Below are 53,529 nucleotides of genomic sequence, written 5' to 3'. Positions count from 1 at the left end.
CAGGTCGAACTCGGCGGCCACCAGGGCGCTCTTCACCGCCACGTTCTCCGCGCCGCTGGCCATCATCGCGGACAGCAGCGTGAACAGGGCCGCGGGATCGCCGGTCGCGGCCAGTGCCTCCGCTTCCGCCACCAGGTGCCTGAGCTGGTCGGTCGCGACGGCGAGATACAGCGCTTCCTTCGTCGGGAAGTGCCGGTGGACGGTGCCGGGGCCGACGCCCGCACGGCGGGCGATCTCATCGAGCGAGACGCCGAGACCCTCCGTCGCGAACAGTTGTTGCGCGGTCCGCAGGACGCGCTCGCGATTGCGGCGGGCGTCGGCCCGCAGCTCCCGGTCGCTCCCGTGCGGTGCCGTCGGGTTCGCCGCGACTGATCGAGGTGGCTGGCTGGACATGTCGATATCAGCATAACCGGGGCGGCGCACCGAATAGTATGGCCATAACCGGGGCGGCGCACCGGTTGGAGCCCGCGCCGCTCGTCATGACCAGAACCGCCGGCCACGAGGAGACCACGCCGATGACCACACGCGAGGATGCGGCCGCCACAGTGGAGCTGGTGCGGCGGATGCAGGAGTGCTTCAACAGCCGGCGATTCGACCAGGCCGCCGACCTGCACACCCCGGACTTCTTCAGCCATCCGCTCGGCGTCCCGGGGTTCGAGGCGGGCAAAGCCGCCTGGCGCGCGCTCGTCGCCCGGTTCCCCGACATACGTGTCGTCGCGCAGGACATCCTGGTCGACGGCGACAAGGCCGCCGTACGCTCGACCGTCGAGGGGATCACGGGCCCGGACGGCGACGTGCGGCCCATGCTGTTCGAGATCTTCCGCATCGACGACGGCCGGTTCGCCGAGATGTGGGGGGCCAGCACGGGATTCCCGCCCGCGGCCAGCCCCGAGGACGTGGCCGCCGGGTGAGCCGCGGGCGCCTGTGCCGATCAGGCGTCAGAGTGGGATCCACTCGGTGGCGACGGTGACCTCGTCCAGCAGTGACGGGATCGGCTCGACCCCGATGCCCGGGCCGGTGGGCACGGTCAGATGCCCGTCCTCGAGCTCGAAGGGCGGGGTGATGTCGGTGCTGTAGTAGCGGCGGGAGCCGGAGGTGTCACCGGGCAGGGTGAAGCCGGGCAGCGCGGCCAGCGCGACGTTGGCCGCCCGGCCGATCCCGGTCTCCAGCATGCCGCCGCACCACACCGTGACGCCGTGGGCGCGGCACAGGTCGTGGATGCGCCGGGCCTCCAGGTAACCGCCGACCGGCCGGGCTTGATGTTGACGACCGAGCAGGCGCCGAGGGAGATGGCCGCCGCCGCGTGCTCGGCGGACTCGATCGACTCGTCCAGGCACACGGGGGTGCTGATCGAGGCGGCCAGCCGGGCGTGCTGGACCATGTCGTCGTCGGCCAGCGGCTGCTCGATGAGCAGCAGGCCGAACTCGTCCAGCCGCGCCAGGTGCGGAGCGTCGGCAAGGGTGTAGGCGGCGTTCGCGTCGACCTGCAGCGGCAGCTCGGGCCCGAAGCGCTCGCGCACGGCCCGTACGGGCTCCAGGTCCCAGCCGGGCTGGATCTTGAGCTTGATCCGGACGTAGCCCTCGTCCAGGTAGCCGGCGACGGCGTCGAGCAGTTCGGGGACGGAGTTCATGATGCCGACCGAGACCCCGGCGGCCACCCGGCTCCTCGTGGCGCCGAGGAAGTCGGCGAACGACTGCCCGGCGGCACGCAGGTGGGCGTCCAGCACGGCCGTCTCCAGCGCCGCCTTGGCCATGCGGTGCCCCTTGACCGGGCGCAGCGCCTCGTTCACGGCGTACGGCCCGGGCCGCGCGGGCAGCGCGGGGATCAGGAACCGGCGCAGCACGTCGGCCGCGCCTTCGGCGTACTCGGAGGAGTAGAGCGGCTGGGACATCGCCACGCACTCGCCCCAGCCCTCGGCGTCGGGCGTGACGACGCGCAGCAGCAGCACGTCACGCCGCGTCTCGGTGCCGAAGGACGTGCGGAACGGCGCGACCAGCGGCATCGCGATCCGCCGCAGCTCGATACCGGTGATTTTCATGCCCGTGGTTTTCATGCCCGTGGTTTTCATGCCCGTGGTTTTCATGACAGTGCGCGGCCGTCGCCGCCTCTCCCTTCGTCGCGGGCGCCCCGGCGGACGACGTAGCAGGACTTGTCGTGGAATCCGGTGACCCGCGCGCCCTCGCGAAGCAGGTCGCCGAGCACCTCGCGCAGGGCCAGCCGCCAGGCCCTGGCCGCGGCCGGATCCGTCACGCGCAGGGTCTCGATGTCCCCGGGCACGGCCACCAGCACGGTCTCGGCGTCGGTGCGGCGCCGTACGGGCCGGCCGTCGTCGTCGTCCAGCCCGGTGGCCGCGTCCGGCGGGACCTCCACCGGGGACGGCTCACCCCGTACGGCGGCGAGGACGTGCGGCGAGGTCAGGGGCCAGACGGCGAGCACCCGGTCGGACTCGTCCCCGGCGTTGATCGCGTCGCCCATGGTGCCGTAGAAGGCCGGCAGGTACTCCTCGGGCCGCGCGCCGAGCTTGGCGAGGTTGAAGTGGGCGTTGCGGCGCACCAGCGGATCGTACGTCCAGGTGATCGTCTCCAGGCCCCGGTCGAGTGCCCACTCCCGCTGGTGCAGCTTCAGCGCGAAGCCGACGCCCTGCCCGGCGAGAGTCCCGGTGACGTGGGAGTGCAGCGCCCGCCGTGGCGGGGCCGCGACGAACCCGACCGACGCGCCGACCAGCCGGTCGCGCCGGAAGGCCCCGGCGACGTAGTTGCCGGCGTGCGAGAGCGCCCGCATCATCTCCACCGTGACCGGCTCGCCTCCGGGGTCCGGCCGCCAGATGCCGCCGAACAGGCGCCAGACGTCCTCGAACTCCTCGATGGTGTGGAGTTCACGCAGCCGCAGGTCGCCGAGACCGCTCATCGACGCACCGCCTCGACCAGGCCCGCCAGCAGCGCCGCGCGGCCCGGCATCTCGGCCACGACCACGTGCTCGTCGTCGGCGTGCGCGCCGCCGCCGACCGCGCCGAGCCCGTCTAGGGTGGGGCAGCCCACCCCGGCGGTGAGGTTGCCGTCCGACGCGCCGCCGACGGCGGCGCCCGCCAGGGGAGGGAGCCCGAGTTCGGCGGCGACCCGCTGGGCGAGGGCGAACAGGCCCGCCGACGAGGCCGGTTCGAGCGGCGGGCGGTTCGGGCCGCCGAGAACCTCCAGGCGGGTTCCGGGAGTCCGGGGTGACAGCGCCCGCATCAGCGCGTCCACCCGGAGCTGGGCCGCGACGGTCGGCACGCGGACGTCGACGGCCAGGCGGGCCAGCGCGGGCACGGTGTTCATGGTGGTGCCGCCGGACAGCAGCGTGGGCGTGACCGTCGTGCCGTCCGTGCCGTCGGTGGCCGCCATCGCGGCGACGGCGAGGATCTGGTGGGCGAGCTCGACTCCGGCGTTGGCCCCCCTGCCGGGGTCGAGGCCCGCGTGGGCGGCCCGGCCGTGCACCACGACCTCGTACGCCGAGATGCCCTTGCGCGCGGTCTTCAGCGCGCCGCCCTCGGCGCTCGCCTCCAGCACGAAGGCGGCGGCGCAGCCGCGCGCCGTCTCCTCGACCAGGGCGCGGGAGGACGGCGAGCCGACCTCCTCGTCGCCGGTGACCAGCACGCACACGCCGTCCGGGGAGGGCAGCGCGGCCAGCGCGTGGAACATCTGCACCAGTCCGGCCTTCATGTCGAACACCCCGGGCCCCCGGGCGATCCCGCCGCTGACCGACCAGGGCCGCGTACGCAGGGAGCCGATCGGCCAGACCGTGTCGTGGTGACCGAGCAGCAGCACGCGCGGCTCGCCGAAGCTCCACCGCAGGTGCGTCACGCCGTCGACCACGATCGTCTCGGGAGGCGCGCCGAGCAGGCGGCGTCCCTGGGCGGCGACCACGGCCGCGCTGCGGGCCACCGCCTCGTGGTCGGCCGAGAACGACTCGCAGCGGACGAGCTCCTCCAGGTCCGCGAGCATGCCAGTCGCGTTCACCGCGGCCTGCCCAGCTCGGCGCGGAACAGCCGCCGCACGTTGCCGCCGAGGATCTTCAGGATGTCGTCGCCGGGCAGACCCCGCCGCAGCAGGGCCTCGGTGACCAGGGGCAGCCCGCGTGGCCCGTCCAGGCCGGGCAGGGCGGCGCCGGGGTCGATCCCGTCGAAGCCGAAGTCCTCACAGCACGGGGGAGTGACGTCGTGCAGCACCTCGCGGACGAAGTCCGGCCCCAGTCCCACGTGGTCGATCCCGGCGACCTCCGCGACGTGCTCGATGTGGTCCACCAGCCGGTCCACCGTGTAGCCGGCCGGATCCTCGGCGAGGAAGACGGGGAAGAAGTTGACGCAGACGACCCCGCCGGTCGCGGCGACGGCGCGGATCTGGTCGTCGGTGAGGTTGCGGTGGTGGTCGCGCAGGGCACGGGCGGCCGAATGGGTCGCCATCACCGGGCGGGAGGCCAGCTCCAGCACGTGCTCGACCCCGCGCGCGCCCAGGTGGGAGACGTCGAAGATCATGCCGAGCCGCTCCATCTCGCCCACGGCCGCCACCCCGGCGTGGGTGAGCCGGCCGCCGGTGGCGTCCTCGCCGCTGCCGTCCGCCAGCGGCGTGCGCCCCCAGTGGGCGATCGAGGCGACCCGCACGCCGAGCCGGTGCAGGGTGGGCAGCAGTTCGACGGAGGAGTCCAGGCCGGGCATGCTCTCCATCGCCAGGACCAGGGCGATGACGCCGTCGTCGAGCGCCCGGTCGACCTGCGCGCCGTCCAGGCACAGCCGTACGGCGTCCGCGTTGCCCTCGGCCAGCGTGTGCGCGCACTCGATCATGCGCAGGGTCTGGCGCAGCGCGCCCTCCGGGCGGTAGCGGTCGTCCACGAAGACCGGCAGCACCTGGAGGTCCACTCCGCCGTCCCGCAACTGGGGCAGCCACCGTTCGCGGAAGAACTCCGCCCACCGGGTCGGCGGGCGTTCGGCGACCGCCATCAGCAGGTCGTTGTGGGTGTCCGCGACGACCGCGCGATGGTGGAGGTGGGAGGGGAGTTCGACTGACACCCCGCTGACGGTACGGCAGGGAGGGAGCGGGGCAATTCATCCGCTCTTACCAAAGAACGGCCCAATCTTCGTCCATCCGTCCAACGACCTCACATTACTTTGTAAAGGCGGGCCGCTGAATAAGCTGATCCCGTGGCAGCGCCGTACCGGACGATCAGGGACATCGTCGAGCACGAAATCGAGATCCGCCGTTCGCGCTTCATCTGCGCGCTCGCCCCTGCGGCCACGGAGGAGGCCGCACGCGGGTTCGTCGCCGAGCGCAGGCGGCTCTACTCCGACGCGACCCACAACTGCTCGGCGTACGTCGTCGGCGAAGGCGTACGCAGGGCGGACGACGACGGGGAGCCGGGCGGCACGGCCGGCACGCCGATGCTGGAGATGCTCACCCGGCGCGGCTTCGCCGACGTGGCCGCCGTCGTCACCCGTTACTTCGGCGGGGTGCTGCTGGGGGCGGGCGGCCTCGCCCGGGCGTACGGCGGCGCGGTGGGGGAGACGCTCGACCGGGCGGAGGTGGTCGAGATGGTCCCCGCGGCGGTCGTGACCGTGTCGGTCGGCCACGCGCAGGCCGGGAGGCTGGAAAGCGACCTGCGCGCCTCGCCGTACGCGCTGCGCGGTGTGGACTACGGCGCGCGGGTCGCCTTCGAGGTGGCGGTGGCCGAGGACCGGCTGCCCGTCTTCGAGGAGTGGATCGCGGCGGTCACCGCAGGGCGGGCCCAGACGGCGCTCGGCGGCACCGTCCACCTCGCCCGCTGAGGCGGGGCCACTGGCCGTTCGGTTGCTGCGTTGAGGAGCCGTCGGGGCTCGCGCTGACGCCACTGGCCGTTCCGATGCGGGCGAGGACGGCGACCGGTAATGGTCTGTACCGCTTTGATCGCTCTGGGTTGGCTACTTGTGGACCAGTCATGCTTTGCGGCGTATGCCGGTGGAGTTTCTCACTGATGATGAGGCGGCTGCGTACGGGCGGTTCGCGGGGCCGCCGTCGCAGGCCGATCTGGAGCGGTGTTCTTCCGTCGGTCCGGTCGTGGTGTTCCTGCTTTATATGCAGGAGCCGCGATCGATACCGATGTGGGATCTGCCTTTGGGTATCATTTACGAGTTTGCGAGCTTGCGCCACGTAGTTCATACGGGAGGGCAAATGACTTGCACGACGGCGTGGGTGAGCGGAGCCGAGCCGGGCCGCAATTCTGTTTTCTCTGTCCTCGCGAGGATGTGAGTCGCGTGGCGAGCAGGCTCAGGGAATTACGCCGGGCGTGCGAGGCCAGGGCGCGGCAGTTGCCGTTGCCTTCGCCGTTTGACGTGCGGCGACTGTGCGCGGTGGTGGCCGAGCAGCGCGGGCGGCCCATCCATCTGCGGCCGCTGACCGGCGGAGCGGGCGTGTATGGGCTGTGGGTGGCGACCGAGGTGGCCGACCTGATCTTCTACGAGCAGGCGACCACGACGCCGCACCAGGAGCACATCATCCTGCACGAGCTGTGCCACATCCTGTGCGACCACTACCCGGCTCCGGACTCGGCGGCCGAGGACACCCGGTGGCTGCTGCCGGATCTGGATCCGGAGATGGTGCGCAGGGTCCTGGAGCGCGCGGGCTATTCGGCGGTGGAGGAGCAGGAGGCGGAGCTGCTCGCCTCGCTCATCTGGCAGCGGGCCCGGGCCGAGCCGATGACCCCGCGGCGGGGCGGGACGATATCCGACCGGCTGCAGGCCGCGCTGGAGTGGTCCGAGGGCCCTCAGGCCCGGCGGCGCGATAGCGCATGAGTGCGTGGCTGCGCCTGTACGGGCCCACCACCTTGACCTGGGGTTTCCTGGCGTGGCGGATCTTCTCCACGCGACGGCTGTCGCGCGATCCGATGCGTATCGCGGTTCTGCTCGCGCTGAGCGGGCTCGCCGTCTCCCAGACCGTGAACACGCCGGTGGCCTACGAATGGATCGGGCGGTTCACCGGCGTGCCCAACCTCGCCCGGCTGCTCTGCCACGCCAGCATGCTGCTGGTGATCGGGGCGCTGCAGGCGTTCCTGTTCCATATGACCTACCCGCCGGCGCAGGCGCGGGCCCGGGCGGTGCGCACCGTGGGGTGGCTGGCCGGCGCGGTGGCGGCGATGACCGTCTTCTTCGTCCTCGCCCCCACTCCGGTCAACGACGTACGCTTCGCCAGCCGCTACGCAGACACGCCCTGGGTCCTCGAATACTGGTTGGTCTACCTGGCCTGCCTGGCCCCGGCCAGCTTCCGGTGGGTGCGGCTGGGCTGGCGCTACTCGAACCTGGCGAACGGCCCGGCCCTGCGCTGGGGAGTCCGCCTCGCGGTCATCGGCACGGTGGACGCGCTCGCCTACCACGTGCACCGGATGCTGTTCTTCGTGCAGCACAGGTTCGACCTGCCCTACCTGGGGCCCGGCCCGCGCGCGCTCGTGGAGATGTTCCTGCCGCCGCTCGCGCACGTCCTCATCGTGGCGGGCTTCACCATGCCGGTGTGGGGACCGCGGATGCCCCACATGGTGGCCTGGTTGCGGCAGTATCGCGTCTACCACGGGCTCGGGCCGCTGTGGCTGGCGCTGTACCGGGCGGCGCCGCAGATCGCGCTGGCACCGCCGGCGTCCCGGCTGGTCGAGCTGCTGTGGCCGCGCGACCTCGGGCTGCGCCTGTACCGGCGGGTCGTCGAGATCCGTGACGGCCGGCTGGCCCTGCTGCCCTACCTCGACGTCGATGCGGCCGCAGCAGCGTACGGCCGGGCCGCCGCGACCGGCGCGTCCGGCCGCAAGCTGGACGCGCTGGCCGAGGCGGCCCTGCTGAGCGCCGCGCTACGGGCCAAGGCGGGCGGCGCCGACCCGGTGGGTTCGTGGGCGCCGCCCTTGGTTCCAGGTGGCGGCGATCTCGACAGCGACATCGCCTTCCTCGGGGATGTCGCCCGAGCCTTCCGCCGCCAGCCGTGCTGACTGGCCGGACTAGTACGGGACTAGTACTCCAGTGACACATTGAGATCATGGTTGGGATCTGCGCTGGTAGTGGCATCGGCGGGCGGTGGCTTGATGGCGACGTCGCCAGTGTGACCAGTGCGGGATCTCCTCGATCCTGCGGTGTCGGGTGAGGGTGAGGGCGGCCAGTGAGCGGCGGATCTCGGGCATGGTCAAGGGGGATGCGCTTCGTCGCCGTCGGGCTGGAATGCGGCCAGGACCGCGAGGAAGGCCAGGGCGAGCATCGCCAGGGTGATGTGGCGATACCAGCCGTCCCGGCTGCGGACCTGGTAGTGGTCCAGCCAGACCTGGCCTTTGGCGGCCTGGAAGGACTCCTCAACGGTCCAGCGGATGCCGGCGATGCGCACCAGGGCGGCCAGTGGTGTCGGCCGGGGCGCGTAGCAGCGGTAGAAGGCCAGTTCCCCGGTGGCCGTACCGCTGTACTGGCGTTGCACGTCAGCCGATCGCAGGCCCTTTTTGAGGAAGCCGGTCTCGTCGACGATCGGCACGCCATCGCCGCCGAGGTGTTCGCTCACGTAGCCGCGGACGTCATCGCGTACGGCCTCGGCGTCCCAGCGCGCGGTGCGCAGCAGGCGCTGCATGGTCTGCGGGCCGCTCAGCCCGGCGTGCTCGGCCAGGTTCCAGCAGTTCTTCCGCTCGACGTCCGACAGCAGGCCCCGGACGTACGCGTTGGCCGCGCGGCGCGGCTCGATGCGGCTGAACCGGTGCGCGATCCGCGTCACCAGCTCATTGAGGGTGACGACCCAGCGGTCAGGGTCTACGCTGTCGGCCACGGCCATCACGCGATCTTCAGAGGTCTTCACAAACTCCGAATGATCACGTGATGGCCGTTCTCATGCGACCAGGACCGCGAAGCGAAGTGTCACTGGAGTACTAGGCGCTGAAGTTGCGCACGGCCGCGTAGTAGGTGTCGGCGTACCGGCGGCACGCCACGCCCAGCGCCGCCTTCAGTCCGGAGAATCGGCTGCAGTAGTTGTACATGTCCGAGCGGAAGTTGTTGTCGATCTGCCCGCGGTTGTACTCGGTGAACCTGCCCTGCTTTTTGTAATTGCGGTAGCCGAAATCGTGGCGTTGGCAGGAAGGCAGGAAATCGAACCCGCCCGGCTTGTTGCCGTTGGGCAGCGGCGAGGAGCAGCCGTCCGAGCTCCAGTCGAGACTGGGGGAGTACACCTTGGAGTTGCGGTAGTCCAGGAACGAGCTGATCGAGATGTTGAAGAGGAAATTGTCGGTCACGACCGCGTACAGGTTGGGGTCGTAGGGGTCGGCGGATGCGGCGGGGGCTGCCACGACAACGGTGCCCAGTGCGGCTGCGGCCGTGGTGACTGCGGCGAGACCGGTGCGCATTTTCATGGGAGATTCCTTTCGGGGGGTGAATTTGGCAGCGCAAATTCGCAGGTGCGCGGTATTTCGGGAACGATTTCGGGCGCGCGCGAAAATCGGAACGAAAAGCGGACTCACGTGATCTGGCCGTGCGAGATTCCGGCGGCGGGGGACAGTTGGGGTGCGGTGCCCGTCGCCTTAATCTCAGTTCATCTAGACGATACGAATATAAACCCAGGTAAATGAGGTGTCAACTGCTGTGAACTGGGCAGCCGGATAGTCATTCACGTCGGCTGGTACGCTGGGGAGGATTCCCCGGGTGAGCACCGAGAGGAGCGTCCATGGCTGACACCGAGCCGAGGGCCGAGCGGACGCTGGCGGACAAGTTGAACCATCTCTTCGCCACAGTCCGCCCGCGCGGCGGCGGCGAGTACAGCCTCGAAGACGTCGCCGAGACCATCCGGCAAAAGGGCGGGCCGACGATCTCGGCCACCTACGTCTGGCAGCTACGGAAGGGCATCCGCGACAACCCCACCAAGCGCCATCTGGAAGCCCTGGCCGACTTCTTCGGAGTCCCACCCGCCTACTTCTTCGACGACGCGGCGACGCAGCGCATCGACGCCGAGCTCCAGCTCCTGAGCGCGCTGCGTGACGCCTCGGTCCGGCGGATCGCCCTGCGCGCCTCCGGCCTGTCCCCCAAGAGCCTGGACGCGATCACCGACATGGTTGACCGGGTGCGCGAACTCGAAGGTCTACCGGAGACCTCCCCGGAGCGAGATCTCTGAGCGTGGGTCGCTTCGCCTCGGCTCGCATAAGGGCATACAGGAACTCCGGGCCGGAGACCGCCAGCGCCAGTGGGGGGGTGATCACGTGTTCGAACTTGCGGATTGCGCGCACTACGCGGACCTGGGTTGCCACTGCGACGGGTGGTCGGCTCGATCCGGAGGGCCAGGACGAACGAAAATGTGCCCGGGATTCGGCTGCCCGGGTGCTCGCGCCGCCACTGCTTGACCATGTACGGGGTCGAGGAACCCAGGAAGGGGGGCAGCCGGAATACGCCAACCCCCCGGCCGCACCCGGGCGCTGACCCGTGCGGAGGTCGCCGCCGCGCGGCCCCGGCCGCCTGACGCTGCCGCTGCTGCGGCGGCGGCGCTCGACGTGCTGAGCATCCCGCTGGTGGCGGCCCTCGCGTTCCTGCTCGCTCTCGACGGGCTGTTATTCGACAGGGCCGCCACGGCGTACCTGCCGGATCTGCTCGGCCGCGACCCCGCGGCCCCTGGAGCGCGCCAACGCTCGCCTGCGCGGCGCCCAGACCGCAGCGCGCCCGGGCCGTTCGGTTGCTGCTCAAGCCCCGAGACGGGGAGAGGCGGTCACCCCTCCAGGGCGAACCGCATCACGCGGAGCTTGGCCTGCGCCTCGGCGAGTTCGGCGGCGGGGTCCGACCCGGCCATGATGCCGCAGCCGGCGAACAGCCGGGCGCGCCTGCCCGAGACGTACGCGCAGCGCAGCGCGATGCCCCACTCGCCGTCGCCGCGCGAGTCGATCCAGCCGACCGGCCCGGCGTAGCCCGCGCGGTCCATGCCCTCCAGCTCGCGGATGACGCCGAGCGCGGCGCCGGTGGGCGTCCCGCCGACGGCGGCCGTGGGGTGCATGGCCGCCACCACGTCGAGCACCGACGCGCCGTCGGACAGCCGCCCGGTGACCCGGCTGGCCAGATGCTGCACGTTGGGCAGCACCAGAAGCTCGGGCTCGTCGGGGACGTGCAGCTCGAGCACAGGGGGGCGAGGGCCTCCCGGACCGAGGCGACCGCGCAGGCGTGCTCGTGGCGGTCCTTCTTCGAGGCGTAGAGCGCGGCGGCGCGGGCGGCGTCGTCGGCCGCGCCGCCGCCTCGCGCCGTCGTGCCCGCGAGGACCAGCGACTCCACCGCCTGGCCGGTGTGCCGCACCAGCAGTTCCGGCGTCGCGCCGACCAGCCCGTCCACGGAGAACGTGTAGCACTCGGGGTAGCGCTCGGCCAGCCGCGCCAGCAGCACGCGGGGGTCGATGTCCCGCTCGGCGACGGCCGTCAGGTCGCGGGCGAGCACGACCTTGTCCAGCGCGCCGTCCTTGATCCGCCGTACGGCACGCGCGACCCGGTGCTCCCACTCGGGCGCCGTGAGGGAGCCGTCCGCGTACCGGATGCGGCCGGGCTCTCTCGGCGGGGTGACCAGGTCGAAGGCGTCGTCGCCGATCGTGGTGAGCCAGGCGCGGCCGTCCCGCCGGGCGAGCACCACGCGGGGGACGACCAGCACGGTCCCCTGGGCGTCGCCGTCGAAGGTGAAGGAGCCGAAGGCGACCGGTCCCGAGCCCGGCACGCCCACCTCGTCCTCGATGAGCGCCCCGGCGAACAGCGAGGAGAGCCAGCCGCGCGCCCAGTCGAACCGGCCGGGGCCGGGCGGCACCGCGGCACGTGCCGCCTCCCCCCAGCCCACGAGTCCCTCACCGTGTCTGATCCAGGCGTACGGCGCGGCGTCGGGCAGACGCGCCAGCAGGTCGTCAGGGTCGCTCACCGCGACCGTGCGAACCACGAGGGGCCGGATAAGAGCGACACTCACCCGACTCACTCTACGCAGGATCTGAACATGTTCGACAAGAGCCCCCCCTTGCGGCCCCGGGCTCCCTCTGTCAAGCCGCGATAGGAACTTGGTCATGGAAGGCTCGCCTTCCCTGGTGGCGATAGAGCGCACCTCCATGCGATCCCTACCTTTGATCTCCCGGAGGTGCCCATGATCAAGAAGATCACGCCGGTCCTGGCCACGGCTGTCCTGCTCGTGCCGACCGGCGCCCACGCCCGTACGACGCCCGCCGTGATGGCGGCGCTGGGCGACTCGATCAGCGCGGGGTTCAACGCCTGCGGCTGGTACGTCGCCTGCACGTCCCGCTCGTGGTCCGCGGGCGACTCGCCGTCGGTGAACAGCCACTATCTGCGCCTGCTCGCCATGGGGAGCGCGATCAAGGGGCACAACCTGAACTTCGCCGTCCCGGGGGCGACCAGCGCCGACCTGGCCGGGCAGGCACGGCAGGCCGCCCAGGCCGGGGCCGGCTACGTCACCGTGCTGATCGGCGCACAGGACGCATGCGTGGGCACCGAGAAGGAGATGACGCCCGTGGGGGCGTTCCGGCGCAACATCGACCAGGCCTTCGACGTGCTGCGGCCTACCGGCGCGCGGATCTACGTCGCGAGCATCCCGGACGTCAAGCGCCTGTGGCGGGTCGGCAAGGACAACGGGTGGGCGCGCGTCTTCTGGGGGATCGGTCACATCTGCCAGTCGATGCTGGCCAACCCGAAGTCCACCGCGAAGAAGGACGAGGCCAGGCGCGACCGGGTGCGCGAGCGGGTGATGGACTACAACGGGCAGCTCAGGCAGGCGTGTGAGAGCTACGGTCCGGCCTGCCGCTACGACGGGGGTGCGGTCTTCTCCTATCCCTTCACGCTGAAGCAGGTGAGCGGGTGGGACTACTTCCACCCCAATGCCGACGGCCAGAAGGCCCTCGCCAAGATCACTTTCGACGCGGGCTTCTTCTCCGACGTCGAGCCTGATCGCGCCCTGAGCCCCGTCCTCAGCCCGCCCGGCGGAGGCGGTCGAGGGTCTGCTCCAGTTCCTCCTGCAGCACGCGGCCCGCGTCGTCGGCGTCACCGCGCTCGACGGCGCCGACGAACGCCGCGTGGGTCTCGTCTCCCGGGTTCGGGTCGCCCGCCCGCAGGTCGAGCAGGTCCACCAGGGCGACCAGACCCTCCCGCAGCCGGGGGACGAACTCGGCGAACAGATCGGTCAGCACCGGGTTGTGCGCGGCGGCGACGACGGCCGCGTGCAGGGCGATGTCGGCGTCGACGAAGGCCGCGTCGCTCTCCCGCGCGGCGGCCCGCCGGGCCTCCAGCGCCGCGTGCAGCGCCGTCACGTCGTCCGGCGTACGGCGCAGCGCCGCCAGCCGGGCGGCCTGCACCTCGACCAGCATGCGCACCTCGTAGACGTCGGTCACGGCGGCCCGGCGCAGACGGGCCGTCCAGTCCTCGGCGGGTCTGGTGGCGATGACGAAGACCCCGGCGCCCTGCCGCGCCTGGACCAGCCCGGCTCCGGCCAGCGCCCGCAGGGCCTCGCGGACGGTGGAACGGCCCACGCCCAGGGTCGTGGCCAGGGTCGTCTCGCCGGGCAGCCGGGTGCCGACCGGCCAGCGGCCCTCGGCGATCTGCTCGCGCAGGCTCTCGACGGCCTGGTCGACGAGGGGGCTGCGGTGGAGCGCACCGAGCGCCATCGAGCTTCACCTCTCAGGTTGTCTGAGGAGTTGTCCTGTGGTTAGTCTAACCGGCATGTCGCCGCACTGGTCCTTCGGCCGTCTTTCCGGCCTGCTTCTCGGCCGCCGCGGCGGGGTTTGATCCGATGACCGGCGCCCCGCCGCGGGGTGCCGTGCCGCCGGTCGCCCGAAGACCGACCGAAGGATCATCTCCGTGACCACCGTCTCCACTCCCTTCCCCACGCTTCGCACGCCGGAGGGCCCGGTGCCCGCCGATGCTCCCGCCTGGAATCCCCAGCGGGGCAGCGCGATGCCGTACCACCGCTACCGGCCCGCACACGAGCGGGTCGAGATTCCCGAGATCCCGCGCACCTGGCCGGGGCGCAGGATCGAGCGGGCGCCGCTGTGGGTGCCCGTCGACCTGCGCGACGGCAACCAGGCGCTGGCCGAGCCGATGGACACCCCGCGCAAGCGCCGCATGTTCGACCTCCTCGTGGCGATGGGGTTCAAGGAGATCGAGGTCGGCTACCCGTCGTCGAGCCGGACCGACTTCGACTTCGTCCGTCACCTGGCCGCGAGCGGCGCGGTGGCGGACGACGTGACCCCCGTGGTGTTCACGGCGGCCCGTCGCGACCTCATCGAGCAGACCTTCGCCTCCGTCCAGGGCATGCCGCGGGTGGTGGTGCACCTGTACACGGCGACCGCGCCGGTCTGGCGCGACGTCGTGCTCGGACAGGACCGGGCCGGTCTGCGCGCGCTCATCCGGGAGGCCGCCGAGCACATCGCGCGACTCGCCGACGCCATGCCGGAGACGGCGGTGCGGTTCGAGTTCTCCCCGGAGGTGTTCAACTGCACCGAGCCCGACTTCGTCCTGGAAGTCTGCAACGGCCTCACCCGGTTGTGGGACGCCTCGCCCGACCGGCCGGTGATCCACAACCTGCCCGCCACCGTCGAGATCGCCACGCCGAACCTGTACGCCGACCAGATCGAGTACATGCACCGCCATCTCGAACGGCGTGACGCGGTCATCCTCTCGGTCCACCCGCACAACGACAGGGGCACGGGGGTGGCCTGCGCGGAGCTCGCCGTACTGGCCGGGGCGCAGCGCGTCGAGGGCTGCCTGTTCGGCAACGGCGAGCGCACCGGGAACGTCGACCTGGTCACCCTCGCGCTCAACCTGTACGCGCAGGGCGTCGACCCGATGATCGACTTTTCCGACATCGACGTCATCCGGCGGACCGTCGAGGAGTGCAACCGTCTGCCGGTCCACATACGGCATCCGTACGGGGGAGACCTGGTCTACACGGCCTTCTCCGGGACCCACCAGGACGCGATCAGCAAGGGGCTCGCCCACCACGAGCGGGTGGCGGCCGAGCGGGGCGTGGCGGTGGGGAGGCGCCCTGGTCGGTGCCCTATCTGCCGATCGACCCGGCCGACGTCGGGCGCACCTACGAGGCGGTCATCCGGGTCAACAGCCAGTCGGGCAAGGGCGGCATCGCCCACCTCCTCCAGGCGCACCACGGGCTCGACCTGCCGAAGGCGCTGCGCGCCGAGTTCTCCCGCGTCGTGCAGGACGCGACGGACCGCAGCGGGCGGGAGGCCACGCCGAAGGACCTGCTCCAGTTGTTCCGCGCCGCGTACATGGCAGAGGACGGGCCGGTCACGCTGTCGTCGTGCACCGCCGGCGGCGACGGCTTCCACTGCCTGGTCCGGCGGGACGGGCGCGAAAGCGAGGGAAGCGGCGCCGAACCGGCGGCGGCCCTCACCGCCGCGCTCGAGGCGTCCGGGATCGCGGTGGAGGTGCTCTGGCAGGGCGGGCATCCGGTGGAGGGCGGCGCCGTCGCCTACGCCCGGTGCCGTGTCGGTGACACGCCCGTCTGGGGAGCGGGCGAGGACGCCGACGCCGTGACGGCGTCCGCCCGGGCGGTGCTCGCCGCCGTCAACCGCGCCCTCGCCGGCTGAGGACACGGGACGTAGGAGATCGGCGGCGAAGGAGGTCTCCGGCAGAGGGTCGATCGACCAAGACGAACCCCACACCGGAGACCTCGTGGCCCCCTCGGCGGTGACTGTCCGACCTGACCGATGCGCAGTGGGCGGGCTGGTCGCCGCCGCTGCCGGCACCCAGGCGGCCAGGGCGGCGATCGCTGATACAGGCCCTCAGCGGCGTACCTTGAACTTCAGGTGCAGCACTCGGTCGCCCTGGATGATCAGGTGGGGATCCTCCAGCAGGTGCTGCCCAGCGATGCTGCCGAAGTAGCGTCTGCCCGACCCGAACACCACCGGCACCACGTCCATCGCCACCTCGTCCACGAGACCGGCCGCGAGGATCTGGCCGCCCACTTCGCCGGCGTTCACCGCGACGGTTCTCTCCCCGGCGAGCTCCTGGGCCTTGTCGATCGCAGCCGTCACGCCATCGACGAAATGGTACGACGCCTCGGGGTGCCAGCCCTCGGGCTTGGGCCGGTGGGACACCACGATCACGTGGTCACCCGAGGGCGGCTGGCCTTCCCAGCCGTTCACCAGGTCGAACAGGGTGCGGCCCATAACGATCGCGCCGATCGCCTCCCACATCGGCCGGACGTACTCCGCCGATGCACGTGAGACCTTGAAGCCGCTGCCGGCTCCGGAATGGTCGTATCGCTGGTCGCCGTCTTCGGTGATCGGGGTGTCCCCGCTGAAGTACCAGTCGTGGAGCGGCCCGACGTCGTCGTTCTCGTCCGCGATGAAACCGTCCACCGACACCGCGCTGTGCATGATCACTGTGCCCACAGGTTCTCCTCGACGCTCCTTGCGCATCCGCCCTCGATCTTGTCGGTCCTGTGGGCGACTTGGCTTGTAAAAAATCAATCAGTGGGCATCGGACCGCTGTCCGGTGGAAACCCCTGCTCGGCGGGGAATCGGCGCCGCAGGGCCAGGTATTCCGTCGGGGTGTGGCCGGTGAAGTCCTTGAACTCCCTGCTGAAGTGGGCCTGGTCGAAGTAGCCCGCCGTCTGGGCGAGATCCGACCAGTCGACCGGATGCAGGGCGTCCACGGACAGGATCAGCCGCGCGAAGCGGTAGATCCGCGCCACCCGCTTCGGGGTGACCCCGACGTGAGACTTGAACTGCGTGGCCAGGTGATTGCCGCTCACCCCGGCGGCATCGGCCAGCGCACCGACCGGGACCGCGCCGTGGGAAGTCTCCAAACGCCCGCCTGTGTGCCGGACCAGGCCGAGGCCGCGCGACGGTGCCTCGGCGAACCGCGATCGCAGCTCCTCCTCCAGCACCCGCAGGGTCTCGGTGGCCGATGCGATTGCGCCGACCTGGTCGCGAAACCGGTCCAACGACCGTTGCCAGACGCCGTCGACCGGCACCCATCGGTCCCGCAGCTCGATCGCCGGCATGTCGACGAACGGCGACATCCCCCAAGGTTTGAAGTGCACCCCGACGAGCCGCACTCGTGCGGGGTACTCGAAGAGGAAACGCCGGGTCCATACACCCATGAACCACGCATCGATGAGCATCGCCGGCGGCACCGAAGGGTCGGAATCCCACAGGCGGACGGGTTCGCCCAGGTTGACGAACAGGTGTGCCGACGGCATCGGCGGGACGTTCATCCGGCGGTGGCGCGGCACACCGGTCAGGCAGTAGATGTCGTCGATGAACTGGTCGAGCGGCGGCGAGGGCACCCGGCCGACGTATTCCATGGAGGCAGTGTGGCCGACGACGGTCCGATTCGCGAGGGAGGTCGCCGGCCCCCGCCGATACAGGCCCTGGCGGGAGCGACCGTCTGGACTCTCCCACTGTGGGAGGTTTCATGCTGTTCCCAGTGGTCTCCCAGTGGGTGACCGTACGCCGCGTCAGCATGAGGAGAGCGACGCATGACCATCGTGAAGGACATCGACGCCCGTGGCATGCACCACTGCGAGACGACGGCGCTGGGCGTGCTCTTGCGGCATGAGGGGCTCGATCTGTCCGAGCCCATGCTGTTCGGGCTGGGCTCGGGCCTGTCCTTCATCTATTGGGACAGCAAGGGCATGCCGTTCCCCTTTCTCGGAGGACGCGTCAAGCCGTTCGAGCTCACCAGGAACCTGGCCGCCAGGCTGGGGCTGACGTTGACGGTCGAGGAGACGACCTCACCACGCAAGGCATGGGAGAACGTGGCCGCCGCCATCGACTCCGGCCGGCCGGTCGGCCTCCAGCTCGACTGCTACCACCTGGACTATTTCCGCACCAAGCTGCACTTCGGCGGTCATGTCGTCGCCATGTACGGCTACGACGAGCACGACGTCCACCTCGTGGACACCGACCAGCAGGGCGGCGCGGTGCGCACCAGCCGCGCCGGCCTCGCCACGGCGCGGGCCGAACGCGGCCCGATGACCGCCAGGAACCGCTCCTTCACCATCTCCCTGCCGGCGCACCCGGTCTCCTGGCAGGACCGGATCGTCCCCGCCATCAAGGACTGCGCCGAGGCCTTCCTCGCCGCTCCCATCGCGAACCTGGGCCACCGCGGCATCGAGAAGGCCGGCAAACAGGTGCCCAGGTGGTTGCTGCGCGCCGCCGAGCCGCGGCAGGACCTGCCGCAGGCCGCCCTCCTCATGGAGAAGGGCGGCACCGGCGGCGCCCTGTTCCGCGCCCTCTATCGCGACTTCCTCGACGAGTGCACCCGGCTGATCGACGACGGCAACCTCCGCGCCGGTCACCGGTTGTACGCCGAGGCCGCCGTCCTGTGGACGCACGTGTCCACCCTTATCGCGAAGGCCGGGGAGAGCGGCGACGCGGGGTGCCTCGAGCAGGCCGGCGTCATCCTCCACGATCTTTCGCGCATCGAGAGGGACGCCATGCAGGTGCTGCGCCGGTTGTAGACCGCCTATCAGGCGGGCAGGTCGGCCACCCGGGCGGCGACCGGGCCGAACAGGTCGCCGATCGTGGTCAGGGCGGCGGCGTGCAGGGCCTGCGCCGGGATCGGCGCGCCGTCCGGGCCCGCGAGCGGCCGGGTCGCGCACGCCTCGGCCACCACGGTGGGCCGGTAACCGAGGTTGAACGCGCCCTGGGCGGTGAACTGGACGCACATGTGGGTCATGAAGCCCGCCAGCACCAGGTCCGGCCCGGCGTCCAGGCCGCGCAGCACCTCCAGCAGATCGGTGCCGTGGAAGGAGTCCGGGAAGTTCTTCACCACGACCGGCTCGCCGTCCCGGGGCGCGACGCGCGCGTCGATCCGCCCGATCTCGGCCCGGATGTCGTACGGGCTGCCTTCGCCGCCGTCGTTGACCACGTGCACCACAGGCGCCGGCGGCGCGGGCGCGGTCCAGGAGGCGGGCGGCGGCGTCCAGGGCGCGGTCGGCGTCCGGCAGCGCCATGACGCCGGTGCGATAGGTGTTCTGGAAATCGATCATGATCAGGGTGCTCGCCGAGAGCGCCGGCAGCGCGCCGTCCAGGCCGATCACGTCACGCAGGGTCGTCGAAACGGTCATCACGGGTCTCCTTGCACAGAGGGGAAAACAGAGGGAAAAGGGCAGGACGAGGCGCCGGCCCTGCCGGGCCGGGGCGAAAGGGGAAAGATCAGGCGGCGGTGCGGAAGCGCCGCCGGTAGGCCGCAGGGGTGGTGGCCAGCCGCCGCCTGAACACGCGGTGCAGGGTCTCCACCGAGCCCAGGCCGGCCGCGGCGGCGACCCGCTCCAGCGGCTCGTCGGTGCTCTCCAGCAGCCGCCGCGCCGCCTCCGTCCGCGCCGCCTCGACGTACGCGGCCGGGGTTTCGCCGGTCTCCTTCCGGAAGACCCGGGTGAAGTGGCGTTCACTCAGGCACATCCGCTCGGCGAGCGCAGCGGCGGACAGGTCGGCGGTCAGGTTCTCGGTGATCCACGCCCGCAGTTCGTCGAGGTCGCGGCGCTCGGCCGGGGCCCGCCACAGCGGGACGCTGAACTGGCTCTGCCCGCCCTGGCGCTTGAGGTACATCACCAGCTGCCGGGCCACCGCCAGCGCCAGCCGCTCGCCGTGGTCCTCGGCGACCAGGGCCAGCGCGAGATCCATGCACGCGCTGATCCCCGCGCCCGTCCACACCTTCCCCGAACGGACGTAGATCGGGTCCGGGTCCACGACGACGTCGGGGTGGTCGGCCGCCAGCCGGTCGGCGGTGGCCCAGTGCGTGGTCGCCGTCCGGCCCGCCAGCAGGCCCGCGGCGGCCAGCAGGTGCGCGCCGACGCACACCGAGGCGACGCGGCGGGCGTGCCGGGCGGTCTCGCCGATCCAGCCGACCACGTGCGGGTCGATCACGGGCGCCCCGTCGCGATCCACCGCTCCGGGCACCACGAGGGTGTCCACCCGGTCGCCGACCTGGGCGAAGGTCAGGTCGGTGGCGAGCCGGACGCCGGCAGAGGTGCGCACCTGGCCGCCGTCCGGGCCGCCAGCAGCACCTGGTAGGGCGGCCGGCCGGACATCTCCCGGTTGGCGACCGCGAACACCTCCGCGGGCCCGGTGACGTCGAGGAGATCGACGTCGGGGAACACGGCGATGACGACACGGTGCGGAGCGGGCATGCCCCTATTGTCGCTATTGCGCCGCCGTGGCCGCCATGACGGGGTTCTGTCACATGCGGACATCCGGGCGGGCGTCCGCCGGCGCGATCACATGCCGGTGCGGAACGGCAGGGGCCGCGTCTAGTCTTCGCGGGAGCGGTGCGCGCGGACCTTGTGGCGGTTGCCGCACCGCTCCATCGAGCACCAGCGCCTGCTGCCCGGCCGTGAGGTGTCGACGAAGATGAGGGCGCAGTTGTCACCCGCGCACTCCCGCACACGGTCGGCCAGCGGGCCGGTGAACAGCTCGATCGCGTCCCTCGCGACGGTCGCGACCACCTGGCCCCCGGTCGCGGGGGTGGCCCAGGAACGTAGCCCGTCCGCCGTCATCACGGGCGTCAACGGCGGGGCGGACGCCGCCCGGTTGACGGCGTCCACGTCCGCCTGCCGTGGCGTGCGCCCGTGGACGCGGTCGCCGGCGAGCCCCCACAGGGCGGTACGCAGGGCCTTCGCACGGTCGAGGTCGGCGGCCGTCGTGTCCGCTTCCTCCAGGCCGAGCCGGGACACCGCGGCCCACCGTGCCAGGTCCGCCGGCTCGTGCAGCGTCTCGTAGTGGGCGTAGACCCCCACGCCGCCGCTGACCAGGAACTCCAGGCACAGGGCGCCCGGGTCGAAACGGAAGGAGGCCCCGTCGCGTGGGTGTAGCGTCAGGCTCATGTAACCAGTATAAAGGGTTACATGACTCTCGAATGGAAGCTCGTCATCGACTGCGCGGACCCGCACGCGCAGGCCGCGTTCTGGGCCGAGGCGCTGGGCTACGAGGTGGAGGACAACAGCGTGCTGGTCGGCCGGCTCCTGGCCGCCGGCGTCGTGGGGGAGGAGGCGGTGACCCCTGACCGTACGGCCTTCCGGACGCTGCGGGCGGTACGGCACCCGGACGACCCGTTCGATCCGGCCAGTGGCACCGGGCTCGGCCGCCGGATCCTCTTCCAGGCGGTCCCCGAGCCGAAGGCCGGCAAGAACCGCCTGCACATCGACCTGCACGCGGGCCCCGAGCGCAGGGACGCCGAGGTGGACCGGCTCAAGGCACTGGGCGCCACCGTGCTGCGCACCGTACGGGAGCCCGGGAGTCACCACGTGACCATGGCCGACCCGGAGGGCAACGAGTTCGACGTGCAGTGACCCTCTACAGCCAGCCGTTGTGGCGGGCCAGGCGGGCGGCCTCGATCCGGTTCCTGGTGCCGGTCTTGCCGATGGCGGACGACAGGTAGTTGCGCACGGTGCTCTCCGACAGGTGGAGGCGGGCCGAGATGTCGGAGATCGTCGAGCCGTCGGCCGCCGCGGCCAGGACGTCCCGTTCCCGGTCGGTCAGCGGGCTCGGGCCGGTGCTCAGCGCGGCCGCCGCGAGGGCGGGGTCGATGACCCGCTCACCGCGCAGCACCCGGCGGACGGCGTCGGCGAGGTCCTCGACCGGGCCGTCCTTGACCAGGAACCCGCGCGCCCCGGCTTCCATGGCACGGCGCAGGTAGCCGGGCCGCCCGAACGTCGTGAGGATGAGCACGGCGCAGCCGGGCAGGCGCTCGCGCAGGTCGGCGGCGGTCTCCAGCCCGCCGCGGCCCGGCATCTCGATGTCGAGCAGGGCCACGTCGGGCCGGGTGCGCAGGGCGGCTTCCACCACCTCGTCGCCGTGGCCGACCTGGGCGACGACCTCGATGTCCTCCTCCAGGCCGAGGAGCAGGGCCAGCGCGCCGCGCATCATGCCCTGGTCCTCGGCCAGCAGCACCTTGATCACTGACCGTCCTCCTTCGCGTACGGCACGGCCACCCGGAGCAGGAATCCTCCGTCGGGCGGGGCCGTGGTCTCCACCGTGCCGGCGGCGGCCTTCACCCGTTCGCGCAGGCCGATCAGCCCGTTGCCGTGCCCGCGGGCCTTCTTCGGCGGGCCGTCGTCGCGGATCTCCAGCACCAGGAGCCCGCCGTCGTCGCGCAGGCCGATCTCGCAGGCCGACGCGCGGCTGTGCCGTACGACGTTGGTCACGCCCTCGCGCACGGCCCAGCCGAGCAGGGCGTCGGTCTCGGGGCCGGGCCGTACGGAGGAGGTGCGGACGGTCGCCTCGATGCCGGCGTCCGCGAGCGCGGCGCGGGCCGAGTCGAGTTCGGCGGTGAGCCCCCTGCCCCGGTAGCCGGTGACGGCGGCCCGCACCTCGGTCAGCGCCTGCCGCCCGATCTGCTCGATGTCGGCCGCCTGACCGGCCGCCGCGTCCGCGTCCACCCGCGACAGCCGGCGTACGGCCTCGGCCTTGACGACCATGACCGAGAGGGTGTGCCCGAGCAGGTCGTGCAGGTCGCGGGAGAAACGCAGCCGCTCCTCGGTCACCGCGGCCCGGGCCAGCTCCTCGCGGGTGGCCTTGAGCTCGTGGATGGCCTCCCACAAGCGGATGATGATCGCCGGGATGAGGCCCGCGGTGAACGTGCCCCAGACCAGTGCGAGGATGCCGGTGAGGTCGGCGCCGGCCCCTACGGCCACGGCCAGAGCGGCGGCGCACTCGGCGAGCAGCACCACCGGAAGGACCTTGCCGCGCACGGTGATTCCGATGGCGACGGCCAGCATGACGACCAGGTAGAGCCAGTTGTCCCGGAACCCGGCGGCGGACGCCAGGACCACCGCCGCGAGCAGCCCGAGCACCGGCAGGGCGCGCCGCCGGTCGGTGAAGGCGTAGTGCGTGGTGACCACGTAGAGCCCGGCGGTGGCCAGTACGGCAGGCCAGGCCAGCCAGAGGGGATGGGTCCGGCCGTGCGCGATGTCCCACACGGGCGCCGCCGTCACGGCCACCCACATGTACATGCCCTTGGCGTCGGGGCCGCGCTCGCCCTCACGCAGCGGGTCCAGCCAGGTGTCGCGTTCGCTCGTCATCGGGAACGTCACATTAGTGGTCAGGCCCGGCGGCCGGCGCGGCGGTAGCCGTACACCGCGTAGACGCCGAAGACGAGCAGCCAGGCCGACAGGAGGACCACCTGACGGAAGGTGGGGACGTCGCCGAACGCGATCCGCCAGGACAGGCCGGCGTAGCTGTTCGACGGGGTCCACTCGGCGATCGCCCGTAGCCAGGACGGGAAGTTCTCGACCGGCACCCACAGGCCGCCGAGGATCGCCAGCGTCAGCATCGTCGCGATGTTGGCCATCGCCGCCGACTGGCCCGACAGGCGGTAGCCGTTGCCGAGACCGAGCAGGGAGAAGGGCACGGTCCCCGCCCACAGGAGCACGACGACGGCCAGCCACCGCTGCGGGGGGAGCGTGACGTGGTTGACCAGCACGCCGGCCAGCAGCACGGCCGCGATGCTCGGCACGACGCCGACCACCCCGGTGACGACCTTCCCGGCCACGACCTGGGCCGGGGTCAGCGGGGTGAGCCGCAACTGCCGCAGCCACCCCGCCGCGCGGTCCTCCGCGATGCCGCTGCCGTTGTTGAACGCGCCGCCGAGCGCGCCGTACGCCGCCATGCTGACCATCGTGTAGATCGCGGCGTCGTGCCGGTCGCCGGGGGCCAGGCCGAGGTTGGTGAAGACGAGGTACATGACGACCGGCATCACGATCCCGAAGATCACGTAGCCGCCGTCGCGCATGGTCCTGGTCAGTTCGAGCCGTACGTATCCGAGCATCACACGCTCTCCTTCCCGGTGGTCAGCGCGACGAAGGCGTCCTCCAGGCCGGCCGGGACGACCTCCAGGCCGCGTACGGCGCCCGCGCGGGCGAGGGCCATGACGGTGGCGTCGGGGTCGCCGCTGCGCAGGTGGACCCGGCCGCCCCTGATCTCCATGTGGCGCACGCCCGGCAGGGTCGCGAGCCAGGCGGACTCGCCGTCGGCCGTCACGCTCACCGTGGTCAGCGCCACCGCCCGCTTGATCTCCGCGCTGGTGCCGTCGGCGATCACCTGGCCGTGACCGAGCACGACGACGCGGTCGGCGTGCTCGTCGGCCTCGTCCAGGTAGTGGGTGCTGAACAGGATGGTCTTGCCCTGGCTGGCCAGCCCGCGCATGCCGTCCCAGAACTCGCGCCGGGCCTCCACGTCGAGCGCCGCGGTGGGCTCGTCCAGGACGATCAAATCGGGGTCGCCGCACACCGCCATGGCGAACCGCACGCGCTGCGCCTGCCCGCCCGACAGCCGGTCCACCCGGCGGTCGCGCAGGTCCCCGATCCGGGCGAGCGCGAGCACCCGGTCGAGGGGGAGGGGAGCGGCGTAGGTCCCGGCCACGAAGGCCAGCAACTCGCGGACCGTGACCCGGGGGATCAGACCGCCCTCCTGCGGCATCGCGCCCACCAGGCCCTGCCGTACGGCCTGCTCGGGGTCGAGCCCGAACAGCGCGGCCCGCCCGGAGTCGGGCGGCAGCAGCCCGAGCAGCAGCGCGATGGTGGTCGACTTGCCCGCGCCGTTGGGGCCGAGGAGGGCCACCGTCTGGCCGCGGGGGATGGCGAGCGTGAGCCCGTCCACGGCCCGCACGGGGCCGAAGCGCTTGGTCGCCGAGGCCAGGGACACGGCGTCGGGGGATTTCGCGGTCATGGGGACGACGGTAGGCCGGTGCCGTCGGCCCAGGTAGATCCATCGATACGGCCCTGGGTAGGACAAATGTCCCACCCAGGGAATCTACAACGTAAAGGCGTCGGCTTGTCAGATCACCTCGGCCAGAACAACAGCCAGATCACCGGGGCGGGAGAGCATCGGCCAGTGACCGGTCGGCAGCTCACGCAGCTCCCACTCCGGCCCGCCCAGCGGCGCGAACGCCGGATGCCCCGTCGTGATCAGCTCCTTGACCTGCGCGAGCGGGAACGAGCAGCTCACCAGCGTCTTCGGCAGCGCGGCGAACGCGGCGGCGTCGTCACCCAGGAGGAGGGGCTGTGTGATCGTGCCGAGCGGCTGGTCGGTGGCCCGGGCGGCCATCAGCGCACGCTCGCGCTCGCCCAGCCCCTCCAGGCTCGCGCCCGACTCCTGTAGCTCGTCCCAGGAGGGCATGGGGTAGCGCCAGCCGTCCTCGACGCGCTTCTCGACGAACTCCCGCCCGGTGAGGTCGATCTGGGCCATGCCGTCCGGCACCGGGCCGCTCTCGACGTACACGACCCGGCTCACGCGGCCGGCCGCGCGGGCGGCGGCTCCGGTGATCGCGGCGCCGCTCCCGCTGTGGCCGACGAGGACCACGTCGTGCAGGTCCTCGGCCTCGACGAGGCCGGTGATGTCGCGGATGTGGGTATCCAGGTCGAGATCGGGGGAGGCGAGGTGGGCGCGGTCGGCGAGGCCGGTGAGGGTCAGAGGGTGGACCTCGTGCCCCATTCCCCGCAGGGCGGCGGTGACGTCCCGCCACGCCCACGCGCCGAGCCAGAAACCGGGAACGAGTACGTATGTCGTCATGCGTCGACACTAAAGCCGAATCAGGGCAGAATCGGTCCTGATATGTCGACCAATCGCGTTCTCGCTCTTTTGGAGCTGCTGCAGGCCAGGCCCGGGCTCACCGGTGCCGAGCTGGCCGAGCGCCTGGAGGTCGACGTGCGGAGCGTGCGCCGCTACGTGCGCAGGCTGGAGGACCTCGGCATTCCGGTGGAGGCCGAGCGGGGACGCTACGGCGGCTACCGGCTCATGCCGGGATACCGGCTGCCGCCGCTCATGCTGACCGGCGACGAGGCGACCGCCGTGGTGCTCGGGCTGCTCGCGGGCCGCCGCGCGGGTCTGACGGTGGGCGAGGGGGCGGCCGAGAGCGCGCTCGCGAAGATCCAGCGGGTGCTGCCCGACGCCCTGCGCGACCGGGTCGGCGCGTCGAGGACATGGTCGGCCTGACCACCCGTTCCGCCGCGACCGCCCGGCCGAGCGGCGCCACGCTGCTGACGCTGGCCGACGCGGCCCGCCGCCGCCTGCGCGTACGGCTGGCCTACCGGTCGTACCGGGGACAGGACAGCGAGCGGACGGTCGATCCCTACGGGCTGGTGTTCCACTCGGGCCGCTGGTATCTGACCGGCCACGACCACCGCAGGGGCGAGGTGCGGACGTTCCGGCTCGACCGGATCGGCCGGGCGGAGACGACGGAGGAGGGGTTCCCCGCTCCGGGGGAGTTCGACGCGGTCGCCCACGTCATCGCGTCTCTGGCCTCCGTGCCGTACCGGTACGAGGTCGAGGTGGTGCTGGCCACGACGATGGAGGAGGCGCGGCGGCGGATCCCGCCGACGGTGGCCGCGCTCGCTCCGGCGGACGGCGGCGTGCGGATGACCGGCCGCGCCGAGCGGCTGGACGGCATGGCCCAGGTGCTGTCCGGCCTCGGCGTGCCGTTCACCGTGGTCGGGCCGCCCGAACTGCGGGAGGAGGTCCGGGCGCTCGCCCGTCGCCTGCAGGAGTGGGCCGGTCAGGGTCCCGAGACGCTGACCGCCGATGGCGGCGAGCAGGCGCGGCTTCTCTCCTGATCGCCGGTGACGCGGCCCACGCGCCGGTGGTTCACGCGTTCTGGCTGAGGCGTGCCGTCGTTCCGTCCGGCGTACGGACGACGTCGGACACGGCGGCACCGAGGGGGCCCGGCCGTTCTCCCGCGTCGTGCTCGCCGGCCCCGGCCGGTTCGTGCGCGATCGGGCCGCCGGGCGGGAGACCGCGCCGCCGGGCCACCAAGTCGGACAAAAGGTCCTCCCACCGGGCGCCGATGACGTCGAGGTCGTAACGGGCGGCCGTCTTCAGCGCGTTGGCGCCCATCTCGCGGCGCAGGTCCTCGTCCTCGATGAGCGCGCAGATGGCGTCGGCCATCGCGTGGATCTTCTCCGGCTTCACCAGCAGCCCGTCGTGGCCGTGGGTGATCATCTCCTTGGGGCCGGTCGGGCAGTCGTAGCTGACGACCGGGACGCCCTTGCTCATCGCCTCCAGGATGACCATCGGCATGCCCTCGTGGCGGGAGCTCAGCACGAACATCGAGGCGTCCGCGAGGACGGCGCCGACGTCCTCGGCCGGGCCTTCGAGGAACACCCGCTCGGAGAGCCCGCGCTTGTCGATCGACGCCTGGAGCTTCTCCTGCCGGGGGCCGCCGCCGTAGATCCGCAGCGTCCAGTCCGGATGCCGCGCCGCCACGTGCGCCCACGCGCGGATGAGCAGGTCGTAGCCCTTGCCCCAGGTCAGGCGGCCCACGGTGACGACGGTCTTCGCGGTGAGCGGCGAGACGCCGCCGTTCAGGCGGGGCGTCGCGTTGGGCACCTGCGCCAGCACGGCGGGGAGGTCCTTGCGCGCCTTCCCGAAGGAGCGCTCGTAGGTGCGCAGGTCGGCCTGGGTGAGGGTGACGACCGCGTCGTGCCTGCCGTACCTGCGGATGATCTGCTTGCGCACCAGCGGCTGGTGCGAGGACAGGTTCCCGTGCTCCTGGGCCACCGTGATGATCTCCGGGGGAGCGAAGCGCGCGGCGATCAAATTCAGGCCGGGCCGGGTCCCGATGAGGATGCCCCGGCGGCGGGAGCGGATGTAGCGGACCAGCTTGAGATCGGTGCGCAGGGTGAACCAGTGGTAGGCCGCCTCGTCCTTCGGCACCAGCCTGCTCGGGAACCGCGACAGCAGGCCCTTGCGGCGGGGCAGCCGGTCGTCGAGGTAGCGGACGCGCACTCCGGGGGGCACGGGGAGGAAGGGCTCCTCACGTTCCCGCACGACGCTCACGATCTCGACGTCGTGGGTGCGCGCCAGATATCCGGCGAGGTTGAAGACCGTCCGGATCGTGCCCCCCATGCCGTTGGCGTGCAGCAGCAGGATGCGGATCTCGCGACCGTCGGGCGGCGGCGCCGACCTGGCACGCTGGCGGTCACGGGCCTCCAGCGCCCGTACGACCACCCTGGCCGCTTTCCTTGCCACCCTGCGGTGAAGAGAAGCCACAGTCACGCCCCGTTTCGCGTCAGATGAAGATCCCCTTTCCCTATGACGTAACCGGCAGTTGTTCCGTTGTTGTGAACTAGGTCACATCGTGCTTGGAAAGCCGATATATGGTCGTCCGTTTGCTGGGGGCGTCCTCCAGGAAGGCCGGCACCTGGTGCACCGCGACCTGCTCGAACACGCCTTCAGGGAGATAGGAGCAGGCGCGGTCGGGCACTCCGATAAGGACATCGCCGCCTGCTCGGGACAGGAACGGGGTGACCCGCCGGGCCAGCGGCTCCTCGTAGTAGACGTCCCCGGCCAGCACGACCTGCTGGGACGGCGTTCCGTCGAGCAGGTCGCCTTCGGCGACCCGCACCGCGACGCCGTTGGCGCGGGCGTTCACGCGGACGGCCGCCAGCGCGTACGGGTCGACGCGTTGGCGACGACCAGGGCGGCGCCGGCCAGCGCCGCGGCGACCGCGACCAGCCCCGAGCCCGTGGCGAGGTCGAGGACGGTGCGGCCCCGCACGATCTCGGGGTGGTCGAGCACGTGCCGGGCCAGCGCCTGCCCGCCGGCCCAGGGGCAGGCCCAGAAGGGCAGCCGCCCGGCACGCTCCCACAGCTCGTACACGCGGTCGTCCCCGCCCACGTCCGGCACGGCACCCGGAACGGCGGCCGGCGTGATCAGGCGCAGCCGTATCTCCGGCACGTACGGCACGGCCGCGAGCCTGGTGTGCGCGCGGACGAAGTCCTCGGCGTCGTCCTCCACGGCCGCCGATCGTAGCCGCCCGGACACGTGTCCGGGCTACGAGTCCGCGAGGAGGATCGGAACGGCCGGCAGCGACGAAACCGCGTCTCCGCGCCGGAAAGGGACGTGCGTCATACCGTACGGCTCGCTCGCGGTCCGTCCAGCCCCCATGAGACGATCTTGGTGGGCGTGATCCTGATGATCTCTCGGGACAGGCCGGGCAGGGGCGGCTCCTGATCCGTCAGCGCCACCGCCGTGCCCCGGATCTCGATGCCCCGGGGCATCCACGGATCGGCCGTCGCCAGATCGTCCACGACGAACGCGACCGTGCTGCCCTGCTGGACGTTCCGGAACTTCTTCGACCTGCCCAGCGCGCCCCCGCCGATGACGATCGTGCCGGTGCCGGCTTCGAGGAAGAAATTGGTCGGGTTGTTCTGCACCTGCCCGTCGGGTGAGACGGTGGCGAGCCGCCCGATGCGCTGCGTGGACAGGTAATCGAGTTCGACCTGGGTGAAGATCATAGATGTCGTTCCTTCCGTTGCTTCTGTGGTGACGGTCGCGACAGGCTCGCCCTCCGGCTGCCGAGGCCGATCGGCGCAGGCCGGGGGTCCTCACATCTGGACGTCGTCGGCGACAGTGGAGGCCGGAGTGTTGAGGATGCCGTCGAACGCGTCGAGGACGGGGGTGTGCACGTAGGCGCTCTGTATCCGGATGCGGTCGGGGCCGGGGATCTCGTGGCGCGCCCGGCGGAGATCGGCGACGGCGAGTCCGAGACCGGCGTCGGCGAAGGCGGCTTCGACGCTTCCGGGCTCGGGCGGCTCCAGGGCGGTGTTGTCGATGGCGAAACCGAAGCGAGCGTTCTCATCCGGACGCATGTCGGCGGTGTGCCCGGTGATGCTGGTCAGGGCGAGGGCGACGTAGTCATCGCCCAGGGAGTTGTGCAGATGCTGTCCCATCGGGAGCCCCGTGAGGTGCCCGTCGAAGGAGACCGGCGTTTTCTGGATGTGGGCGTTGTGGGCCGCCAGCACGATGCGGGTTCCGGGGCCGAGGCGCTCCAGGTGCCACAGGACCGACCCGGCCATGTAGACGTCCCGGGCCGAGGCGTCGGCGGTCAGGCCGCTTCCGGCGTACAGGTCGGCCATGGCGCGGAAGGTGTAGTCGCCTTGGCAGGCGCCTTCCAGGCGGCGCAAAGCGATGTCGTAGCTGCGCTGGTCCGCGCGGGAGACGTACAGCGGTTCGACGGCCCGGAACCGGATGAGCAGGCGCATCAGGATCGCGCTGAGGGCGTCCTGTTCGGCGCTGGTCAGGCGGGTCCACGCGGGCGCGGCTGCGGCCGCGGAGGCACCGGCGAACGATCCGGCGATCCGCATCGCCGTCTGGACCGCCGGTAGGGCTTCGGGGTCGACCTGGCGCAGGTAGTCGGCGACCGGGGCCAGGGCGGGAAGCAGGGACCCGCCGGCCGCCGGGATGTCGATCCCGGCGAAACGCACCGGCACCGCGGCTGTGGCGTTGTGCCGGCGGATCCAGCGCAGTGGCTCGTCGACCCCCACGGGGATCGCCGCGGCGAGATGGGCCGACAGATCATGGTCCGTGCCCTCCCCCTGAGCCCAGGCGTCAAGGGGGAAGCCTTCGCTGAAGCCGTACTCGAAGGCCAGGACGGTGAAGCCGCAGCGTTCGGCCAGGAACCGCAGGATTCGCCGGCGCATGAGAGAGAACTCGGTGATGAAGTGGGAGTTCTCGCCGATCGCGACGACGCGCGCGTCGCCGACTATGTCGCGCAGCGGCTCCAGATCATCGAGTGGCGCCGCCGGATCGAGGTGGGTGAGCGGAACGGCATGGCGGTGAAGCCAGCCGGCGAACGGGTTGTGGTGGGACGAAGCGGGCATGCAGATGGCTCGATTCCGAAGTGCTGGAACTCTGAAGTGCTGAAACGCGAGTGGATCAACGGTGCGGGGGCGCCGGCGCGCCGTCTCCAGTTCGTCGATGCTTCCGGACATGATCGTGCGGAGGTGTTCGGTGATGTGCTGGAGCGGCCAGTCCCACCAGGCCACCGCGAGGAGGCGCTCGATGTCCGCGTCGCTGTAGCGGCGGCGGATGAGCCGGGCGGGGTTGCCGCCCACGATGCCGTAGTCGGGGACGTCGTCGACGACGACGGACCCGGAGGCGATGATCGCTCCGTGGCCGATGCGTACGCCGGGCATCACCATGGACCGGTATCCGAGCCAGACGTCGTTGCCGACCACGGTGTCACCCCGTGCGGGCAGGCCGGTGATGAGGTCGAAGTGCTCCACCCAGGAGCCGCCCATGATAGGGAAGGGGAACGTCGAGGGGCCGTCCATGCGATGGTTGGCGCCGTTCATGATGAACCGCACACCCTCGCCCAGCGCGCAGAACTTCCCGATGACCAGTTTCTCCGGCCCGTAGTGGTACAGCACGTTGCGGGTCTCGAAAGCGGTCGGCTCGTCCGGGTCGTCGTAGTAGGAGAACTCTCCGACCTCGATCAGCGGTGAGGTGATCAGCGGTTTGAGCAGCACCACCCGCGGCTGCTCGGGCATCGGATGCAGCACGGTCGGGTCGGCGGGCACGGTCGGCATCACGTTGTTTCCTTCCAAGGGGTGTTCACGGGCCTGGGCGCGTCAGGCGTCGTGGACCTCTGACGGCTCGCCGAGCATGCGCGCCAGGGCGAGGGACTGCCGCAGCCCACAGGACGGCCGGCGACCGGCGCCGAGAGCCGGGCGGCAGGCGCGGTGGGATGTCTTGCCGAATTCGTTCTCACGGGGGATCCCAGCCCGCGGCGAGCGAGCAGGTCACCGAGTCACGGGCGAGCCTGCGGTCGAAGGACGTGGCGAACGCAAGAGCGGTGATCTGTGCAGGCGTTCAGGCGATCCGAAGCACTCGGGACAGGGCGGCCGGCAGAGGCCGCACGGCCGGGCGAACGCTTCGGAAGAGCATCGATTACTCCATTATTGCGACAGTTGGTGCATTAAGATACTGCCACGACGTCGTCCCCCCGAGCAACCGGACCACCAGCGATGACTCCTTCGGCACCACCACCGGAGGGCGCCCGGCCCGTGCCGGCGCCCCGGCCCCGCCCCGGCGGCCGTACCGCCCGTATCCGCAGGCAGGTGCTCGACGCGGTCTCGCGGAGCTCGGGGAACACGGTTATGACGGGCTCACCATGGACGCCGTCGCCGCCCGCGCGGGTGTGCACCGTGCGACGGTGTATCGGCGCTGGGGAGATGCCGGAGGGCTGCTCGCCGACGTCCTGGACGCGGCCAGTGACGACGCCTGGCAACCCCCGGACACCGGCTCCCTGGAGGGCGACCTGGCGGCGCTGAACCGCGAGATCCAGGACGCGCTGACCGCACAGCCGCCGATCGTGGCGGCCCTGATCGCCGCCTCGTTCCGCTCCGAAAAGGCCGACCACGCCCAACGGCGGCTCTGGGAGGACCGCTACGCCCGCTGTGAGGTCATCGTCGACCGGGCCATCCAGCGCGCCGAACTCCCCCCGCACACCGACGCCCGGCCACTGCTCATCGCCGCCACCGCACCCGTGTACCACCAACTGGTGCTTCTCCGCACACCACCCGACCCCGGCCTGCCCGGCCGGGCGGCCAGAACAGCCGCCCTCGCCGCATCCGCCGGCGCCTTCACCACGCCCTCATCGGCCGGCGACACCTGACGGGCCCGGGCCGCCCCGGCCGATCCGGGTACGCGACGTGTGGCGGTTCGCGCGGCCGGGTGCACGGGAACCCTGCGGGTGGAAGGCGGCCACCTAAAGGAGCGTGAGCTGTTCGGGCGTCGCGGCCGGTGCGGGCGGGGGGGAGCAGCCGCTCACCGGGCCGCTGCCCAGCGCGGGCGCCGCGCGCTCCTGCTGCTCGGTCACCGCGCGCTCCTGCTGCTTCACCCCCGCGCGGGGCCGATCGGCCGATGCCGTGCTCGCGGGCGAGCGTGCGCACGGCCTGGTTGATCCGTTCCTGGTACGCCTTGGGCGCGTAGGCGCCCCGGCCGTACAGCTCCAGATAGCGGGGGACGAGCCGGGGATGCTCGCGCGACAGCCAGGCCATGAACCACTCGCGCGCGCCCGGCCGCAGGTGGAGCACGATCGGTGTGACGTGCGTCGCGCCGGTCTCGGCGATGCGGCGCACGGTGCTCTCCAGTGCCCGCGGGGAGTCGCACAGATAGGGGAGGATCGGCGCCATGAGCACGCCGCACGGGATGCCGTGCTCGTTCAGCGTGGCGCACACCTCCAGCCGCTTGCGCGGCGACGGGGTGCCGGGCTCGACGGCCCGCCACAGCGACTCGTCGGTGAACCCCACCGAGACGGCCGTGCTGACGTCGGTCACCTCGGCCGCCTCGGCGAGCAGGTCGAGGTCGCGCAGGATCAGCGAGCCCTTGGTGAGGATCGAGAACGGGTTGCGGGCGTCCCGCAGGGCCGCGAGGATGCCCGGCATCAGCCGGTAGCGGCCCTCGGCCCGCTGGTAGCAGTCGACGTTGGTCCCCATCGCGATGGGGTGCCCGCCCCATCGAGGCGCCGCCAGCTCCCTGCGTACGAGGTCGGGGGCGTTGACCTTCACGACGATCTTCGAGTCGAAGTCGCGGCCGGAGTCCAGGTCGAGGTATTCGTGCGTCCTGCGGGCGAAGCAGTACGTGCACGCGTGGGTGCAGCCCCGGTAGGGATTGATCGTCCACTCGAACGGGACCCGGCTGGCCGAGGGGACCCGATTGATGATCGACCGCGCGTGGATCTCGTAGAACGTCACGCCCCGGAACTCCGGCGTGTCGAAGGTCCGGGTCACGGCGGACCGGGCGAACAGGGGCGTCGTCTCGCCCTGCCCGCCGTCTTGCCCTCTGTCCCCCGTGTCCATGCCCACGTCGAGGCGCAGCCCGTCCCATCGCACTCTTCGATTAGAACAGAGGTTCGATGGAGATCGCAACGTGCAACGCGTCGTAAATCGCGGCCCTGGAAACGGCTAACGATCTTCATCGTTGGGCAGAACGTCGGCACATACCTTGCGTTCTGGGAGAGTTGCGCGATGGCCTGGTCGCAGGACGAAGAGCGGATGCTGGCGATGATCGAGCGGCACCTCACCGACGAGGATCCGAAGCTTGCGGCCAGGCTCGAGTCGTTCAACCACCGTGCGGGGCGCGGGCGGCAGGGGCGGGGTGCGGGCCGTCGCCGGCCGGGCCGCTCCACCGTGATCATCGCGGTGAGCTGGCTGCTCATCGCCACGTTGATCGCGACCTTGCTGGTCATGGCCCTGCGGCACGACGCCGCGGCTCTCCCGGTGTAACGGCGTTCAGGACCTCGCCGAGCACCCACACCCCCCGCCGATCAGGTTGGACGCGGATGATCGGGTAGCGGTCATGTAATGCGAGCGTGGTTGGGTGCCAGGCGTGCTCGGCACCCAACCACCGGCCGAAGAAGGCCCGGCGCGAGCCGGTTCAGCTCTTACGCCGTCACCTGGGGGTGTCGGTCTTCGGGGGTTTTCTCCTCGTCCGCCGACGTGGAGATCTTGTTTTGCGGACCGCGGACGGCGGTGTAGACGAACAGGACGCACATGACGACGACACCTGCCCACATGGCCTGCTGCCAGCCGTCGACGAAGGACTGACGGGCGGCATCGACCAGCGCCTGCGCGTGGGAGCCGGCAGTGCCCGCGGCCTCGATGGCGTTGGCGACGCCCTGGCGTGCGGCGTCCGCCGCGCCTTGAGGGATGCCGCCGAGCCTGTCATCGATGGCACTGCGGTAGCCACTCGCCAGGAGGGCGCCGAGCAGGGCGATGCCGAGTGCGGTGCCGAACTCGCGGGTGATGTCGTTGAGCGCGGAGGCGACACCCTGCTTCTCCCGCGACAGGGAGCTGGTGATGGCCTCGGTGGAAGGGGTCATCGACAGGCCCATGCCGATGCCCATGGCGAGCATGCCGGGCAGGATGGACAGGTAGCCGCCGTCGACGGAGACGATGCCGGCCATGAGGGCCAGACCGGCGCCGAACAACGCGATTCCCGCCGCCATGGTCGGGCGGGCGCCGATACGCGCGGCCGACTTGTGCGCCAAGCCGGAGGTCATCATCATCAGCACGGCCATGGGCATCATCGCCAGGGTGGACAGCAGTCCCGACCAGCCGAGGACGGCTTGCAGGAATGGGAAGAGGACCACGAAGACACCCGCCTGGACACCGAAGACCACCAGCAGGGTGATGGAGCCGCCGGACAGGCCGCGCTCGCGGAAGAGGCGCACATCCAGCAGGGCCGCGTCCCTGCGGCGCAGCTCCCAGGCCACGAAGAAGATCAGGGCCGCCAGACCGGCGACGAGACTGGTCAGAGTGACAGGGTCGCCCCAGCCGCGCTCCGGGCCTTCCTGCAGGGCGAAGATGAGGCCTACCACGGCGACGACGGAGGCCAGTGCGCCCATGGTGTCGAAGGAGTGCCCGGAGCGCTCGCGAGAGTTGGGTACGGACCGCATCATGCCGAGCGAGACGAGGACCAGGACGACGGGCAGCACGAACAGCCACCGCCAGTCCGCCACGTCCACGAGCAAGGCGGAGAGGAACATGCCGATGATGCCGCCGCCTCCGGCGACGCCGGTCCACACGCCGATCGCCTTTCCACGCTGCTCGTCGGGAAAGGTCGAGGTGATCACGGCGAGGGTGATCGGCATGATCACCGCAGCGCCCACACCGCTGAGCACCCGGGCGGCGATCATGACCTCGGATGACGGGGCCAGGCCCGCCAGCGCGCCGGCGAATCCGAAGATGATCAGGCCGGTGATCAGCATAGGTTTGCGGCCCAGCCGGTCACCGATCGCGCCGAGCGGAAGCAGCAGCGCGGCCAGGGTGAGGGTGTAGATGTTGATGATCCACAGGATTGTGCTCTGCGAGGCGCCGAATTCGACGGCCATGTCAGGCTGGGCGACGTTCAACCCGGTCACCGAGGCGATGACCGCCATCAACGCGACACAGACGGCGATCAGGATGGAGCGCAGTTGGCGCGCGTCCGGCGCGCCCCTGCCGCTCGCTTCGGCGGTTGCCCCCGCTGCGGGCTGGTTCGTGCTCATGAATTTCCTCTCGGAAAAGGCAGGTCGAAAGGGGTGCATGGCCCAGCGGATCAGGGCCATCCACGTGCGACGATATCCATGCCTTGCATGAGGGGCATAGGATGTTGCCTATGAAGCAAGAAGATGAAGACTTGGACAGCCTCGTACGCAAACGCATCCGCGCCCTGCGGGTCGCACAGGGCTGGTCCCTGGAAGAGCTGGCCACCCGCGCCCGGCTCAGCCAGTCCTCACTGAGCCGGATCGAGAACGGTCAGCGCCGTCTCGCGCTGGATCAGCTCGTCACCCTCGCCCGCGCCCTGGACACCTCCCTCGACCAGCTGGTCGAGACCGCCACCGATGACGTCGTCACCAGCCCGATGATCGACGGCTCCCACGGCGTGATGCGCTGGCCGATCAAGGGCGACCCCGGCATGACCGTGATGCGTCAGCGCATGACCGAGCCGCCGCCCGACAATCCCGCCCGCATGCGCGCCCATCCGGGCCGGGAATGGCTTGTCGTCCTGTCCGGCACGGCGATCCTCATGCTGGGCCACCGCCGCTTCCGCCTCGAGGCCAACCAGGCTGCCGAGTTCCCCACGATGATGCCGCACGCCATCGGCGCCGAAGGCGGACCGTGCGAGATCCTGGGCATCTTCGACCGCGAGGCGCGGCGCGGACACCAGCGCGAGGATGGCGGCCGCGATGACCGAGAGGGCCATGACTGATACGCGAAAGGTGCCTGACGCCGCTGAACGCGCAAGGGTGGCCGTCTTGCGCGTCCGGCAGCACCGGCGGCCATCGTCTTGCGTTCTGCGAAAGAGATTATGCCGATCGCGCATGGCCTTCGTAATGTGACGTCATGACCCGAACACACCTGCACACCGGCCACGACCACCAGCACGGCGCCGGCAGCCAAGAGGAGATCCTCGACCTGGACGCGGAAGTCCTCGCCGAGCACCTCAGGGCCATCATCGAGTGGCTGCCCCTGGCCACCGGTCCGAGCCATATCGTGGATGTGGGCTGCGGCACCGGAGCGGGCACCTTCGCCCTCCTCGACCGCTTTCCCGAAGCGCGCGTCACAGCCGTCGACACCTCACCCGAGCACCTGCGGCGCCTGCGGGAGAAGGCATGCGCCCGTGACATGGATGACCGCGTGCACATCGTGCAGGCCGACCTCGACGACGCCGACTGGCCCGACCTCGGCACACCCGACCTCGTCTGGGCGTCGGCCTCGATGCACCACATGGCCGACCCCGAGCGCGTCATACGCAACATCCACGACCTGCTCGCGCCCGGCGGCCTGTTCACTGTCGTCGAACTGGCCGGCTTCCCCCGCTTCCTGCCCGCCGACGCACCCGAGGACCGGCCCGGCCTGGAAGAGCGCTGCCACGCCGCGACCGATCACCTCCACGCCGAACACCTGCCCCACCGCGGCGCCGACTGGGGACCGATGCTGACCGCCGCCGGATTCGCTCTCGAAGGCGAACGCACCATCACCGTGCACATCGAGGGCTCGCGCAGCGAGGCGATCGGCCGCTACGCCCTCAGCGCCCTGCAGCGCATCCGTGGCGCCGCCGCCCAGGCGCTCTCACCCGAAGACCTCGCCGCGCTCGATCGGCTGCTCGACACCGGCAGCCCGCACAGCATCCTGCGCCGCGGCGACCTCGCGGTACGCACAGAACGCACCGTCTGGGCCGCCCGCCGCACCTGAGCTCACCGAACGCGCAGACTTTGTTCGCCCGGCATCCTCAGCACCCGAGGTCAGGACAGGGACTTGAGGAAGTGCGCCGCGACCGGGGCGGCCACCTCGCCGCCCATGCCGCCGGCCTCCACGACGACGGCGAAGGCCAGGTCGCCGCGGAAGCCCATGAACCAGGCGTGCGAGTCGAGTTCGGGCCCGGTGCCGAACTCGGCGGTCCCGGTCTTGCCCGCCGTACCCGCGGGCAGCCCGGCGGCGTGGGCGGTCCCCTTGGTGACGACCGCCCGCATCATCGACCGCAGGTTCTTGACGACCTCCTCCGGCAGCTTCTTGGGAGCGGTCTTCTGCTCCAGCGAAGGCACCAGCGTGGGCGGCCGCCAGGAGCCGTCGGCCACCGCCGCCGCCACGGTCGCGATCACCAGCGGGCTGGCGGTGATCCTCGCCTGCCCGAACGACTCGGCGGCGAGTTCGGCGTCGCTGGTGGCCTTCGGCATGCTGCCGGGGGTCGCCGGGACGCCGATGCGCAGCGGCTGGTTGAAGCCCAGGTCCGTCGCCAGGTCGTACAGCTTGCGCGCGCCCAGCTTCTGGGCGGCGAGCGGGGCGAACGTCGTGTTGCACGAGTGGGCGTAGGAGTCGAGGAACGACAGCGACCCGAACGCCTCGTGGTCGGAGTTGCGGATCTTCAGCCCGCCGACGACCGCCTCCTTGGGGCAGGTCACCCGGCTCGACGGGGTGAGTCCCTCGGCCAGCAGCCCGGCCGCCGTGACCGTCTTGAACGTGGATCCGGGAGCGTACTTGCCGTCCAGCGCCCGGTTGAAGCCGCCCCGGTTGTTCACGACGGCGAGGATCTCGCCCGTCGAAGGCTTGACGGCGACGAGCGAGGCGGGTTTGTCCAGGTCGCGTACGGCGTCGGCGGCGGCCTTCTGCACCTTCAGGTCGAGGCTGGTCCGCAGGTCCTTGCCGGGGGAGCCGTTGACGGTGTGCAGGGTCTTCCGGCTCTCGCCCACCACCTGGATCTCGGTGGTGGGAGTGCCGGCGAGCTGCTTCTGGAACGTCTCCTGCAGGCCGCCGCGGCCCACGGCGTCGCCCTTCTTGTAGGCGGTGCCCAGCTTCTCGACGTCCTCGTCCTTGGCCTTGTCCAGGAAGCCGACGAGCTGCTGCACCGAGCCGCCCACGTCGCCGCCGTCGATGCGGTCGCCGTTGGCGTCGGTGACGGCCCCCCGCTGCGGCCACGACGTCTTCAGCGCCAGGTGGTTGGTCCCGTCGAGCGCGGGGTGGACTGCGGACGGCGACCAGTCGACCTTCCAGTAGTGGTCCTTGACCACGAGCTTGAGCGAGCCCTTGTAGGTCCAGTCGCCGACGTTCTTCACGGTGGCGGTCGCGGTGTAGGAGGCGGTCGCCCGGTCGTCCTTCGGCGCGCCGGCCCGTACGTCGCGGACGGCGACCTTCGTGACCGCGAGGTTCTTGGTGAGCTCGGCGTACGCCGCGTCGAAGCCGGCGGCGGGTGAGGCGAGCTCCGCCTTCATCGCCGCGAGGTCGCCCCTCGACCAGGCCGCGGTGAACCGGGCCGCGGTCTCCTGCGGCGTGCCGCGTGTGTGCAGCACGTAGTAGGCGCCACCCGCGGCCGCCCCCGCCAGCACGACGGCCGCGGCGGCCGAGATCGCGATCGTACGTCCTCGTGGCACGCACACCCCCAATGACGGCCCTGTGGTCGGGACCAGAGCCTAGCGGGGCCAAATCGTTATTTACACTCCTGCTTCCCCGGCGCCCTTGACGCTGGCGCCGTACCGGGGGACGTACTCCTGGCCGGACAGGCGCTGGATCGCGGCCATGACCTCGTCGGTCACCCGCCGCCGGTCCCGGGCGCTGCCCGGGTCGCCGGTGAAGGTCATCGGCTCGCCGAACCGCACGCCGATGCTGTGCAGGCGCGGCACCGTGGTGCCGGGCGGCAGCACCTTCTCGGTGCCGAGCATGGCGACGGGCACGACCGGGGCGCCGGTGGTCAGCGTGAGCCAGGCCACGCCCACCTTCCCCCGGTACAGCCGGCCGTCGGGGGAGCGGGTGCCCTCGGGGTAGATGCCGAACAGTTCGCCCGCCTTCAGCACCTCCACCGCGGCGTCGAGCATGTCCTGGGCGGCGGAGACGTTCTCCCGGTCGATCTCCATCGCCCCCATCGCGCGCATCCACGCCGCGACGAGGGGGTTGCCGGTGAAGTACTCCTTCTTCGCCACGAATCGCACCATCCGCGGCACCACGGCCGGCATGAAGAACGAGTCGAGCACGGACAGGTGGTTGGAGGCGAGGATCGCGGGCCCGTGCGCGGGGACGTGCTCACGTCCTTCCATCCGCGGCCGCCACAGCGCGTGCATGACGGGAACGCTGACGAACTTCAGGGCGGGGTAGAGCACGGCCTCTCCTTCTCCGGTCCGACGGACATACCCTAGGCCGCCCGGACCACCGTTCAGGTGTACGACCCCTGCAACACACTCCCTCGTGTTTTGTACGGCTTCACCAACGGTTTTCTGTACCTACTAGTATGTACGGCATGAGCACGCCGGACCGCCTGATCGAGAGCACCCGCGAACTGCTGTGGGAGCGCGGCTACGTCGGGACCAGCCCGCGGGCCATCCAGCAGCGGGCGGGAGCCGGGCAGGGCAGCATGTATCACCACTTCTCCGGCAAGCCCGACCTCGCGCTGGCCGCGATCGGCCGTACGGCGGAGGAGATGCGCGCCGGGGTCGAGGAGATCCTGGACGGTCCGGGCACGGCCCTCGAACGCGTGTCGGCCTACCTGCGGCGCGAGCGGGAGGTGCTCCGGGGCTGCCCGATCGGCCGGCTCACCCAGGACCCCGACGTCATGGCCGATCCGGCGCTGCGGCGGCCGGTGGAGGAGACGTTCGCGTGGCTGCGCGACCGGCTCGCGACGGTGCTGGCCGAGGGGCGCGACCGGGGCGAACTCGGCGCCGGTCTCGATCCCGGAGCGACCGCCGCGACGGTCGTGGCGGTGCTGCAGGGCGGATACGTCCTGGCCCGCGCGGCCGGCTCACCCGAGCCGTTCCACCAGGCCGTCGACGGCGTGCTCGCCCTGCTGTCCCGCATCTGAGCGTCCCAGGAGACCCGCGCCGTGTACGCGATGCAGTACGAGATCACCCTGCCCGCCGGCTACGACATGTCGATCATCCGGGAGCGGTGGCCACCCGCGGGCACGCCCTCGACGACCGGGCCGGGCTCGGCCTCAAGGCCTACCTGATCCGCGAGCGGGGCGTCGCCGGGTCGCCGGTCAACCAGTACGCGCCGTTCTACCTCTGGCACGACGCCGGGAGGATGGGCGAGTTCCTGGTCGGCGGGGGCGGTTTCCAGGGGATCGTCGGCGACTTCGGCCGGCCGGTCGTCCAGCATTGGACGGGCCTGGCCGTCGAGGCGGGCCCGGCCAGGAGGACGGCGCCCCTCACGGCGCCCCGCACGGCGTCGCGCCTGCTGACGCCGATGCCCGCCTCGGCCGACCCGGCCGAGCAGGTGGCCGCCGCCCTCGCCGAGCTGCGTGACCTGGGCGGCGCGGAGGGCCTGCACACCGCCGCCCTCGCCCTGGACCCGCATCACTGGCGCCTGGTGACGTTCGCGCTGTGGGAGCGGGAGGTGCCCGCCGCGCACGCCGGCGCGGAACGCTACGAGGTGCTGCACCTGTCCGCGCCCGGCCTGGCGAGCCTGCCCCGGGGCCGGGCCTGGTGAGCAGGGCGGGAAAAGAACGACGCCCCGCGAGAACGAGTCTCGCGGGGCGCCCACGTCGAGGGCCGATGTGGCGGTCGCCTCCTCGGCGAGATGCACAACACGGCTCCAGCCGAACGGTATTCCGTGAAGGCGGTGATTGCGGCCCGGGGGACACAAACCACATCGGCCATGGATGACTTTAGCCGACTTCCGCCCCTGCTTTCTCCCGCCCACCGCATCGGGGTCCGTCATCAGCGGGCCAAGCCTGGGTGCACTATCGTCGGCGGGTGGCGAATTCGATCAGAACAGAACGGCTCGTGCTGCGGCGCTGGCGCGAGGAGGACAGGGAGCCCTTCGCCGCTCTGAACGCCGATCCGGTCGTCATGGAGCACTTCCCGGCCACGCTCTCCCGGGAGGAGAGCGATGCGCTGGTCGAGCGCATCGAGGCCGGGTTCGGCGAGCGCGGGTTCGGCCTGTGGGCGGTCGAGGCGGACGGGGAGTTCATCGGCTTCACCGGGCTGTCGGTCCCGAGGTTCACCGCCCACTTCACGCCGTGCGTGGAGATCGGCTGGCGGCTCGCCCGCTCCGCCTGGGGGCGCGGGTACGCCACGGAGGCGGCGCGGGCGTCGCTGGAGGACGGGTTCGGCCGGGTCGGCCTGACCGAGGTCGTCTCGTTCACGGCGGTGCGGAACGTCCGCTCGCAGGCGGTCATGCGACGGCTCGGGATGACCCACGACCCGGCCGGGGACTTCGACCACCCGGTGCTTCCCGAGGGGCACCCGCTGCGCCGCCACGTGCTGTACCGGATCCGGAGGCAGGGGTGAGCGGCATGCGGTTGCTGGTGCTGGGCGGCACGACGTTCGTCGGCCGGTGGGTGGTCACGGCCGCGGTGGAGCGCGGCTGGCACGTCACCACGTTCACCCGCGGGCTCGCGGGATGGGCCCACCCCGGGGCCGAGGCGGTGACCGGTGACCGGCTCCGCCCGGCCGACCTGGCCCCGCTCGCCGAGGGCCGCTGGGACGCCGTGGTGGACACCTGGGCCGGCGCGCCCCGGGCCGTGCGCGACAGCGCCCGCGCACTGGCCGGATGCGCGGACAGGTATGTGTACGTCTCCAGCAGGGCGGTGTACGCGCCGCCGACGCCGGCCGGCCTGAAGGAGGACTGGCCCACGGTCGAGGCGTCCGCGGACGCCGGGGACATCGACTACGCCCCCAACAAGCGGGGCGGCGAGATCGCCGTGGAGGAGGCCTTCGGCGACCGCGCCGTGCTGGCGAGGGCCGGGCTGATCCTCGGGCCGTACGAGCTGCCCGGACGGCTGCCGCACTGGCTGCTGCGGGCCGCGCGGGGCGGGGAGATGCTCGCCCCCGGCCCGGCCGGCCAGCCGTTCCGCTACGTGGACGTACGGGACCTCGTGGCCTGGCTCCTCGACGCGGCCGAGGGCGGCGTCTCGGGCCCGGTCAACCTGGTCAACCCGGAGGAGCACGCCACGACCCGGGACCTGCTGGAGTCCGCGGTCGCCGTCACCGGCGGCCTGACGGAGCTGGTCTGGGTCGAGCCCGAGGCGATCGAGGCCGCCGGGATCGACCGGTGGGCGGCGCTGCCGGGATGGATCCCGCCCAGTCCGGCGCAGGCCGGGCTCATCCGGACCGACGTCGGCCGGGCCGTGGCGACCGGGCTGCGGTGCCGTCCGGTGGTGGAGACCGTCGCCGACACGTGGGCGTGGCTGACCGGGTCCGGCGAGACCCCCGAGTTCCCGCCCGGGCTCGACCCCGCCGAGGAGCGGGCCGTGATCGACGCCTGGCGGCGGTCGGCGCCCCTGCCGCCATGACGGACGCGGCCGGGTCGACTTCCCGCCCTCGGCGGCCGGCGTCGTGGTCCTGCCGGAGGAGATCCGGGCCGTCGCGTGACGCCGGGACTCAGGCGGCTGCCGTCAGGTCGCGGATCGCCCGCAGCACCTCCTCGGCCCGCTCGATGTGGAGGTGCTGATGGGAGGCGCCCTCGATCACGCGCTGCTCTCCCGCGGGCACCGAGCGGGCGATCGCCGCGTGCAGGGCGCGCACCCCGTCGTGCGCCTCACGCACCACCTCCTCCGGCATGAACTTCGCCCAGTAGGGGTTCACGCCGCCCGCGGTCAGCACGATCAGCGGGACGTCGGGCAGCGGCCCGCCGACACGCAGCTCGCCGTAGATCTCGGTCTCGAAGTTCTCCGTCTCAGAAAGGCTCGTCCGCCACGACGCCAGGTGGTGGTCGATCAGCGCCTCGCGCACCGGCGCGGGCCACTCGGCGTACAGGCGGGCGTACGCCTCGCGGGCGGCCCGGCGCTGCTCGTCGGTCAGCTCCGGCATCCGCGCCGGGTCCGGACGCATCTGCTCCGCCAGCTCGGCGGCCTGCGCCGGCATGTGGTCGAGGATGTCCTCGTGGCCGGGGTCCAGCAGGAGGAGACCGGCGACCTCGCCGGGGAAGAGCTGCGCGTACCGGCGCGCGTAGAAGGCGCCGAGGGAATGGCCGACCAGGAGGAACGGCCCGGGAACCGCCGCGGCCCGCAGGAGGTCGCGCAGTTCGGCGGCGACCTCGGCCGCGCCGCGGGGGAGGGGCACGGAGGTGCTCCAGCCGGTGCCGGCGCGGTCGTACAGCACGCTCGTGGCGAACGCCGCCGCGCCCTCCTGGACGTTGAGGAAGTCGAGGCCCACCAGGCCCGCGCCGGGCAGGAACACCACGCTCGGCCCGCCCGAGCCCGAGCGGTGCAGCATCAGCCGCCGTTCTCCGACGTCGTACAGGCGCCCCAGTGGCGGGGCCGTTGTCCCCGATGACGGTCGTCCCATGCCGGTCCCTCCCGCAATGATCGTTCGCATTTCTGCGAACGGTAGCACACGTGCGATCATTCGGACCATGGACGTGATGGAGGTGCTCGCGCATCCGGTGCGGCTGCGCGTCGTGCAGGCGCTCGCCGGTGGGCGGGTTCTCACGACCTCGCAGTTGTGCGAGCGCATATCGGATGTGCACAAGGCGACCGTCTACCGCCACGTGAGCGCGCTCACCGACGCCGGCGTGCTGGAGGTGGACGGTGAGCACCGCGTGCGCGGTGCGGTGGAACGGCGCTACCGGCTGCGCGAGCGCGTGGTGATCGACGCCGGCACCGTGGCGGCGATGTCGCCGGAGGACCACCGGCGCACCTTCGCCACGGCGATGGCCGCGCTGATCTCCGAGTTCGACGCCTATCTCGGTCTGGACGGCGGCGATCCGGTGGCCGACGAGGTGGGTTACCGGCAGCACGTGCTCTGGCTGAGCCGGGAGGAGCGCGCCGAGATGATCGAGGAGTTGCGTGCGGTCATCGTCGCGCGGATGAGGAACGAGCCCGCGCCGCACCGCAGGCGGCACCTGCTCAGCCCGATCCTGTTCCCGGTCGAGGCGCCCCCGCCGGACACTGGGGCGTGACCGGCCTCGGGGACGTCGCGCTGCTGGCCGCCGCCGGGGTGCTCGCCGGGGTGGTCGGCACCGCGGGCGGCATCACCTCGCTCATCTCCTATCCGGCCCTGCTCGCGGCGGGCCTTCCCGCCCTCGCGGCGAACGTGGCCAACATCGTCGCGATCGTCGCCTGCTGGCCCGGATCGGCCCTGGCCTCGCAGCCCGAACTGCGCGGGAAGGGGCCGTGGCTGCGGCGGTGGGTGCCGCTGTCCGCGCTCGGCGGGGCGGCCGGGTCGGCGTTGCTGCTGTCCACCCCGTCCGATGTCTTCGCCCGCGTCGTGCCGTTCCTCGTGGCCGCGGGTTCGCTGGCGTTGCTCGCGCAGCCCCGGCTCGCCGTACGCCACGAGCGGCGCGGTTCACCTGACGCCGTGCTTCCGCTCGGGCTGACCGCCCTGTCGGTCTACAACGGGTACTTCGGCGCGGGGGTCGGGGGGTGATGATCCTCGCCCTCCTCCTGGTGACCGCCGAGCCGCGGCTGCCCGCCGCCAACGCGCTGAAGAACATGCTTCTCGGCGCCGGCGCCCTGGTCTCCGCCGCCGGATTCGCCGTCTTCGGGCCCGTCGACTGGGCCGCCGTCGCCCCTCTCGCCGTGGGCCTGTTCGCCGGGTCCACGCTCGGCCCGCGGGTCACCCGGCGCCTGCCGGCCGGGCTGCTGCGCTGGCTGGTCGCCCTGATCGGCCTCGGCCTGGCGGTCCGCCTGTGGGTCGCCCCCGGCAGCTGATCGCCGATCGCACGTGTGCGGCGGATGGACCAGGCGTTCAGCCCGCTGTCGCACCGGCGGGGTTCGCGTCGTCGCCGAGATACGTCCCATACCCGTCGACCACCAGCGGGCCGTCGAAGATCAGCACCTCGTTGACCAGTCCGCCCTTTTGGTTGCGGTAGTTGATGACGAGGCAATCGACGCCGATGTAGGTGTTGAGGACCTCGAACCGCAGGTCGGGGATGCGCCGCAGCCCCTCCTCCCAGTAGGCGCGCAGCGCCGCCTTGCCCCGGATGGTCCCATCGCCACCCACAAGCTGCGCCGCGACCGGCGAACGGAACGTCACGTCCTCCGCGAAGTGGGCCAACACCGCGTCCACGTCATGGGCGTTCCACGCCTTGACCCAGCTGTCCACGAACTCCCGCACCAGAACATGATCCATACACGCGATTATGTCACGAGCAGAGTTTTATTTGACCCTTCCATAAATTGAATATAGGTCTGACTCCATGGAAAGTGAGACCAGGCGCCCGTACCGTATGGGCGCCCGGGCCGCGGCCGTGGAGGTCACGCGTACGCGCGTGCTGGAGGCGGCGGCCGCGCTGTGGTCGCGGCGCTGGTACGACGACGTCACGCTGCAGCACGTCGCCGACGAGGCGGGTGTGTCGGTGCAGACGATCGTCAACCACTTCGGCGGCAAGGACGGGCTGGCCGACGCCGTCGCCGACCTGGTGGCGTCGCAAGCGGCGGTCTCCCGTCAGGCGCCGACCGGTGATGTGGCGGCGATCGTGGCCGTGCTCTTCGAGGACTACGAGCGGCACGGCGACGCCAACGTGCTCTGGACCGCGCAGATGGACCGCGTCCCGGCGATCGCCCGGGCGGCCGCCCACGCCCGCGCACAGCATCGGGAGTGGCTGGAACGGGTCTTCGCCGACCGCCTCCCGGCCCCGGGCCCCGCCCGCGAGCATGCGCTGAACCTGCACTACGCCGCCACGGACGTCTACCTGTGGAAGCTGTGGCGGCGCGACCTCGGCCTGTCGCGTGAGGACGCCGAATGTGCCATGTGCGACCTGCTGACCTCGATCGACCCCCGGAAGAGCCACGATGCGTAAGAACTTCCTGTTCGCCACCTGGTCGGGCGGCGGAGCCGTGCCGCCCGACCTGTCGATCGCCCGCGCACTGCGCGAACGCGGCCACGACGTCCGGGTGCTGGCCGACAGGTCGCTGCACGAGGAGGTCGTCGCCGGCGGTGTGGAACCGATCGCCTGGACCACGGCGCCCCAGGGCGATGCCACCGATCCGGCCAAGGACGTCATCAAGGACTTCGAGGCCCGCACGCCGCTGGGCGCGTTCGCGCGGCTGAGGGATCGCATCGTCTGCGGCCCTGCGGCCGATTACGCCCGGGACACGCTGGCCGAGTTGCGTGCCCGACCGGCCGACGTGCTTGTCGCCGAGCACATGCTGCTCGGCGCGCTCACGGGCGGCGAGGCCGCCGGGATTCCCCTGGCCTCGCTGGTGACGACGCTTTACCCGTTCCCCACCCCGGGGGCGCCGCCGCCCGGCCCGGGCCTCGCCCCCGCCTCGGGCGTGCTGGGACGCCTGCGCGATCGGGTGCTGGCACAGCTCGTGCTCAAACCGTGGGGGAAGGGGTTGCCGGCGCTGAACGCCGCCCGCACCGCGCACGGCCTGCCGCCGGTGGACTCGGTGATCGACGTTCGATCGCGTCGACCGGCTGCTCGTGCTGTCCCCGCGTGCGCTCGACTACCCCGGCAGGCGCTTCCCCGCCCACCTGCGGCACGTCGGCCCGCGGCTCGACGACCCGGCCTGGGCCGGGGAGCTGGAGCTGCCGGAAGGTGAGGCACCGCTGGTCCTGGCCGGCCTGAGCTCGTCGTTCATGAACCAGCGCACGCAACTCCAGCGCATCGCCGAGGCCCTGGGCACGCTGCCGGTGCGCGGGCTGCTGACCACCGGCCCGGCCGTGGACCCGGCGACGGTCCGCGCGCCCGGCAACGTCCTGGTCACCGCGGCCGCCCCGCACAACATCGCGCTGCGCCACGCCGCGGCGACGATCACGCACGCCGGCCACGGGACGGCCGTCAAGTCCCTGGCCGCCGGGGTCCCCCTGGTCTGCGTGCCGCTCGGACGCGACCAGACCGCGGTGGCACGGCATGTCGAACTCGCCGGCGCCGGGATCACCGTGAGCAGGAACGCCTCACCCCGCACGATCGCCCGGGCGGTCGACCGTGTCCTCCACCAGCCCTCCTACCGGCGCGAAGCGCGGCGCCTGGCGGCCGAGATCGCCGCCGAGACGGCCACCGACCGAGCGGTCGCCGAACTCGAGGCCCTCGCCGGGCGAGCGACCGGCAGGGCCGAGGGCGCACTCCGGTGCGACCCGGCCGAACCGTCCGGGCCATCGCCGACGTTGTCGAACTGATCGTCGGCGCGGCTCCACCCTTCGTCAGGAAGCCGCGTCTCCTGGGTGGTCCACGCGCTCCAGCTTGGTCCAGCCGGTCCAGCCTCGCCTCTTCAGCAGCCCGATCAGCCGACGGGCCGGCGGCACGGTGTCGAACGCCAGCGCGTCCATCAGCCTGACCATCGGTGGCTCCATATCGACGTCGTCGACGTAGTCCTCGCCCTTCTCCTCGGCCATCTGCGTGAAATAGGCAGCCAGTTCATCGGCCAGTTCCACCAGCTCCGGATCGTCGGATGTCCGATCGAGAGCCTTGCCCAGGCTGCGATAGAAGTCGACGAACCGCGGATCGGCGATCTGCTCCCGCTTGCGTGCCATCCACTCCGGGACTCGCTCGGGTGAATGCGCGGCCAGCAGGATCCAGCCGTCGCGCTCGACCTGGACGATCCGCTCGTCGATCCCCAGCGCCCGCAGCCGGTCGAGATACGCGACCACCTCCGGGGGCAGCACCAGGCTGTCCCCGGAGGCGAGCCGGGCGATCCGCTCCCGGTGCCGCTGCCGCTGCCGGATCTCGGCCCGCAGCCGCCTGTCGATGTCCGCGACCGCCGCGGCGAACTCCTCCTCGTCGGCCTGCAGCAGCTCCCGCACCCGCGCCAGCGGGACCCCGGCCTCGGCGAGGGTCCGGATCTTGATCAGCTCGATCACGGCGCCGGCATCGTACCTGCGGTAGCCGGAGTCGTCCCGCTCCGGCTCCGGCAGCAGTCCTCTGGCGTGATAGTGCCGCACCGCACGCACCGTCACTCCGGCGTACGACGCCAGCTCACCGATGGTCAGCATGGCACCAGTCTTCCTACGGGGTGTTCAAGGAGTCGCCTGGCCGACCGGGACGTGCGTACTCCGGATGATCTGCGCGATTTCCGCGGCGTGGGTGAAGACCAGCCGGTGGTCGGCATCGAGCCGGAACATGGCGACGTGCGGCTGCTCCCGGACGAGCCGCTCGCCGCCGGCACGCCAGTTCTGGTTGAGCCGCCGCGCATGCCCATCGGCGCTGTCGCCGGCCATCGCGGTGGACATGATCATGCTGACGGGCTGGTCGATCCGCCTGTACCGGTCAAGGATCCCGGACCGCACCGCATCGATCTCGACGTTCAGGTCGAGAATCTCCTGGGCGGTGAGCAACACCTGACGCGCGGTGCCCCGTTCGGCCGCCTGCTGTGCCGCCATGTCCTCCCACATGGCGCGGAACTCCGGCAGAACGGCCTCGGTGACGAACGGTTCGGGCACCGGGTTCGCGCCGTCGATGAGAACGAGCCCGGCGACGCCGCCAGGATGCTCGGAGGCATAGTGCACGGCCAGGTCCGCGCCCAGCGAGTAGCCCACAAGCACGGGCGGAGCGTCCAGACCCAGGCGTCCCAGCTCGGCCATCACAGCGACCAGATCGTTGAGGAACGCCTCGAAGGAATACCGGTCGGCGGCCGAGGCGAGCCCGTGGCCCCGCAGGTCGAAGGTCACCACGTCATGGTCGCACCGCAGCAGATCGGCCAGCTCGTGCAGGTCGGCCTGCGTCGAGTTCAGCCCAGGGCACAGGACCAGCGGTCGTCCCCGACCGCCGCGAGACACCGGGATAGTGACGCCGTCGTGGTGAATCGTGAAGTGCCGCATCGTCCTGTCGCCTCTCTCGGCCCGCTCCCCAGCGCCGCCGTACGGTTTGCGCAGCCCAGAGACGTTCGTCGCACTGGTTGTCCTGGTCATGCCACCATGCTGGGAGATTGACCCTGCGTCAGGGGCAAACCGTCGCGGTGACGCACCGCCGCGACCGACGGCATTGGCCCACATACGGGCGGGCCGGGACGACTGTCCTACGTGCGCGCTGTGTTTGTCCGCCATGGCCGCACCGCACTACCGTGCCCACGTGGATCTCTTCGCGCACTCGTGGGCGGCATTGCGCAGAACGGTCGCCGAACTCCCGGACGAGGATTTCGCGCAGCCGTCCGGCTGCGCCGGCTGGCTCGTGCGGGACCTGGTGTGCCACCTGGTGATCGACGCTCAGGACGTCCTGATCACCCTCGTGACCCCGGCGGAATCGGAACCGACCCGTGACGCGGTGACCTATTGGGAGGTCTCGGGAACGCCGCCGACGGGCGACGACCCGCTCGACGCGCTGGTCGTCCGGCTGGCCGCCGCCTACGAGGAGCCTCGGCTGCTCAAGTTCCACCTCGACGACGTCGGCTCCGCCGCCGGCCGCGCCGCGGGGCTCGCCGACCCGGGCCTTCGGGTCGGCACCCGCGGCGAGGTCCTCACCGCGGGCGACTACCTTTCTGCGTACGTCCTGGAGTGGACGCTGCACCATCTCGACCTGGTCGCGCACCTCCCGAATGCGGCGGAACCGCCCGCCGAAGGGCTCGCCCGGTCCCGCGCGATGCTGGAGAAGATCGCCGGGGCCGCCTTCCCCGCGTCGTTCTCCGACAGGGACGCGCTGCTGGTCGGCACGGGACGCCGTGCTCCGACCGAGGCCGAGAAGGCGGAACTGGGCGAGCTGGCCGGGAAACTCCCATTCGTCCTCGGCTGATCGCCCGGATGCATCGTCGGCCCGGCCACGCTGACGGGACAGCTGGATTGTGCTCCGCGACTACCGCTCCGAGGTCGTCATCGGTGCGGGGCAGGGGCCATCGGGGCGAGGCCGAGGCCGGCGAGCACGGCCGCGCCGCGCTCGGCATGGTCGCCCCCGGCGAGCACCAGGGTGCGCGCGTACTGGTAGGGGCAGCCGGCGGCGCAGAACGCGTCCACCGTGGCGAGCAGCATCTCTTGGTCGTCGTCGAGCAGGGCTTCTGCTCGTTCCACGATGGCGCCGGCGACCGGGTTGCCGGCCACGACGGCCCGGGCCTCGGCCAGCCGGTCGCGACTGTCGGGGCTCCCGGCCAGCACGGCGGCCTCGGCGCGCAGCGCGACATACCAGTGGAGCCAGATCCAGGTGACCCACTTCCACACGTGCCCGGGCTCGGGGGCCATCCGCTCCAGCGCCTCCGGTGCCTGCCCGTGGTGCAGCAGAAGCATCGCGTCGAAGACCGCCCCATAGCCGTAAGTGTGCTCCGGTGTGGTGCCGAGCTGATCCAGGACCTCCTGCCATTCGCGCCGGGCGTCATGGTCGTCGCGGAGGCCGTGGATCATCGCCACACCGGTCGCCGCCGGGCGGAGGAACGACCGGGCGGGGCTGCCCGCCCGGCGCCACGCATCGAGGAACCGGACGCTGCCGGTGAGCACCTCGTCGACGTTGCCCGCCAGCGCATCGACCATCAGCAGCCGACACGTGGCGCGGTGACCGACCTCCGCCAGCGACGGATGGTCGGCCAGTTGCCGTGCCCACCGGCGGGCGCCCGGCACATCCCCCGCGCCGAGGCCGGCCTCGGTGGCCATACTCAGCGCATCGATCAGCTCGTGGGTGCCCGCGGCGAGATCGGCATGGACGAGAGGAGCGTGATCCGGCGCCGGGCCGTGGCCGCGGCGGCGAACGTGTCGCCGGCCCAGCTCTGAGCGCCGGTGAGCGCGTCAAGTGCGGCCGATTCGGCGAGCGGGTCGCCGGTCCGGCGGGCGAGCTCGACCGCCCGCTCGGTGCGCGCGATCGTCTCCGGCACGGCGTTGCCGGGCGGGCCCTGGGCGGCACCGAACGCGTCGGCGAGCACCCCGGCCTCGGCCAGTGCCACCGCGGCCTGCGCAGCCGGATCGTCGCCGGCCAGCTCCCGCGCCTCGCTGATCAGCGCGAGCGCCTCCTCCCGGGGCGGGATCCGCACGAACAAGGTCGAGAACCGGAACGCGGTGGTGGCGGCGGTCGCCAGGTCAGCTGCGGCCCCGGCGGTGTCGCCGGCCCTACGGGCGGCGTCCGCGGACGCGCGGTGCAGGCGGTACACGTCATCACCGACCGTCCGGCAGCCGGCCACGGCCGCGGCCTGCCGGAGCATCGACGCGGTGGCGGCGGGGTCGATCGCGAGCGCGGCCGCCTGCTCATAGCGCCGCTGGGACTCGCCGGTCAGGTTACGGGTATAGGTCAGCTCCGCCAGGTGCCGGGCGAGATCGTATGCGTCCGTGCGCTGCTCCGGCTGGCCGGCCGCCCACGCCAGGGCCGCGCGAAGATCGTCAGCGACCAGGTCGAACCGGGCCCGCCAATCCTCTCGCACCACTGCCAGGCCGGCGGCCTTGGCCAGGCACCAGCGAAGGTGCCGGGATCGGGCGTCGACCAGCTCACCGGCCTCGGCCAGCCGTTCCGTCCCGTACTGGCGGATCGTCTCCAGCGCCCGGTATTCCGTACCGCCCTGGGACGCCGTCACCACCAGCAGGCTCTGTTCGGCGAGGCGGGCCAGTCCGTCGGCGACGAGGCCTTCGTCGGCCATGCCTTCCTCGATCCCGGCCACCTCCGCCGCCGCGGCAGCGGTGAACGGCGCAGCGAACACCGACACCCGGCGTAGCAGCGCCCGGTCGGCGGGCTCCAGCAGGGCGTGGCTCCAGTCCAGCGCAGCCCGTACCGAACGGTGCCGCTCATCGGCGCGGGAGCCGCCGGTGAGCATCCGGAGCGGATGGGACAGTGCGCTGGTGATGCCGTCGAGCCCGAGCGTGGGATATCGGGCGGCGGCCAGCTCGATCGCCAGGGCCATTCCGTCCAGCCGCGCACAGATCGCGGTGACCTGGTCGTACAGCGGAGGATCGAGCGGCCAGCCGACCGCCGCCGCCCGCTCCATGAACAACGCGACCGCGTCCGACTCGCCATCGACGGCCAGCGACAGCGGCGGGACCGCATACACCCGTTCGAACGGCACCATCAGCCGTGCCCGGCTCGTCGCCAGCACCGTCAACCGAGGGCACCTCGCCAGCAGCCGCTCGATGAGCAGGGCCACCCCGTGCACCACCTGCTCGCAGTTGTCCAGCACCAGCAGCGCATGACGGTCGGCCAGCGCGGCGACCACGGACTCGGTCATGTCGCGCCCGGGCTGCTCACCCAGGCCGAGCGCCCCGGCGACCGCAGTCGCGGTCATATCCGGATCGGTGACCGGGACGAGGTCGACGAACCACACCCCGTCGGCGTACTCGCCGGCCGCCTCCGCGGCCACGGCCAGCGCGAGCCGGGTCTTGCCCACTCCGCCGGGACCGACCGCGGTCACCTGACGGTGCGCTTTGATCACCTTGGTCAGCTCGGTCCGCTCGCTCACCCGGCCGACGAACGAGGTCAGCGGGGCCGGCAGAACCGGCGCGCGGTGCGACGGGGCGGCGCCGGCCGACGTGGGCGCGCGCTGGGTGAGCGCCCGCCGATCCTGCACCTCCAGCTTGCGCAGCAGGGAGGAGACGTGACTCTCGACGGTACGCACCGAGATGAACAGCCGGGCCGCGATCTCGGCGTTGCTGAGACGGGCTCCGACCAGTTCCAGCACCTCGGCTTCCCGAGGCGAGATCTCCACTCCTGTCACCACTGTCCCATTTTGCCGTATCCCCCTCACGAGCGATCGTGCCGCCGATCCGTGCCGCCGATCCGTGGCCGGTTCCGTGGTCACCACGGATGCCGGCGGCCTGATCGGGCGAAAAGCTGGGGTCACGCGAACGGCGGGTCGATGCGACCCACGACTACAGGAGTGACCATGACCGGCTCTTCCACCCAGGGCATCAGGACCGTGCTGCATCCCGTGTCCGACCTGGCGAAGGCCAAGGCGGTGTACGCGGCCCTGCTCGGCGTTCCGCCGCAGACCGACTCGTCCTACTACGTCGGCTTCGATGCCGGAGGGCAGCACGATCGGGCTGGTGCCGGGCGGCTGGGCCGCAGGGCATGACTTCGCC

Annotated in this window: 58 protein-coding genes and 6 pseudogenes (1 of these 64 only partly in view); 28 read left to right on the top strand and 36 right to left on the bottom strand. The window is 71.7% G+C overall.

Annotation, left to right across the window (positions count from 1 at the left end):
• On the bottom strand, positions 1 to 393 hold the 5' portion of the coding sequence (locus B1L11_RS08065; RefSeq protein ID WP_079313893.1) for a TetR/AcrR family transcriptional regulator. Its footprint begins 231 nt before the window's first position; 393 of the gene's 624 nt are visible here — the first part of the coding sequence; it begins with the start codon at positions 391 to 393; the stop codon falls past the left edge of the window.
• A 122-nt stretch (positions 394 to 515) separates the two neighbouring features.
• Between B1L11_RS08065 and B1L11_RS08060 the strand changes: the two genes are divergently transcribed.
• Entirely contained in the window at positions 516 to 911 is a 396-nt protein-coding gene (locus tag B1L11_RS08060) for an ester cyclase (protein ID WP_079313957.1), read from the top strand.
• 27 nt (positions 912 to 938) lie between these two features.
• On the opposite strand, the pseudogene menC reads toward B1L11_RS08060, so the two are convergent.
• The 4 genes and pseudogenes from menC to B1L11_RS08040 all read right to left on the bottom strand — a co-directional run bounded on the left by menC (position 939) and on the right by B1L11_RS08040 (position 5,041).
• A pseudogene (gene menC, locus B1L11_RS08055) lies at positions 939 to 2,038 on the bottom strand (o-succinylbenzoate synthase).
• 41 nt (positions 2,039 to 2,079) lie between these two features.
• Positions 2,080 to 2,907 carry a GNAT family N-acetyltransferase gene (locus tag B1L11_RS08050; protein WP_079313892.1) on the bottom strand — a complete coding sequence of 276 codons (828 nt, stop codon included), beginning with the start codon at positions 2,905 to 2,907 and terminating at the stop codon, positions 2,080 to 2,082.
• The gene (locus B1L11_RS08045) at positions 2,904 to 3,995 is read right to left on the bottom strand and encodes a M20 family metallopeptidase (protein ID WP_218670962.1); all 1,092 of its coding nucleotides are present in this window, start codon (positions 3,993 to 3,995) and stop codon (positions 2,904 to 2,906) included. The genes B1L11_RS08050 and B1L11_RS08045 overlap by 4 nt, the downstream gene beginning before the upstream one ends.
• Positions 3,992 to 5,041 carry a dipeptidase gene (locus tag B1L11_RS08040; RefSeq protein WP_079313890.1) on the bottom strand — a complete coding sequence of 350 codons (1,050 nt, stop codon included), beginning with the start codon at positions 5,039 to 5,041 and terminating at the stop codon, positions 3,992 to 3,994. The genes B1L11_RS08045 and B1L11_RS08040 overlap by 4 nt, the downstream gene beginning before the upstream one ends.
• Positions 5,042 to 5,173: 132 nt before the next feature.
• Here B1L11_RS08040 and B1L11_RS08035 point away from each other — a divergent pair, with 132 nt between their 5' ends.
• The 3 genes from B1L11_RS08035 to B1L11_RS08020 all read left to right on the top strand — a co-directional run bounded on the left by B1L11_RS08035 (position 5,174) and on the right by B1L11_RS08020 (position 7,971).
• Positions 5,174 to 5,794, top strand: a complete 621-nt coding sequence (locus B1L11_RS08035) for a YigZ family protein (protein WP_079313889.1) — start codon at positions 5,174 to 5,176, stop codon at positions 5,792 to 5,794.
• 465 nt (positions 5,795 to 6,259) lie between these two features.
• On the top strand, positions 6,260 to 6,796 hold the full coding sequence (locus tag B1L11_RS08025; protein ID WP_079313887.1) for a hypothetical protein: 537 nt from the start codon (positions 6,260 to 6,262) through the stop codon (positions 6,794 to 6,796).
• On the top strand, positions 6,793 to 7,971 hold the full coding sequence (locus B1L11_RS08020; RefSeq protein WP_079313886.1) for an MAB_1171c family putative transporter: 1,179 nt from the start codon (positions 6,793 to 6,795) through the stop codon (positions 7,969 to 7,971). The genes B1L11_RS08025 and B1L11_RS08020 overlap by 4 nt, the downstream gene beginning before the upstream one ends.
• Positions 7,972 to 8,162: 191 nt before the next feature.
• Here the strand turns inward: B1L11_RS08020 and B1L11_RS08015 are convergent, their stop codons facing one another.
• Both B1L11_RS08015 and B1L11_RS08010 read right to left on the bottom strand, forming a co-directional pair.
• Entirely contained in the window at positions 8,163 to 8,783 is a 621-nt protein-coding gene (locus B1L11_RS08015) for a transposase (protein WP_372974651.1), read from the bottom strand.
• Between the two features lie 100 nt (positions 8,784 to 8,883).
• Entirely contained in the window at positions 8,884 to 9,360 is a 477-nt protein-coding gene (locus tag B1L11_RS08010; RefSeq protein WP_143737102.1) for a phospholipase, read from the bottom strand.
• A gap of 311 nt (positions 9,361 to 9,671) precedes the next feature.
• Between B1L11_RS08010 and B1L11_RS08005 the strand changes: the two genes are divergently transcribed.
• Positions 9,672 to 10,115 carry a helix-turn-helix domain-containing protein gene (locus B1L11_RS08005; protein ID WP_079313884.1) on the top strand — a complete coding sequence of 148 codons (444 nt, stop codon included), beginning with the start codon at positions 9,672 to 9,674 and terminating at the stop codon, positions 10,113 to 10,115.
• A gap of 585 nt (positions 10,116 to 10,700) precedes the next feature.
• On the opposite strand, the pseudogene B1L11_RS07995 reads toward B1L11_RS08005, so the two are convergent.
• Positions 10,701 to 11,923, bottom strand: a pseudogene (locus B1L11_RS07995) (isochorismate synthase MenF).
• Positions 11,924 to 12,094: 171 nt separating this feature from the next.
• Between B1L11_RS07995 and B1L11_RS07990 the strand changes: the two are divergent.
• A pseudogene (locus B1L11_RS07990) lies at positions 12,095 to 12,856 on the top strand (GDSL-type esterase/lipase family protein); the annotation flags it as partial.
• A gap of 73 nt (positions 12,857 to 12,929) precedes the next feature.
• Here the strand turns inward: B1L11_RS07990 and B1L11_RS07985 are convergent.
• Positions 12,930 to 13,622, bottom strand: a complete 693-nt coding sequence (locus tag B1L11_RS07985; protein WP_079313883.1) for a FadR/GntR family transcriptional regulator — start codon at positions 13,620 to 13,622, stop codon at positions 12,930 to 12,932.
• 289 nt (positions 13,623 to 13,911) lie between these two features.
• Between B1L11_RS07985 and B1L11_RS53770 the strand changes: the two are divergent.
• Positions 13,912 to 14,931: pseudogene (locus B1L11_RS53770) on the top strand (2-isopropylmalate synthase); the annotation flags it as partial.
• Positions 14,850 to 15,563, top strand: a complete 714-nt coding sequence (locus tag B1L11_RS54590; RefSeq protein WP_372974654.1) for a hypothetical protein — start codon at positions 14,850 to 14,852, stop codon at positions 15,561 to 15,563. The pseudogene B1L11_RS53770 and the gene B1L11_RS54590, both read left to right, overlap by 82 nt.
• A gap of 195 nt (positions 15,564 to 15,758) precedes the next feature.
• On the opposite strand, the gene B1L11_RS07975 is transcribed toward B1L11_RS54590, so the two are convergent.
• Positions 15,759 to 16,370: a dihydrofolate reductase family protein gene (locus B1L11_RS07975; RefSeq protein ID WP_079313882.1), complete on the bottom strand. Its 612-nt coding sequence runs from the start codon at positions 16,368 to 16,370 to the stop codon at positions 15,759 to 15,761.
• Between the two features lie 74 nt (positions 16,371 to 16,444).
• Positions 16,445 to 17,287, bottom strand: a complete 843-nt coding sequence (locus B1L11_RS07970) for a helix-turn-helix domain-containing protein (protein ID WP_079313881.1) — start codon at positions 17,285 to 17,287, stop codon at positions 16,445 to 16,447.
• A 174-nt stretch (positions 17,288 to 17,461) separates the two neighbouring features.
• Between B1L11_RS07970 and B1L11_RS07965 the strand changes: the two genes are divergently transcribed.
• The gene (locus B1L11_RS07965) at positions 17,462 to 18,445 is read left to right on the top strand and encodes a BtrH N-terminal domain-containing protein (protein ID WP_079313880.1); all 984 of its coding nucleotides are present in this window, start codon (positions 17,462 to 17,464) and stop codon (positions 18,443 to 18,445) included.
• Between the two features lie 8 nt (positions 18,446 to 18,453).
• On the opposite strand, the gene B1L11_RS07960 is transcribed toward B1L11_RS07965, so the two are convergent.
• From B1L11_RS07960 to B1L11_RS07950, 4 genes are all read right to left on the bottom strand, one after another.
• Positions 18,454 to 18,861: an isochorismatase family protein gene (locus B1L11_RS07960; RefSeq protein ID WP_256862329.1), complete on the bottom strand. Its 408-nt coding sequence runs from the start codon at positions 18,859 to 18,861 to the stop codon at positions 18,454 to 18,456.
• 281 nt (positions 18,862 to 19,142) lie between these two features.
• The gene (locus tag B1L11_RS07955) at positions 19,143 to 19,964 is read right to left on the bottom strand and encodes a GlxA family transcriptional regulator (protein WP_306291614.1); all 822 of its coding nucleotides are present in this window, start codon (positions 19,962 to 19,964) and stop codon (positions 19,143 to 19,145) included.
• A complete protein-coding gene (locus B1L11_RS53760) occupies positions 19,925 to 20,116 on the bottom strand; it encodes a hypothetical protein (RefSeq protein WP_306291613.1) in 192 nt (63 codons plus the stop codon). The genes B1L11_RS07955 and B1L11_RS53760 overlap by 40 nt, the downstream gene beginning before the upstream one ends.
• Positions 20,117 to 20,236: 120 nt before the next feature.
• Positions 20,237 to 20,809 carry an ABATE domain-containing protein gene (locus B1L11_RS07950; protein ID WP_079313879.1) on the bottom strand — a complete coding sequence of 191 codons (573 nt, stop codon included), beginning with the start codon at positions 20,807 to 20,809 and terminating at the stop codon, positions 20,237 to 20,239.
• Between the two features lie 21 nt (positions 20,810 to 20,830).
• On the opposite strand from B1L11_RS07950, the gene B1L11_RS07945 reads away from it, so the two are divergent.
• On the top strand, positions 20,831 to 21,274 hold the full coding sequence (locus B1L11_RS07945; RefSeq protein WP_079313878.1) for a VOC family protein: 444 nt from the start codon (positions 20,831 to 20,833) through the stop codon (positions 21,272 to 21,274).
• Between the two features lie 4 nt (positions 21,275 to 21,278).
• Here B1L11_RS07945 and B1L11_RS07940 read toward each other — a convergent pair whose 3' ends face one another.
• The 5 genes from B1L11_RS07940 to B1L11_RS07920 form a co-directional block, all read right to left on the bottom strand.
• Positions 21,279 to 21,884 carry a response regulator transcription factor gene (locus B1L11_RS07940; protein WP_079313877.1) on the bottom strand — a complete coding sequence of 202 codons (606 nt, stop codon included), beginning with the start codon at positions 21,882 to 21,884 and terminating at the stop codon, positions 21,279 to 21,281.
• The gene (locus B1L11_RS07935) at positions 21,881 to 23,005 is read right to left on the bottom strand and encodes a sensor histidine kinase (protein ID WP_079313876.1); all 1,125 of its coding nucleotides are present in this window, start codon (positions 23,003 to 23,005) and stop codon (positions 21,881 to 21,883) included. Before B1L11_RS07935 ends, B1L11_RS07940 begins: the two co-directional genes overlap by 4 nt.
• Positions 23,006 to 23,025: 20 nt before the next feature.
• A complete protein-coding gene (locus tag B1L11_RS07930; protein ID WP_079313955.1) occupies positions 23,026 to 23,751 on the bottom strand; it encodes an ABC transporter permease in 726 nt (241 codons plus the stop codon).
• Positions 23,751 to 24,650: an ABC transporter ATP-binding protein gene (locus B1L11_RS07925; protein WP_143737100.1), complete on the bottom strand. Its 900-nt coding sequence runs from the start codon at positions 24,648 to 24,650 to the stop codon at positions 23,751 to 23,753. Before B1L11_RS07925 ends, B1L11_RS07930 begins: the two co-directional genes overlap by 1 nt.
• Positions 24,651 to 24,758: 108 nt before the next feature.
• The gene (locus tag B1L11_RS07920; RefSeq protein WP_079313875.1) at positions 24,759 to 25,493 is read right to left on the bottom strand and encodes an alpha/beta fold hydrolase; all 735 of its coding nucleotides are present in this window, start codon (positions 25,491 to 25,493) and stop codon (positions 24,759 to 24,761) included.
• Between the two features lie 42 nt (positions 25,494 to 25,535).
• On the opposite strand from B1L11_RS07920, the gene B1L11_RS50055 reads away from it, so the two are divergent.
• Together B1L11_RS50055 and B1L11_RS50050 are read left to right on the top strand one after the other, a co-directional pair.
• The gene (locus tag B1L11_RS50055) at positions 25,536 to 25,916 is read left to right on the top strand and encodes a YafY family protein (protein WP_256862328.1); all 381 of its coding nucleotides are present in this window, start codon (positions 25,536 to 25,538) and stop codon (positions 25,914 to 25,916) included.
• Complete coding sequence (locus B1L11_RS50050) at positions 25,904 to 26,533, top strand: YafY family protein (protein ID WP_256862327.1); 630 nt, start codon at positions 25,904 to 25,906, stop codon at positions 26,531 to 26,533. The genes B1L11_RS50055 and B1L11_RS50050 overlap by 13 nt, the downstream gene beginning before the upstream one ends.
• A 31-nt stretch (positions 26,534 to 26,564) precedes the next feature.
• Here the strand turns inward: B1L11_RS50050 and B1L11_RS07910 are convergent, their stop codons facing one another.
• The 6 genes and pseudogenes from B1L11_RS07910 to B1L11_RS54580 form a co-directional block, all read right to left on the bottom strand.
• A complete protein-coding gene (locus tag B1L11_RS07910; RefSeq protein WP_256862326.1) occupies positions 26,565 to 27,947 on the bottom strand; it encodes a glycosyltransferase family 4 protein in 1,383 nt (460 codons plus the stop codon).
• Positions 27,948 to 28,044: 97 nt separating this feature from the next.
• Positions 28,045 to 28,350: a hypothetical protein gene (locus B1L11_RS47965; RefSeq protein WP_218670961.1), complete on the bottom strand. Its 306-nt coding sequence runs from the start codon at positions 28,348 to 28,350 to the stop codon at positions 28,045 to 28,047.
• Positions 28,347 to 28,715, bottom strand: coding sequence for a hypothetical protein (locus B1L11_RS47960; RefSeq protein WP_218670960.1), 369 nt, complete (start codon positions 28,713 to 28,715; stop codon positions 28,347 to 28,349). Before B1L11_RS47960 ends, B1L11_RS47965 begins: the two co-directional genes overlap by 4 nt.
• Positions 28,716 to 28,825: 110 nt before the next feature.
• A complete protein-coding gene (locus tag B1L11_RS07900) occupies positions 28,826 to 29,215 on the bottom strand; it encodes a PPOX class F420-dependent oxidoreductase (RefSeq protein WP_179155036.1) in 390 nt (129 codons plus the stop codon).
• Between the two features lie 90 nt (positions 29,216 to 29,305).
• Positions 29,306 to 30,580, bottom strand: a complete 1,275-nt coding sequence (locus tag B1L11_RS54585; protein WP_079313953.1) for an erythromycin esterase family protein — start codon at positions 30,578 to 30,580, stop codon at positions 29,306 to 29,308.
• Between the two features lie 78 nt (positions 30,581 to 30,658).
• Positions 30,659 to 31,288: pseudogene (locus B1L11_RS54580) on the bottom strand (CatB-related O-acetyltransferase); the annotation flags it as partial.
• 584 nt (positions 31,289 to 31,872) lie between these two features.
• Here B1L11_RS54580 and B1L11_RS07885 point away from each other — a divergent pair.
• A complete protein-coding gene (locus B1L11_RS07885) occupies positions 31,873 to 32,376 on the top strand; it encodes a TetR-like C-terminal domain-containing protein (RefSeq protein WP_179155035.1) in 504 nt (167 codons plus the stop codon).
• Here B1L11_RS07885 and B1L11_RS07880 read toward each other — a convergent pair.
• Complete coding sequence (locus B1L11_RS07880) at positions 32,345 to 33,595, bottom strand: Rv2578c family radical SAM protein (RefSeq protein WP_256862324.1); 1,251 nt, start codon at positions 33,593 to 33,595, stop codon at positions 32,345 to 32,347. The two genes, B1L11_RS07885 and B1L11_RS07880, sit on opposite strands and share 32 nt — an antisense overlap.
• 135 nt (positions 33,596 to 33,730) lie before the next feature.
• Between B1L11_RS07880 and B1L11_RS07875 the strand changes: the two genes are divergently transcribed.
• On the top strand, positions 33,731 to 33,988 hold the full coding sequence (locus tag B1L11_RS07875) for a DUF3040 domain-containing protein (protein ID WP_079313873.1): 258 nt from the start codon (positions 33,731 to 33,733) through the stop codon (positions 33,986 to 33,988).
• A 158-nt stretch (positions 33,989 to 34,146) separates the two neighbouring features.
• Here the strand turns inward: B1L11_RS07875 and B1L11_RS07870 are convergent, their stop codons facing one another.
• Positions 34,147 to 35,811, bottom strand: coding sequence for an MFS transporter (locus B1L11_RS07870; protein WP_218670959.1), 1,665 nt, complete (start codon positions 35,809 to 35,811; stop codon positions 34,147 to 34,149).
• A gap of 50 nt (positions 35,812 to 35,861) precedes the next feature.
• Between B1L11_RS07870 and B1L11_RS07865 the strand changes: the two genes are divergently transcribed.
• Complete coding sequence (locus B1L11_RS07865; protein ID WP_218670958.1) at positions 35,862 to 36,455, top strand: helix-turn-helix domain-containing protein; 594 nt, start codon at positions 35,862 to 35,864, stop codon at positions 36,453 to 36,455.
• A 134-nt stretch (positions 36,456 to 36,589) separates the two neighbouring features.
• On the top strand, positions 36,590 to 37,441 hold the full coding sequence (locus tag B1L11_RS07860) for a trans-aconitate 2-methyltransferase (protein ID WP_079313870.1): 852 nt from the start codon (positions 36,590 to 36,592) through the stop codon (positions 37,439 to 37,441).
• A gap of 50 nt (positions 37,442 to 37,491) precedes the next feature.
• On the opposite strand, the gene B1L11_RS07855 is transcribed toward B1L11_RS07860, so the two are convergent.
• A complete protein-coding gene (locus B1L11_RS07855; protein ID WP_079313952.1) occupies positions 37,492 to 39,114 on the bottom strand; it encodes a penicillin-binding transpeptidase domain-containing protein in 1,623 nt (540 codons plus the stop codon).
• A gap of 60 nt (positions 39,115 to 39,174) precedes the next feature.
• Complete coding sequence (locus tag B1L11_RS07850; RefSeq protein WP_079313951.1) at positions 39,175 to 39,798, bottom strand: 1-acyl-sn-glycerol-3-phosphate acyltransferase; 624 nt, start codon at positions 39,796 to 39,798, stop codon at positions 39,175 to 39,177.
• Positions 39,799 to 39,974: 176 nt separating this feature from the next.
• Between B1L11_RS07850 and B1L11_RS07845 the strand changes: the two genes are divergently transcribed.
• From B1L11_RS07845 to B1L11_RS07830, 4 genes and pseudogenes are all read left to right on the top strand, one after another.
• A complete protein-coding gene (locus B1L11_RS07845; RefSeq protein ID WP_079313950.1) occupies positions 39,975 to 40,532 on the top strand; it encodes a TetR/AcrR family transcriptional regulator in 558 nt (185 codons plus the stop codon).
• A gap of 30 nt (positions 40,533 to 40,562) precedes the next feature.
• A pseudogene (locus B1L11_RS07840) lies at positions 40,563 to 41,158 on the top strand (DUF4865 family protein).
• Between the two features lie 266 nt (positions 41,159 to 41,424).
• Positions 41,425 to 41,961: a GNAT family N-acetyltransferase gene (locus B1L11_RS07835; RefSeq protein ID WP_256862322.1), complete on the top strand. Its 537-nt coding sequence runs from the start codon at positions 41,425 to 41,427 to the stop codon at positions 41,959 to 41,961.
• 5 nt (positions 41,962 to 41,966) lie between these two features.
• Entirely contained in the window at positions 41,967 to 42,965 is a 999-nt protein-coding gene (locus B1L11_RS07830) for an NAD-dependent epimerase/dehydratase family protein (protein WP_079313949.1), read from the top strand.
• Positions 42,966 to 43,053: 88 nt separating this feature from the next.
• Here B1L11_RS07830 and B1L11_RS07825 read toward each other — a convergent pair whose 3' ends face one another.
• Entirely contained in the window at positions 43,054 to 43,989 is a 936-nt protein-coding gene (locus B1L11_RS07825) for an alpha/beta fold hydrolase (protein ID WP_218670957.1), read from the bottom strand.
• A gap of 37 nt (positions 43,990 to 44,026) precedes the next feature.
• On the opposite strand from B1L11_RS07825, the gene B1L11_RS07820 reads away from it, so the two are divergent.
• Genes B1L11_RS07820 through B1L11_RS50035 form a run of 3 tightly spaced genes read left to right on the top strand, consistent with a single transcriptional unit; the run spans position 44,027 to position 45,323 of the window.
• Positions 44,027 to 44,572: a helix-turn-helix domain-containing protein gene (locus B1L11_RS07820; RefSeq protein WP_079313868.1), complete on the top strand. Its 546-nt coding sequence runs from the start codon at positions 44,027 to 44,029 to the stop codon at positions 44,570 to 44,572.
• Positions 44,569 to 45,039, top strand: coding sequence for a TSUP family transporter (locus B1L11_RS50040; protein WP_256862321.1), 471 nt, complete (start codon positions 44,569 to 44,571; stop codon positions 45,037 to 45,039). The genes B1L11_RS07820 and B1L11_RS50040 overlap by 4 nt, the downstream gene beginning before the upstream one ends.
• Positions 45,039 to 45,323 (top strand): sulfite exporter TauE/SafE family protein, encoded by a 285-nt coding sequence (locus tag B1L11_RS50035; protein WP_256862320.1) that lies wholly within the window; start codon positions 45,039 to 45,041, stop codon positions 45,321 to 45,323. Before B1L11_RS50040 ends, B1L11_RS50035 begins: the two co-directional genes overlap by 1 nt.
• A gap of 37 nt (positions 45,324 to 45,360) precedes the next feature.
• Here the strand turns inward: B1L11_RS50035 and B1L11_RS07810 are convergent, their stop codons facing one another.
• Positions 45,361 to 45,744 (bottom strand): nuclear transport factor 2 family protein, encoded by a 384-nt coding sequence (locus tag B1L11_RS07810; RefSeq protein ID WP_079313867.1) that lies wholly within the window; start codon positions 45,742 to 45,744, stop codon positions 45,361 to 45,363.
• Positions 45,745 to 45,811: 67 nt separating this feature from the next.
• On the opposite strand from B1L11_RS07810, the gene B1L11_RS07805 reads away from it, so the two are divergent.
• Genes B1L11_RS07805 through B1L11_RS07800 form a run of 3 tightly spaced genes read left to right on the top strand, consistent with a single transcriptional unit; the run spans position 45,812 to position 47,736 of the window.
• Positions 45,812 to 46,414 carry a TetR/AcrR family transcriptional regulator gene (locus tag B1L11_RS07805; protein WP_079313866.1) on the top strand — a complete coding sequence of 201 codons (603 nt, stop codon included), beginning with the start codon at positions 45,812 to 45,814 and terminating at the stop codon, positions 46,412 to 46,414.
• Entirely contained in the window at positions 46,407 to 47,159 is a 753-nt protein-coding gene (locus B1L11_RS46595) for a hypothetical protein (protein WP_179155033.1), read from the top strand. The genes B1L11_RS07805 and B1L11_RS46595 overlap by 8 nt, the downstream gene beginning before the upstream one ends.
• Positions 47,041 to 47,736 (top strand): glycosyltransferase, encoded by a 696-nt coding sequence (locus B1L11_RS07800; RefSeq protein ID WP_179155032.1) that lies wholly within the window; start codon positions 47,041 to 47,043, stop codon positions 47,734 to 47,736. The genes B1L11_RS46595 and B1L11_RS07800 overlap by 119 nt, the downstream gene beginning before the upstream one ends.
• 24 nt (positions 47,737 to 47,760) lie before the next feature.
• Here B1L11_RS07800 and B1L11_RS07795 read toward each other — a convergent pair whose 3' ends face one another.
• Positions 47,761 to 48,549: a MerR family transcriptional regulator gene (locus B1L11_RS07795; RefSeq protein WP_079313864.1), complete on the bottom strand. Its 789-nt coding sequence runs from the start codon at positions 48,547 to 48,549 to the stop codon at positions 47,761 to 47,763.
• Between the two features lie 24 nt (positions 48,550 to 48,573).
• Entirely contained in the window at positions 48,574 to 49,374 is an 801-nt protein-coding gene (locus B1L11_RS07790; protein ID WP_256862339.1) for an alpha/beta fold hydrolase, read from the bottom strand.
• 250 nt (positions 49,375 to 49,624) lie between these two features.
• On the opposite strand from B1L11_RS07790, the gene B1L11_RS07785 reads away from it, so the two are divergent.
• On the top strand, positions 49,625 to 50,281 hold the full coding sequence (locus B1L11_RS07785; protein ID WP_079313947.1) for a maleylpyruvate isomerase N-terminal domain-containing protein: 657 nt from the start codon (positions 49,625 to 49,627) through the stop codon (positions 50,279 to 50,281).
• Positions 50,282 to 50,358: 77 nt separating this feature from the next.
• Here the strand turns inward: B1L11_RS07785 and B1L11_RS50030 are convergent, their stop codons facing one another.
• Both B1L11_RS50030 and B1L11_RS07780 read right to left on the bottom strand, forming a co-directional pair.
• Positions 50,359 to 51,126, bottom strand: a complete 768-nt coding sequence (locus B1L11_RS50030) for a hypothetical protein (RefSeq protein ID WP_256862319.1) — start codon at positions 51,124 to 51,126, stop codon at positions 50,359 to 50,361.
• A 14-nt stretch (positions 51,127 to 51,140) separates the two neighbouring features.
• The gene (locus tag B1L11_RS07780; protein ID WP_256862318.1) at positions 51,141 to 53,156 is read right to left on the bottom strand and encodes a LuxR C-terminal-related transcriptional regulator; all 2,016 of its coding nucleotides are present in this window, start codon (positions 53,154 to 53,156) and stop codon (positions 51,141 to 51,143) included.
• A 177-nt stretch (positions 53,157 to 53,333) separates the two neighbouring features.
• On the opposite strand from B1L11_RS07780, the gene B1L11_RS07775 reads away from it, so the two are divergent.
• On the top strand, positions 53,334 to 53,522 hold the full coding sequence (locus B1L11_RS07775) for a hypothetical protein (RefSeq protein ID WP_256862317.1): 189 nt from the start codon (positions 53,334 to 53,336) through the stop codon (positions 53,520 to 53,522).
• Positions 53,523 to 53,529 lie beyond the last annotated feature (7 nt).

It is taken from the genome of Microbispora sp. GKU 823 (assembly GCF_002027145.1).
GTDB lineage: Bacteria > Actinomycetota > Actinomycetes > Streptosporangiales > Streptosporangiaceae > Microbispora > Microbispora siamensis.
This window is presented reverse-complemented; position numbering and strand designations above follow the sequence as displayed.

Bases quoted from the DNA above. Each gene is read 5' to 3' on its own strand.
- B1L11_RS53760 (WP_306291613.1), bottom strand. From the start codon at position 20,116: ATGCCCGCTCCGCACCGTGTCGTCATCGCCGTGTTCCCCGACGTCGAT.
- B1L11_RS07920 (WP_079313875.1), bottom strand. From the start codon at position 25,493: ATGACGACATACGTACTCGTTCCCGGTTTCTGGCTCGGCGCGTGGGCG.
- B1L11_RS07845 (WP_079313950.1), top strand. From the start codon at position 39,975: ATGAGCACGCCGGACCGCCTGATCGAGAGCACCCGCGAACTGCTGTGG.
- B1L11_RS07925 (WP_143737100.1), bottom strand. From the start codon at position 24,650: ATGACCGCGAAATCCCCCGACGCCGTGTCCCTGGCCTCGGCGACCAAG.
- B1L11_RS07850 (WP_079313951.1), bottom strand. From the start codon at position 39,798: ATGCACGCGCTGTGGCGGCCGCGGATGGAAGGACGTGAGCACGTCCCC.
- B1L11_RS07830 (WP_079313949.1), top strand. From the start codon at position 41,967: ATGCGGTTGCTGGTGCTGGGCGGCACGACGTTCGTCGGCCGGTGGGTG.
- B1L11_RS07965 (WP_079313880.1), top strand. From the start codon at position 17,462: ATGACCATCGTGAAGGACATCGACGCCCGTGGCATGCACCACTGCGAG.
- B1L11_RS08050 (WP_079313892.1), bottom strand. From the start codon at position 2,907: ATGAGCGGTCTCGGCGACCTGCGGCTGCGTGAACTCCACACCATCGAG.
- B1L11_RS07935 (WP_079313876.1), bottom strand. From the start codon at position 23,005: ATGACGAGCGAACGCGACACCTGGCTGGACCCGCTGCGTGAGGGCGAG.
- B1L11_RS07805 (WP_079313866.1), top strand. From the start codon at position 45,812: ATGGAAAGTGAGACCAGGCGCCCGTACCGTATGGGCGCCCGGGCCGCG.
- B1L11_RS08020 (WP_079313886.1), top strand. From the start codon at position 6,793: ATGAGTGCGTGGCTGCGCCTGTACGGGCCCACCACCTTGACCTGGGGT.
- B1L11_RS07945 (WP_079313878.1), top strand. From the start codon at position 20,831: ATGACTCTCGAATGGAAGCTCGTCATCGACTGCGCGGACCCGCACGCG.
- B1L11_RS50050 (WP_256862327.1), top strand. From the start codon at position 25,904: ATGGTCGGCCTGACCACCCGTTCCGCCGCGACCGCCCGGCCGAGCGGC.
- B1L11_RS07870 (WP_218670959.1), bottom strand. From the start codon at position 35,811: ATGGCCCTGATCCGCTGGGCCATGCACCCCTTTCGACCTGCCTTTTCC.
- B1L11_RS07885 (WP_179155035.1), top strand. From the start codon at position 31,873: ATGGACGCCGTCGCCGCCCGCGCGGGTGTGCACCGTGCGACGGTGTAT.
- B1L11_RS07930 (WP_079313955.1), bottom strand. From the start codon at position 23,751: ATGCTCGGATACGTACGGCTCGAACTGACCAGGACCATGCGCGACGGC.
- B1L11_RS08060 (WP_079313957.1), top strand. From the start codon at position 516: ATGACCACACGCGAGGATGCGGCCGCCACAGTGGAGCTGGTGCGGCGG.
- B1L11_RS54585 (WP_079313953.1), bottom strand. From the start codon at position 30,580: ATGCCCGCTTCGTCCCACCACAACCCGTTCGCCGGCTGGCTTCACCGC.
- B1L11_RS07820 (WP_079313868.1), top strand. From the start codon at position 44,027: ATGGACGTGATGGAGGTGCTCGCGCATCCGGTGCGGCTGCGCGTCGTG.
- B1L11_RS07860 (WP_079313870.1), top strand. From the start codon at position 36,590: ATGACCCGAACACACCTGCACACCGGCCACGACCACCAGCACGGCGCC.
- B1L11_RS07790 (WP_256862339.1), bottom strand. From the start codon at position 49,374: ATGCGGCACTTCACGATTCACCACGACGGCGTCACTATCCCGGTGTCT.
- B1L11_RS07865 (WP_218670958.1), top strand. From the start codon at position 35,862: ATGAAGCAAGAAGATGAAGACTTGGACAGCCTCGTACGCAAACGCATC.
- B1L11_RS07900 (WP_179155036.1), bottom strand. From the start codon at position 29,215: ATGATCTTCACCCAGGTCGAACTCGATTACCTGTCCACGCAGCGCATC.
- B1L11_RS07970 (WP_079313881.1), bottom strand. From the start codon at position 17,287: ATGGAATACGTCGGCCGGGTGCCCTCGCCGCCGCTCGACCAGTTCATC.
- B1L11_RS07825 (WP_218670957.1), bottom strand. From the start codon at position 43,989: ATGCGAACGATCATTGCGGGAGGGACCGGCATGGGACGACCGTCATCG.
- B1L11_RS46595 (WP_179155033.1), top strand. From the start codon at position 46,407: ATGCGTAAGAACTTCCTGTTCGCCACCTGGTCGGGCGGCGGAGCCGTG.
- B1L11_RS07775 (WP_256862317.1), top strand. From the start codon at position 53,334: ATGACCGGCTCTTCCACCCAGGGCATCAGGACCGTGCTGCATCCCGTG.
- B1L11_RS07985 (WP_079313883.1), bottom strand. From the start codon at position 13,622: ATGGCGCTCGGTGCGCTCCACCGCAGCCCCCTCGTCGACCAGGCCGTC.
- B1L11_RS07795 (WP_079313864.1), bottom strand. From the start codon at position 48,549: ATGCTGACCATCGGTGAGCTGGCGTCGTACGCCGGAGTGACGGTGCGT.
- B1L11_RS50035 (WP_256862320.1), top strand. From the start codon at position 45,039: ATGATCCTCGCCCTCCTCCTGGTGACCGCCGAGCCGCGGCTGCCCGCC.
- B1L11_RS07810 (WP_079313867.1), bottom strand. From the start codon at position 45,744: ATGGATCATGTTCTGGTGCGGGAGTTCGTGGACAGCTGGGTCAAGGCG.
- B1L11_RS50030 (WP_256862319.1), bottom strand. From the start codon at position 51,126: ATGGCCACCGAGGCCGGCCTCGGCGCGGGGGATGTGCCGGGCGCCCGC.
- B1L11_RS08010 (WP_143737102.1), bottom strand. From the start codon at position 9,360: ATGAAAATGCGCACCGGTCTCGCCGCAGTCACCACGGCCGCAGCCGCA.
- B1L11_RS50055 (WP_256862328.1), top strand. From the start codon at position 25,536: ATGTCGACCAATCGCGTTCTCGCTCTTTTGGAGCTGCTGCAGGCCAGG.
- B1L11_RS07875 (WP_079313873.1), top strand. From the start codon at position 33,731: ATGGCCTGGTCGCAGGACGAAGAGCGGATGCTGGCGATGATCGAGCGG.
- B1L11_RS08005 (WP_079313884.1), top strand. From the start codon at position 9,672: ATGGCTGACACCGAGCCGAGGGCCGAGCGGACGCTGGCGGACAAGTTG.
- B1L11_RS07950 (WP_079313879.1), bottom strand. From the start codon at position 20,809: ATGAGCCTGACGCTACACCCACGCGACGGGGCCTCCTTCCGTTTCGAC.